Raw genomic sequence first — 57,671 nt, 5'->3', positions numbered from 1 at the left:
GGCCAAAATAGCACCACGCTCAATACCGGCAGGCGAATCACAGATAATATAATCAAATTCCTGCGAAAGCTCATCCATTACACGAGCAACACCCTCATCGGTTAAGGCATCTTTATCACGTGTTTGTGATGCAGGTAAAATATATAAATTTTCAATATCTTTATCGCGAATCAGTGCTTGTTGTAATCGTGCTTCGTTATTTAAAACATTCACAAAATCATAAACTACACGGCGTTCACAGCCCATAATCAAATCAAGGTTACGTAAACCTACATCAAAATCAATAACAACAGTTTTGTGACCGCGTAGGGCTAAACCTGTTGCAAAAGATGCACTTGTTGTAGTTTTACCTACACCACCTTTGCCTGACGTTACGACAACAATTTTCGCCACCGAATCCACTCCTGTTATGGTTCAAATCCCCTGTTTAAAATGGGGTTTTTGGTGTTTATTTATACATTAAAATTGTAGAGCTTCAAATACAAGCTCTAGTTGATCATTCAAGTAAATATGCACAGACTTTTTAACTACATGCGGTGGAATGTCATCCGCCACACAATAGGTTCCTGCAATTGAAATCAGTTCAGCTTCGAGGCTATGACAGAAAATGCGTGCTGCAGTATTACCACCCGCGCCCGCAATGACACGGCCACGTGCGCTGCCATAGACATGAATATTGCCCGAAGCAATCACTTCTGAACCACTGTTGATGCCGGCATTAATAATAATGTCGCCATTATGCTGCACGATACATTGACCGGTACGCAGGATTTCATCATGATATGAGGTGATATGCGCGACGATCGGGGCAGCAGGGGCTTGATCATCACTCACCACAGTAGGTTCTGGTTTAACTTCCACGACCTGTTCTTTGGTGGCTTTAACTTCTTCTAACTGGCGATCAGGTGGCAGTACCGGGAACTGAATAGCGCGCGCCTGATCTCCAAGTAAGCCTTCAGTAACAGCCATGGGCTGTACATCCAGACTGATTAATAGTTGAATCAGCGCAATGAGTTCCTGTTCAACTGAACTTTCAATGACTGCCAAAGTGCCGGGTGGAAATGCTGCTTGTAATTTTGGGCTAAGTTGCTGGCGGATTGCATCATGATCATTGGTATCTAAGCTAATGCGTATCGCATTGACCATTCTGCCTTTTATCCGTATATCAGCCATAATTCTTCCTTAAATACTTCTGACGTGCTGGTTTTGTGTCGAAGCAATGTTGTAAATAGTGCAAATCCTAGAACAAATTGCAGTAATTCTCTAGCGATCTCAGTTATTTTTTTATGCGAACAGAACCGGACGGATTGATCTGATTCTGTACTTTAAACTTTACTTATCTATTGAGCTCTGATTTTGCTCATGTTCTTCTAAAATCTGTTGCCACTGTTTGACTTTTACCTGTTTTCGGATTGCTTCAAGTGTTTCAAAAACAGCCGATTCGACCAATTTATCAATATGTGGATTATGTTCAATCTGAATCTGGCTGATTTTATCTGAAATTAGGGTAAAAGTCGGATTTTCTTTTTGACCTGTCTGGGTAAATGGTTCAATCAGTCCTTGCGTAATATTTTCTCCCAAGCGTTGACCAATACTTTGAATTTGCTGTTCAATCCGGCTGCCCACAATTGGAATCAAACGTAATAATTGGGTCAGTTCAGGAGTATCTTCAATCGCCTGATTCACTACTTGCCCTACATTTTTAGCGATCATGGAACGTTGTGACTGTAATTCCTTCCCCAAAGATTCCTGCAAGATATCTGCCAAAGCAATGGCCAGTAATTTACGATGATGTTCCACTAAATCATCAATTAACTGTTTATGTGATGTGCTTGTGGTCAGTTCACGCTTGATACCGTCCAGTACGGTCAGTACCACCCGGCTGGAAAGCTCTTCCATCAGCATGTTGTAATAAAAGTTGCCTTGGCGATACCAGCGATTGGGAATTACTTTATAACCATGGCTATGCAGGTTGTAGCCAATCGCGACCGCACGCAGCAGGCGCAGGAAACGTAGCTGAGGGATAATGGATAAAATTTCATACCAGTGCACAAAAGGGAAGAACCACCAGCGTCGATGATGACGCAGGACAATCGCGATGACCCAGCGTGCCAGTAATTCACACACCAAGAAGGTGGTAAACCAGCCCTCGGTAATGATCACCCAAGGGCGTAAATCACTTTTATAAAACTGCAAGATTTCCGGTAAACGAATGAAGTCAAACAACCACTGCCCAAAATCGCTCATTAAAATGGCGTTAGCACTGAGACAGAACAGATTGATGATGATCAGAACCATCATGAAAATATCGTAAATCAGTGCAATTTTCCAGCCCCAGGTTCCTTTACGAACAAATTTAAATGAGCTGGACGTAATGTCCGGGTTGTCGTTCTTCATAATTACTCGGTTACAGATCCGACCGGGGCTTGGGCAAAGTTCTGCTGCATTTGTGCGATGAGCTGATCTTTTTCAGTCCAGATTTGATCAATCCATTTTTGAAAACGTGCACGATATTCAGCATCATCTTCATAATTGCCGCCCAGTACCCAGTCTGGAATATCAATTTTTCTTAAATTTACCGCAATACGTGGCACTTCACCTAACCAAAATTCACCATAGCCCGGAATACCGTCAGGATAAACAATGGTCATGTCGACCAGCGCATCAATTTTATCGCCGAGAATACTGAGCGCCAATGCCAGACCACCGGCTTTAGGTTTCAGTAAATGTGTGTAGGAAGACTGCTGCTGATCATGCTTTTCCTGGGTAAAGCGGGTGCCTTCCAGATAATTTAACAGGGTAAAAGGCTGACTGATCAGCTGTTCACAAGATTTGCGTGCTTCTTCCATATCCCGATATTTCAGCGCAGGATTTTTGGCAATCTGTTCCTTGCTATGCCGTTTCATCATCGGGAAGCCCAAAATTTTAAAGGCCTGACCAACAAAAGGAATAAAAATAAGTTCCCATTTGGTAAAGAAACGCGTCAGTGGCATACGGGTAAGACCGAAGTACTGGTTGACGGTGGTATCGACCCAGCTCTGATGATTACAGGTCATCAAATAACGGCCCTGCATATTCAAATCCAGTGATTCATCTACGCTGATTTGCCATTGGGTATTTTTTAAAACATGCTCAATCAGCCAGTTATTGACCCCTAACCAGCTGTTGGTAATCTTGATATTGGTTTCATCCACTTTTGCGGATTTTTTAAAAAGTTTGGTTAAACCCAAGGCCAGCACCGGGGGACCATGAAAAAAAGTACTGCCCGTCATGACGGATGTGACCGTCAGGCCACGCGCCAGTTTTTTTAAAGTCGGTTGCTTGTTGCTATTCGATGACATATCCAAACAGTCCCCAGAGATTAATCACTTAAATTTTTTCATATTTTGAGTAATATAGAGACAGTTAGGCAAATAAAAAAGCCTAAACAGGAAACTATGAAGATATTGTGACGAACTACTTGGTTTTAGTTACATATAAACATTACAAAATATTACTAAACGATTTATTATTAACAAAAATTCAATGGTTAGCCCATTCAATTTAAATCATTATCTCGCTTAACAACAAAGCATACAACAAGGAGTCATGCGATGCGTGCACTAGTCATTTCAGCAGCTGTAGCAGGGGCCGTAGCACTTACAGGTTGTCAATCAACTGGTAATAACATCGGTGGTGTGGAATATGATAAAGCTGCTCTAGGTACTTTAATTGGTGCTGCAGCAGGTTACGGTGTTTCTAAAGGCAATGCGAATACCAGCCGTCAAAATAACCGTGCAGCAGCGATTGGTGCTGTTGTTGGTGGTGCAGCGGGTGTGTATCTTGATAACAAAGAGAAAAAATTACGTCAAGCAACAGCGGGTACGGGCGTAGACGTTAACCGTAATGCAGATGGTTCGATTAACCTTGTGATGCCAGGCAGCATTACATTTGACACGAACAAGTCAAATATCAAACCAAACTTTTATGGCACTTTGAACAAAGTAGCGCAAGTATTAACTGAAGATAACAAGAGCGGTATTCTTGTAACTGGTTATACCGACAGCACGGGTAATGACTCAATTAACTTGCCATTGTCTCAAGCACGCGCAAACTCTGTAGCGACTTACTTGGCAGGCCAAGGTGTTTCACGTACACGTATTAATGCTCAAGGTTTAGGTTCAGCGAACCCAATTGCAGACAATACAACTGCTGCAGGTAAAGAGCAAAACCGTCGTGTAGAAATCGCGGTATATGCAGTTCAATAATTCTTGAACGCTTAAGAAAAAACCACCTTCGGGTGGTTTTTTTATATCTGAATATTGACCTGATTAATCGTATTTTAAATTAGGCAACTGACGCAGAGATGACTATAATCGGAGCCGAATCTAGAAGAGGAAGCCATATGTCACTCGCCAGTCAGTTAAATGACAAGCAACTTGAAGCCATGAAATACACTCAAGGACCCTTGTTAGTACTTGCAGGAGCGGGTTCAGGCAAGACTTCAGTGATCACGCGAAAAATCGCGTATTTAGTCAAGCATTGCGGGATTCCCGCACATCGTATTACTGCGATGACTTTTACCAACAAGGCAGCACGTGAGATGAAAGAGCGTGTCAGCAAATTGTTGACGCGTGAAGAAAGTAAAGGCGTTTCAGTTTCGACCTTCCATACTTTTGGCCTGAATATGCTGCGCCTGGAGTTGAAACATACCCCACTGAAAAATAATTTCTCGATTCTGGATGCTGACGACTGTAAACGCATTCTGATGGATCTGATGCAGCGTGACAATTTATCCGGTGCAGAAAGCAAAGAACTGATTGCCAAAGCCATGAAAATGATCTCGGACTGGAAAAATGATCTGATTCCACCCGAGCAGGCACATACTACCTGTGAAACTGCCGAAGATGTGCAGTTTGCGCATTTATATCAATTATATGAACGTAATTTGCGTGCCTATAACGCCGTGGATTTTGATGACCTGATTGTGATGCCAACGCGCTTGCTGCAGGAAAATGCCGAAGTTCGTGACAAATGGCAAAATCGCGTGCGTTATTTGCTGGTCGATGAATATCAGGATACCAATACGGCGCAGTATATTCTGGTGAAATTACTGGTTGGCGTGATGGGACAGTTCACCGCCGTAGGCGATGATGACCAGTCGATTTATGCCTGGCGTGGTGCTAAACCGGAAAATATGGCCTTGCTGCAGCAGGATTTTCCTAATTTAAAAGTGATTAAACTGGAACAGAACTATCGTTCGACCAGTCGTATTCTCAAAGCAGCCAACACCGTGATTGGTAATAATCCGCATATTTTTGATAAAAAGCTTTGGTCGGACAAAGGCCATGGTGAAGTGATCCGTGTGATTACCTGCCGCAATGATGATGATGAAGCAGAACGCGTGGTTAAAGACCTGATCACGCATAAATTGATGAACGGTAAAAGCTGGAAAGATTATGCGGTGTTGTACCGCGGCAATTTCCAAGCGCGTATTTTAGAAACCCATCTGCGCCAGATGCAGATTCCGTATAAATTATCTGGCGGACAGTCCTTCTTCGCACGTGCCGAAATCAAGGACATGATGAGCTATTTACGCTTGATCATTAACCCTGAAGATGACAGTGCATTTTTACGAATTATCAATACACCAAAACGGGCAATTGGTCCGGTAACGCTGGAAAAGCTCGGTCTATTTGCTCAGGAAAATAATCTGTCGCTTCTGGCTGCGGCTGCGGATCAGCGTCTGACCATGGCGATTCCGAAAAAGGCCACGACTCAATTGGCTGAGTTTGCCGATTTTATTGAGGGTTTTACCCGCAATTTACTGGATGATGATGAACCAGTGCCAATTATCCGCCAGATGATGATTGAAGCCGGTTATATCGATTACATCAAGGAAACTGCAGCCACACCAGCGCAGGAAAAGACCAAGCTCGACAATATCGAAGTGCTCTATAGCAGCATTCAAAGCCTGATTAACCGCACTGAAGATGTTGATGAAAAAAATATTGAAAGTGTGATTCGTAAAATGGTGCTGCTGGACATGCTCGAGCAGCAGCAGGAAGAAGAGGACACCGATAAAGTCAATTTATTGACTTTGCATGCGTCTAAAGGTCTGGAATTTCCTTATGTCTATCTGATCGGGCTGGAAGAAGAAATTCTGCCACATAAAAACTCGATCGCTGCAGAAACGGTCGAAGAGGAACGCCGTCTGATGTATGTGGGGATTACCCGTGCACGTCAGGGACTGACCATTACTCTGGCAGAACAGCGCAAGGCCGGTGGGCAGATGAAGCAGATGACCCCAAGCCGTTTTCTGGATGAATTACCAGAAGATGAGCTGGAATGGTTAGGTCGTAAGAAAAAGCTGGCAGGCAACATCGATCCGAAATTACAAGCCCAACATTATCTGGATAATTTGCGTAATCTTATCAAACGATAAGGCGCAAGGCTTGCTCTTATTTTAAATGAAACAACAGGAATGAATACATGAAAGTTCAGGTGAAAGTCCTTGACTCGCGTCTTGGTCAGGAATGGCCATTACCGACTTATGCTACGACAGGTTCAGCGGGGCTGGATTTGCGTGCGTGTGTTACAGAAACTACGATCATTGAACCAGGCCAGACTGTTTTGGTAAAAACTGGTTTAGCAATCTATATTGAAGATCCTGCATTTGCTGGTCTGATTTTGCCACGTTCGGGTTTGGGGCATAAACACGGCATCGTGTTGGGTAACCTAGTAGGTTTAATCGATTCTGATTATCAGGGTGAATTGATGGTATCCGTTTGGAACCGTAGCCAGACGGCTTTTAGCTTAGAGCCAGGTGAACGTTTGGCGCAGTATGTTTTGGTTCCTGTGGTGCAGGCTGAATTTGATCTGGTCAATGAATTCGCAGCGACTGAACGCGGTGCTGGCGGTTTTGGTCATACGGGTAAAAACTAAGTTTTAATCATGGTTTACATTCATTAACTGGATGTAAGCCATTTTTTTATTTAAGTGAATCAGATATTAAAAATGAGCTGATTGAAATATATTTAAAAATAAAACCATATTTTCTAGGGCGTGTCCTCATTTGAAAAATTGGTTTTAAATACTTAAAATCCTCCTTTAAGCTCTTTTGATTTCTATATTTTTTCAATGGCACGTACTCTTCTCACCGATGATATCTGGCAGCAAATTCAAGATACTATGCGATTACACGGTTGTTACTGTTCAAAGAATAGTAGAAATATCATGGAAGCGATCTTATGGAAACTGCGTACAGGCGCCACATGGCGTGATATTCCCCAAGAATTTTGTCCTTGGCAAACTGCTTACAATCGCTTTAATCGTTGGGCAAGCAAGGGATTGTGGGATAAATTTTTTTTAGATTACGAGGCGTCTTGGATCAAGAATGGGTATTCATTGACGGAAGTTACATACGCGTGCATCAACATGCAAGTGGAGCTCGGCATGGTTTCGAAAGAGCAATTGGACAATCACGTGGTGGACGAACAACAAAAATACATCTTGCAACCGACGCGAATGGATTACCGATTGATTTTAAAATCACTGGGGGTGACGTCCACGACAGTCAAGTTGCAAAACAACTGATTGATACGGTAGACGAGGCAACTTATCTCATTGCTGATAAGGGGTATGATGCTGAGCACATTAGAATATATGCCAAGAACAAGAATATGATTCCCATTATTCCATTGAGATCAAACAGTAAGAGATCGAATAAGGAATTTGATAAATATCTATATAAATTAAGACATTTAGTTGAAAATGCTTTTGCGAGATTAAAACATTTCCGTGCTATTGCAACTCGATTTGATAAACTGGCACGCAATTATAAATCTATGATTCGTAAGTTGACAAAAATAACTAATGATGCGAAAAGGTTTTTTTAGTTAACAGATGTTCACACATGCCTAGAATTGTTTCTGTACCACTTAGTTTAGAACAGCGAGAACGACTCATTTTTCTGGTCAAGCATGCAAAACATTGGCGTGAAAGGCAACGTGCCCAAACTATTCTCTGGCTTTCCGAAGGTAAAAGCGTTGCGGAAGTTGCCACTCTACAAGAACGTATCCCAGAAACCATAAGGCTACAACGCCGACGTTGGGAATTGTATGAGTTTGAATCGATTAAAGAAGGTCATCGCTCAGGTCGACCCAATACATTGATCTCAGACTATCAGGCGAAAATCCTAGATTGGGTCAATACAAGTCCACTCAATGCAGAACAAATCCGAGTCAAACTACATGAAGAATACGAAGTGTCCGTGTCTGTTGAAACCATTCGTAAGTTTTTACGGGATTCAGGTATGGTCTTCAAGCGTACCCGTCATAGCTTGAAAAAAAAGAGATCCGATTGCATTTGAACAAGCAACACAGCAGATTGAAGAATTACGAGAGCAAGCGGCACGTGGTGAAATTATATTAGGTTATGTTGATGAAACAGGATTTTCATCTACACCTGATAACCGCTATGCGTGGACAAAGATAGGTGATGTTCATGCGGTTGATGCAATAAGATTAAAACGAGTTAATGTCATGGGGTGTTTGCTTTCAACGGGGAAACTGGTGACTAGTTGTTTACAAGAGTCAGTGACAAGCACTTGGTTTTATGCCTATTTAACTGGAATAGCTCAACAAGTAAAACAGACGTATAACCTTCCATTGGTTCTTATTGTTGATAATGCCTCGATTCATAGAAGTAAAAAGATGGCTGATTACAGAGAGCTACTTAAAACTAACTTTTCGACGAATCTGTATTTTATTCCAGCTTATAGCCCTGAGTTAAATCGAATCGAGATGGTATGGAAGCAGATGAAATATTATTGGCGAGATTTTCAAGTCATGACAGCTGACAAAATAGAGCAATGGGTGGAGAAAGTATCAAACCAATTCGGAAAAGAATACATGTTTACTTTTTAATGACAACTTATAGCCTGTATATTTATTTGGTGCAAGGCCAAATGAGGACACACCCTAGTTCAGTAGAGCTATTTAAATCTAAAATTGATGTAGTGATCAAATATCTAATCAGATGAAATTCAAAATAAATATAATTAAATAATCATTGTTTAATTACAAGAACCCTATAATTCTAAAGTTGTAGATTATATTTTTATAATTGATTGTTACATTGAAATCGTTTAAAAATAGCGGGTCTTAAAACAAAAACAAATGTTTAAAGTCATTATGCTGAAATCATCATTTTAAATCTCCTTATTTTAACGAATAGTGAAAAGACAGTTTTATGGGATCTATGAATCATCCATTCCCCATGCATATCTTTCGTGCCTATGACATACGCGGTAAAGTCAGTCTATTAGGTGCCGGGATCATTGATGCAATTGCCCACGGTTTAGCCCAGCAGTATCAGGCTGCGGGACAGACACGTGTCGCCATTGGTTATGATGCACGCATCAGTAGCCCGGCTTTTGCCGACACCATTGCCCGTATTTTTAAAGACTATTCGCTGGAAGCCACTATTATAGGCTGCTGTTCCAGCCCAATGCTATATTTCACCGCACGTCAGTTTGATGGTAATGGCATTATGGTCACTGCCAGTCATAATCCTAAAGAAGATAATGGGATTAAATGGATTATTGATGGTGAACCACCTTGTCCTGAGATGATTCAACAGGTGGCCCAACTGGCAAAGTCACATTGCGATAGCCAGCTAATTACTTTAGCTGAACTGCCGCATCAGATTATTCCAGAGTTTTGCCTGCAGTATCAGCAGGGAATATTAGAAGATATTCAATTAAAGCGCTCATTTAAAGTGATTCTGGATGGTCTGCATGGCTCAGCCGGACGTTGTGCTGACTTGGTACTCAGAAAAATGGGCTGTGAAGTGATTGCTTTACGTTGTGAGGCGAATGGACATTTTCCGGATCATGCGCCGGATCCTTCGCAAGACAAACATCTTGAGACTTTACGTCAAACCGTCATGCAACAGCAGGCTGATCTCGGTATTGCCTTGGACGGTGATGGCGATCGCTTAGTTCTGGTTGATGAACAGGGTCAGATTATCACAGCCGATCAGTTATTATGTCTGTTTGCCGAAATTTGCCTAAGCGATTCAGCACCACGCCAATTTGTTTATGATGTGAAATGTTCAACTCTGGTTCGCGATACAGTGCAACGTCTGGGCGGGGAACCGGTGATGATTCGTACCGGCAGTTCATTTCTCAGAACTTATCTGAACCACTCTCAGCATCAGGCGATTTTTGGTGGGGAATATGCCGGACATTATGTCTTTAATGATGGTCGCGGCTGGGGCTATGATGATGGCCTCTATGCAGCGCTCAGAGTCATGGAATATCTCGACCAAACGGGGCAAACTCTCGCGCAGGCCTTGGCGGCTTATCCAAAACGACATGGTACTGAAGATCTTTATATTTCAACGCGTCAAGTACGTCCTGTTGAGCTTTTAAACTTCGTTGAACAACAATCCGCAAGAATTAATGCGCAAATCAGTAAAATTGATGGGATACGTCTTGATTTTGAGGATGGTTTTGGCATCATTCGAGCATCCAATACAGGTGAGTATTTCACAGTGCGCTTTGATGCCAATAATGCCCAAGGTCTAAATGAAATTCGTCATCTGTTTGTAGCCATGTTGCGTGACCGTTATCCAGAGATCGCTCAAGACATTTTAGATGCTCAATAAGGAGAGGCGAATGCCAAATCAACAAACAGGCATCGACAAAGCACAGATTTTGACAGAAGCTTTGCCGTATATTCAACGCTTTGCGGGTAAAACCCTGGTGGTAAAATACGGCGGTAATGCGATGACCGATCCTGAGCTGGAAAGTTCATTTGCACGTGATATCGTATTATTAAAAACCGTCGGTATTAATCCGATCGTGGTGCATGGCGGTGGCCCGCAAGTCGATTCCATGCTGAAACAGCTGGGCCGCGAATCAGACCGTATTGACGGCATGCGCGTGACTGATCCTGCGACCATGGAAGTGGTCGAGATGGTACTTGGTGGTAGCGTCAATAAATCTATCGTGAACCTGATCAACCAGCATGGTGGTCGTGCCATTGGTCTTACCGGTAAAGACGGCAACCTGATTCGTGCACAAAAACTGCTGATGGAAAAAGTGGCTGAAGATGGTTCAGTTGAGCAAATTGATCTGGGTCTGGTCGGTGAAGTCGTTGGCGTAAAAACCGATGTTCTGGAAATGTTCACCAATAGTGACTTTATTCCAGTCATTGCCCCGTTAGGTGTCGATGAAGAAGGCAATACCTATAATATCAATGCGGATCTGGTCGCTGGTAAAGTCGCTGAAGCCCTAGGTGCAGAAAAACTGATTCTGCTGACCAATATCACGGGTGTGCTGGATGAAAATAAAAACCTGCTGACTGGTCTGACTACTCAGGAAGTCGATCGTCTGATCGAAACTGGCGTAATCTATGGCGGCATGATTCCAAAAGTAGGTTGTGCGCTGGATGCGGTAAAAGGCGGTGTCGTGAGTGCACATATCGTGGATGGTCGTGTACCACATGCCAGCTTACTGGAAATTTTCACCGATCATGGTGTTGGTACTCTCATTACCAACCGTGCCAATCCGCATCGCTCATAATCCATTTTTTGCCAAAAAGAGTCTCAATAGAGGCTCTTTTTTATTTGAGGTTATCATAGTCAGATATTTGAAATGACAGGGACAGTCATGCACAATAAGCTTCTAAGTAAATAGAGAGCTGAAACCAGACCATGTGCCAACTGCTCGGAATGAATTGTGCCACCCCGACGGATATTACTTTTTCCTTCCGCGGATTTTCCCAGCGGGCGGGCATTACCTCTGATCATGCGGATGGTTTCGGAATTGCTTTTTTTGAAGATAAAGCCTGCCGTCTGTTTGTTGATAACCAGTCTGCGGTTGAGTCGCCGATTGCCGAGCTGGTGCGTAATTATCCGATCAAATCACGTAATGTGATTGCCCATATCCGTAAAGCCACTCAAGGCAAAATTAATCTGGAAAACTCGCATCCTTTTAGCCGTGAACTTTGGGGGCGGCAGTGGATTTTTGCCCATAATGGCGATTTACATGATTATTTTCCTGAACTGTCAGGGCGCTTTACCCCAGTCGGCAATACCGACAGTGAGCGTGCCTTCTGCTATCTGCTCGATCAACTGGTGAAACGCTTTGGCTATCATGAGCCGAAACTGGATCAGGTTTTCGATCTTCTAGCTGAAATTTCACCTGCAATTGCCGAGCATGGCACCTTTAATTTCTGCCTTTCGAATGGTCAGGCGCTGTTTAGCTATGCGATTACCAAACTCCACTGGCTAGTACGTGAATACCCGTTTAGACCGGCTCAGCTGATTGATATTGACGTCGAAGTGGACTTTAGTCAGGTTACGACCCCTGAAGATCGCGTGGCAGTGATTACTACCGAACCATTGACCCAGAATGAAGAATGGACTGCTTTCCAGCCGGGTGAAATGATCCTGTTTCAGCATGGGGAAAAAGTGCGTTCTCAGTTGACGCATGTGGATCGTCTGGAACGTGAGCGTCTTGATCCTTCCTTAAAACGCATCACGCGCGCTGATCAATATTAAAACGCAATAAAAGACGGAGTTTAAACTCCGTTTTTTTATATTTTCAAATAGGAAAAAATCTAAGAATAAATAAAGGTTTATTACAGTTTTTGGTTAATTAATATCTTAGCCTTTTACTCAGGATAAATTATTTTTAATTATATATAACAGAAACTTAAAGTGAAAAAGCTGGATTTAGGCGGAAAGCCGACTAATTTGCTTCATTTTTATTTCAATCAATACGCTATATGCTCATTTTCACGTTATAAGTCCTTAATATTTATAGGTGGTCGTAATGAAAATGAAATGGGTCCCAGACTATAATACTGGTATCGATGTGATTGACGATCAGCACAAACGAATTCTCGATTATATCAACGAAATTGATGGAATCGATGCCAATACCGAACGTGCCCGTATTAAACAGATTCTTGACAATATTATTGATTATACCCAGTCGCATTTTACCTTTGAGGAATCTCTTCAGGAAGAAGCCGGCTATAAATATCGGGTACCGCATAAACGTGTGCATGACCTGTTTATTAAGAAAATTGAATCATATCGTGACCGTTTTGAACTGGGGCAGTCGATTGAACATGAACTGCACGAAGTATTATCGAAATGGCTGATTAACCATATCCAGCACGATGACGCCGATTATGTCGGTGCCGTGAAAGAAAATATGATGGGTATCATCAAGGAAAAAGAAAAGAAAACCGGTAAAAACTGGTTCGCTCGGTTTTTCTCATAATAAAATATCTAAAGAGATAACAAGAATTACAATTTAATTATAATTTTGGCGCAGCAAATCACCGTTAAGGTGGTTTGCTTTTTGTTTTTGATTTTCACCGCTTCACAAGGCAAAATAGCGCTAGATTTTTATAGGAATGCATCATGCAGGACAATGCTATGTCAAAATGGTTATCGCCGCTGATGGCTTTCTGTTTATCGTTTATTATCATCGCGACGCTCGCACCGATAACCGGTATCCAGATTGATCGTCAGCTGGATTTCTGGATGCTCTGGTTAGCCACCATGCTGATTCTGGCACTTCCAGTCTGCTACTTGGAAATTGCTTTGGCCAAGCGCTCTAGAACAACGCCATTACAGGCGCTGTCAACGCTGACCCGTGAAGCGGATGCGTCACAGAAATGGCGTATTGTCGGCTGGTTAAGTGTGATTTTTATTCCGTTTCTGGCAGGTGCAATGCTGAACAATGCCAGTAATGTTCTGGCGGTTGCTGCACTTGATCTTGCACCGAACCTTTTGTTGATCGGATTGACAATAGTAGCGTTGGCCCTGTCACTGCTACCGCGTCAAATTTTATTGGCTGTTACAACGATTGGGGTGCTCGCATCTCTGGTTCTGGCCAATGTAATGGGAACTGCACTACCTGCATGGCAAGTCACGCCAGTCGAATTCTCGGAATGGGGCAATGCCACCGTATTAGCGCTGGTGGCAAGTGGTCTGGGCATGGGCTTGTACTGGCAGTCTAGCCTGAGCGCTGTACAACAACAGGATGTCGCCAGCAAGACGGTATTGCCGATCTGGATTGCGCAGCTCGTTGCTGTCATTGCATTTGCTTTCTTTGCTGTGCAAGCGCAAATCCCTGCATTCACCTTGGTCGCAGCGATGGTGGCAGCTGCCGCATTAATTTTGCAAATGGCACGTGAACAGTTACAGCAACGTCAGCTTCATCCTGCGATTCAATGGGCGATTGTGGCGGCGGTTACGCTGATCTGGGCTATTCCAAATCTAAGCCCAATTTTCAATGTGGTCTTGCTCGTCTGGGGCTTATTGATTTGTTTGATCTATGCATTATTTGCCGGCTGGATCATGAAGATCAGTCATTTGCGTAAATCAATGAATTTCAGCTCTGAAGCGTTTTATAACATTTGGCGTATTGCAGTACGTGTAGTGTTACCGGTCGGGATTATTCTGGCAATCATTGCTGTCTTAGGACAATTCATCTGATGAGTGAGGCGATGATCTGGGTGGCGTATGCGACGCCAGAAAAACAATTTCATCTAGCCGTGCCATTTCAGTCCGGCATGACAGCATTGGATGCGATTGAGCAAAGTGGAATCCGTGAGCAGGTCGAATTGCCTGAACCGTTATCTCTGGGCATTTTTGGCGTGCGCTTGCAAGATCATCAGCAGCAACTGGCAGCAGGTGATCGGGTGGAAATTTATCGGCCACTGACCATCAATCCTAAAGACATCCGACGTAAACGCGCCGAGAAAAATCCTGTGGGTCGTTATGCCAGAGGCAATCTTTTAAGAAAGCTGAAACCATCTTCCGAATAGAAAGCGGCTTGAATGAGCAGTAGCCTCAATGATCTGCTCAATCAATCAGCTTAATCAAAAAAGCCCCTGATGATTCAGGGGCTTTTTCATGAGAAACCGACTATAGTGGAGGAGCATTTAAAATTGCTTCTTTTGATCCTGGTAAGCCAGGTTGAGATTCTGGAATTGTCTCCAGACCTTCAACGCGTTCCACGATACCAGACTGGTTAAAGTAGATTTTCAAATGCTGGCCTTGGGCTGCCGGGATCTTGGCTTTTTTAGCGTAGGTTCCTGGGGTATAGTTATAGATGTAGTCCCAACGTAAAGGATTCAGTGGATCGCTTACTGTTGGACTGCCCAGTAAGAAACGCACCTGTTGATGGCTCATTCCCACCTGAATTTTAGCGGCTTGTGCTTGGGTTAAAGGGGTTCCTTGTGGAATATCTACTTTATAAACACCTAATGTCGAACAGCCGACGAGCAATGAAGTGACGAATAACGTCAACATGATTTTTTGCATTTTGCTAAACTATCCCAAATTAATTATGATGCATTTGATCCAAGGATAGATCATACTGCATCTAAACTTTGTTGCATATTCCAACTTTGATTTTGTTGAGAGACCTTTTTACATGACTATTTCAAACCAAGATTTACGAAAAGCTGGACTGAAAGTTACCCTTCCACGAATTAAAATATTAGAATTACTAGAAAATTCAAAACAACATCATTTAAGTGCGGAAGATATTTACAAGACTTTACTCGATCAGGGCGAAGATGTAGGTTTAGCAACTGTGTATCGTGTGTTAACGCAATTTGAAGCAGCGGGCATCATCGAACGTCATAATTTTGAAAATAATCATTCCGTTTTCGAGATCATGCAGGAAGATCACCACGATCACCTGGTCTGTTTGAATTGCAGCAAAGTCGTTGAATTCATCAATGATACGATTGAAAAAGAGCAGCATGATGTTGCTGAAAAATTTGGTTTTGAATTAACCGGTCACTCTCTGAATCTGTATGGCTACTGCGATGCGCCGGCCTGTCAGGAAGTGTTTCGTAAAAAATAATTTGCACTCCGGTTGAAACAAAAAAACAGGCTTCTTGAAGCCTGTTTTTTTTATGCCTTCAAGATGATCAGGACTGACCATCAAAGGTAATGTTGGAATGCGCACGTAATAAGTGACTACCACCTTCTTCTGACAGCTTGATTTGCAGACGCAGGTCGTTTGGTGAATCTGCATGTTTCAGTGCATCTTTATAGCTGATCTGTTTGGCTTTATACAGATCATACAGCGCCTGATCGAAGGTCTGCATGCCCAGTTCACGGGAACGCTTCATCAGATCCTTGATCTCATGCACATCACCTTTACGAATCAAGTCGGCAATCAGTGGTGAGTTAATCAGAATCTCAATCGCTGCACGGCGACCATTACCATCGATGGTTGGAATCAGTTGCTGTGCCACAATGGCTTTCATGTTCAGGGACAAGTCCATGAACAGCTGATTATGTCGGTCTGCTTCGAAGAAATGGATAATCCGGTCAATCGCTTGGTTGGCGTTGTTGGCGTGCAGGGTAGCAAAGACCAGATGACCGGTTTCGGCAAAGGCAATCGCATAATCCATGGTTTCACGTGAACGGATCTCACCGATCAGAATCACGTCTGGTGCCTGACGCAGGGTATTTTTCAGGGCAATTTCAAATGAATCCGTATCGATGCCGACTTCACGCTGGGTGATAATACAGCCCTTATGCTGGTGAATAAATTCGATCGGATCTTCAATGGTAATGATATGACCTTTGGAATTTTCATTACGATAACCGACCAAAGACGCCAGCGAGGTTGATTTACCGGTACCCGTTGCCCCGACAAAAATAATGATGCCACGTTTGGTCATCGCCAGTTCTTTTAGAATCGGCGGTAACTTGAGTTCATCCATCGTGGGAATAACAGTTTCAATCCGACGCAGCACCATCCCCGGTTGATCTCGTTGCTGAAAGGCACTGACACGGAAGCGGGCACTTTTATCCGGCGTGCTGATGGCAAAGTTACATTCACGACTGTCAGCAAATTCTTTACGCTGCTTTTCGGTCATGATGGAATGGAGCAGTTGTCCTACTGCCGCACCGGGTAATTTTACCGAACCAATCGGTAAAATCTGCCCATTAATCTTGATGGACGGTTCGACATCGGCAGTAATGAACAGATCCGATGCTTTTTTCTCCACCATATAATCGAGTAAGCCGTTAAAATCCATGTATATAAACCCCAATACAATTCAATTTTTTTATAAAAATGCTTCTGGCTGTTTGGCTGCAGTACGTGCAACTTGCGGGCTGATCAAACCTTTGGACACCAGTGTTTTCAGGGTCTGGTCCAGTGTGGTCATGCCATAGTTGGCGCCTGTCTGAATTGCTGAGTACATTTGTGCGACTTTGTTTTCACGGATCAGGTTACGGATCGCAGGAATACCGATCATGATTTCATGCGCCGCCACACGCCCACCGCCATTTTTCTTCAGTAGAGCCTGTGAAACTACGGCTTGTAGGGATTCAGACAACATGGCGCGTACCATGTCTTTTTCTTCAGCAGGGAATACGTCGATCACACGGTCAATGGTTTTGGCCGCTGAGGTGGTATGCAGGGTGCCAAATACTAAGTGACCGGTTTCTGCTGCAGTTAACGCCAGACGAATGGTTTCAAGGTCACGCATCTCACCGACCAGAATAATGTCCGGATCTTCACGCAGTGCTGAACGTAGCGCTTCATTAAAGCCATGCGTATCACGATGCACTTCACGCTGGTTGATCAGGCATTTTTTCGACTGATGCACAAATTCGATTGGGTCTTCGACTGTTAAAATATGGTCATAGCGGTTGTCATTAATATAGTCCAGCATCGCCGCCAAGGTGGTTGATTTACCCGAACCGGTAGGACCTGTCACCAGTACCAGACCACGTGGATATTCACAGATGTCTTTAAAAATCTGTCCCATGCCCAGATCTTCAAGGGTCAGGACTTTAGATGGAATGGTACGGAATACCGCACCGGCACCGCGGTTCTGGTTAAATGCGTTGACACGGAAACGCGCCACGCCAGGCACTTCAAAAGAAAAGTCAGTTTCCAGATTTTCTTCAAAATCACGGCGCTGTTTATCGTTCATGATGTCATAAACGAGTTTATGCACTTCTTTATGTTCTAATGCTGGAAGGTTGATGCGACGAACCTCCCCATCGACACGAATCATTGGCGGTAAGCCCGCAGACAAGTGTAAATCCGACGCACCATTTTTAGCAGAAAATGCCAACAATTCTGTGATATCCATAAGGTCCCCGAGTTCATTAAAATGTTAATTATTTTGATAGAATAATAAGGCTTTCCCACAGCTTAACCAACACTTAGTTCATGGGCAAGGGAAAAAAAGATGAATGAAATGAGAACCCCATCAATGAATATGTTGCAACAGTCACGAAATCAGGTTTTAGTGCAAATTGAAACTGCCTGTGTTGAGGCCGGCCGCGAAGCAGATGCGGTGCAACTGCTTGCCGTTTCCAAGACCCAGCCGAGTAGCGTGCTGGCAGAGATGTATCAGGCAGGGCAACGTGCTTTTGGTGAAAACTATTTGCAGGAAGCACTGGAAAAAATCACGGCACTGAAAGAGCTGGAGATTGAATGGCATTTTATTGGTCATGTGCAGCGCAACAAAACCAAGGCTCTGGCGGAAAATTTTGCCTGGGTACATGGAGTCGATCGCCTGATTATTGCCGAGCGTTTATCAAATCAGCGTGGAGATAATCAGTCCGCACTGAATATCTGTATTCAGGTGAATATTGATGGCCAGGATACCAAAGATGGCTGCCAGCCGGAAGAAGTCGCAGAACTAGTGGCACAAATCAGCCAACTGCCGAATGTACGTTTACGTGGCCTGATGGTGATTCCTGCACCGAATAATCCTCAAGCCTTTGCTGATGCCAAAGTTTTATTTGATGCAGTCAAAGTTCAGCATGCACACCCTGAAGATTGGGATACTTTAAGTATGGGCATGTCTGGGGATATGACCGAAGCGATTGCTGCGGGTTCTACCATGGTTCGTGTTGGCACAGCCCTATTTGGTGCACGGCCTAAAAAAGATGTATAAACTACTAATGTCAGTTTTTTGCAGCAAAGCGTTATCGCAGGGTATTGGATAACGCTTTTTTTCTGGCTGGTTCGAGCCATTTGGCCATTAACCAGGCAAAAACTATTAAGCTGCACATGCTGGCAAGCAAAGCTAAAATTGCTCCGCCCAGACCATAGGCCAAAGTTGCCGGAATACAGCCCAAAATAAATAAAAGTAATGGGAAATGGGTGACATACAAGGTATAGGAAAAGTCTGCGGATTGAACCCAGACCGGATGATAATGACTGCGTCGATGCTGGAGCTGTACCAGCCAGCAGCTAAAGGCCAGACCCACACAGAAATTAAAAGGGGCAAAATTCGCAGCGCGGTATTGCTGGGCCTCATCAATCACCTGAAACTGGTAAGCATCAAAACAGGCGATTAGAAATGCCAAGCCGAATAGGGCTAATTTGACTGATTGTAAGCGGTTTAAAAAACGTAGCTGGATATATCGAAATGAACAAGCAAAGGCAGTGAGCCAGACCAGAAAATAAATAAAAAACTGGATGTTCAGTACTGATAGTATAGCCAGAACCATAAAAAACCCGATTTTGGCGATTTCCGAATTTTTTAAAAAAGGTAAGAATCCGGCCAGCACATAAAACCACACTTCATAGCTCAGACTCCAGAGCGCAGCATTGGCTGAAACCGTTGGCGTCACAAAGCCATTCAAAAATAGCAGCGAGCCAACAAACTCCATCATGTCTATACTATAGTCAGTCCGGATCATCATGCCAAAACTGTGTTGAAAAGCATGCGTGTGGTTGGTAAATAATAGTGGAGCAAGCAGATATAAAACCAGGGTCAACCCCATGGCAAACAGAAAGGGCGGTAAAATTCTGCGGCCACGCTGTCGGGCATAATGGTGCAGATTGAACTGACCATGCTGATGAATGTTGTACTGGATTGAATAGCCGATCAGATAACCACTTAAGGCAAAGAAAATCATGACTGCAGCCTGCCCAAGCAGGCGTATCCATGAATAAATGCTGGTATCGAAAGGCCCAATAAATGCCTGAAAGCAGTGACTGAATAACACCACAATGGCACTGATACCCCGTAGGCTCTCAAGCTGTAGGCTGAAATAGTGCGAGAGCGTATTCGGGGCAGTGTTCATGATCCTTAGCCTATAATCTGAATGGTACTTGCACCTGCACCAACCGGTTTGACCTGAATCTGTACCGGAATACGTTCATGCATTTCCTGCACATGCGAGATTAATACAACTTTACGACCCTGACTTTGTAAATGATCCAGTGCATTCATCACCATATGTAACGAAGCAGGATCTAGCGTACCAAAACCTTCATCAATAAACAGTGATTCCAGTTTCATGGAGCCGGAGGCCATATTGGCAATCGCCAAAGCCAAAGCCAATGAAACCAGGAAGGTTTCACCCCCCGATAGGGACAGCACAGGGCGGACTTCACTATTCATGTCCAGATCAATAATCGCCAGACTCAGGCTATCCGGAATACGGTGTAACTGATAGCGGGGTGCCAACGGTTGCAACTGCTGATTTGCATATTCCACCAGAATATCCAGATGATGTTCCTGGGCAATTTTCTGGAATTTGGTACCTTCCTTATGTCCGATCAGATCGTAAATACGACCCCAACGGTATTCTTCAGCTTTGATCTGCTCAATTTGCTGCTGATATTTGGCATAGGTGTTTTGATTATTGGCATTCATACGCAGTTTGGCATCAGTTTCATTGAGTACTTCCTGCTGCATTATTTTTTCCTGATGCAGCATGCCAAGCTTTTGTTCAATTTCCTCAAATTCATGTTCTGGCTGTAGTTTTAAATGGGCCTGATATTGTTCTTGCAGTAATTGCCAGGCTGTTCTGGCATTTTCGAGTGCCTGTTTCTGGTTGGCCAGATCCTGACGAATCCGTTGATGGCTGCTCAGATCAATACTGAGCCATTGTTCAATTTGAGCTACCGTCACTTGCGGATGTGCTGCTTGCCATGCCTGAATATCTTGCTGATATTGAGCCAATTGCCGATCGATCTGCTGAAGTTGACTGATAAATTCTTGCAGTTTTAAGTGGGTTTGATGCCACTGTTTTTCAGCCTGAGCCGTGCATTGACGCTGTTGTTCTAAAGTCTGCTCTAAGGTTTTGGCTTGCTGATCCAGCGCATCACGCCATTCTGCAGCGACACGGTAGACTTGTCCTGTATGCTCTTTGGTCAGTTCAGCCAGCTGTTGACGCAGGTCTTTGCCTTGCTGAATCAACTGCTCTACAGACTGGCTCAATTGAGCAAAATTTTGCTGTTCCAATTGTAGTTGATACTGGCTCTTTTCCAATATCTGTTGCTGTTGATGCAGGTCAGATTCCAGCTGCTTTTGTACTGCCAAGTGCTGCATGCGCTGCTCTAACTGTTGCTGCAACTGAGGTAAGCAGAGCATAGGTGGCTGCGACTGGTACTGCTCGGGCAGTACGCTTAAAACTGGGTGTATTAGTTGGTCAAGTTGCTGACGTTGCTGTAGAGCCAGTTGTAATTGGTGCAATTGCTGTTGTTGTTGACGCCATTGTTGTAATTGTTGCTGGAGCTGTTGTTCCTGCTGTTGTGACAGTTCTAGCTGCTGGACCAGGCTTTGAGTGTGATTCGCCAGCAACTGGGTAAATATAGGAAGATCATTGTGCTGCTCGGTAACCACTTCCAGTTTAAGTAGTTGAGATTTACAGTCAGCAGAGGATTGTTGAATCTGGTTTTGTAGGACCTGGCAACGCTGTTGCTGTTGCTCAATTACTGTTTGTGCTTTGGATATTTCAATGCGTTGCTGCTGCTGAGATTGCAGTTGCTGATCAAGCTGCTGTTTTGCCTGCCGTAACTGTTGCTCCTGTAACTGGCTCAGGCTCTGTTCCAGACGTTCATGGGCGGTATCGACAAAAGGATGGGCCATACTCCCACAGACCATGCATGGCTCATCCGGTTTTAACTGGGCACGAAGATCCTGCACACTTTGCGCATGCAATAAACGTTGCTGGGCAAGTATTTGTTCCAGGTGTTCATATGCCTGTTGTTCAGCCTGAATCTGCTGATGCAGTGCCTGTTCGGCCTCTTGCTGCATTTTTAGTTGCTGCTGTTGGCTATTTACAGCAGATTGCAGTTGTTCAAATTCTTGTGATTGTTGAACGATCTGTTGCACCTGCTGTTGCAGCAGGTCGAGCTGACGCTGTTTCGCTTGGCGTTGCTGACGCATTTCCTGAATGGTTTTGAGCTGCTCTTCCAGCTGTTCCAGACTATGATGCTGTTGTATCCACTGGTTCAGATTTTCTGAAAGTGCTGTAACGGTTTTTTTCAGTTCAGGCAAAGGCTGCTTCAGGCTGTCCGGATTCTGTTGCTGCAGTTGCTGATACTGACGCATAAAGTCTTGTATGCGTTGCAAGGTACTTTGCGGTTCCAGATCGAATACATTTAAAAAGCCAGATTCAGCCAATTGTTGTGCAACCTTTTCTTGCCGAGCTTGTAGCTGATTCAAAGTCTGTTGTTGCTGTCGCAGTTGTTCTTCTAAAGGCTGTAGACGAAGGGTTTGAAACTGGCTTTGCTCTGCATGCAGTTTTTTGTACCGCTCTGATACCGTATCAATTGCATGATCCAGCCTTAAACCTGCCTCCAGATGCGGTTTCAGGTTTGCCAAGTGTTGCTGAAACTGGTGCTGCTGTTGTTGTAAGGCTGTAAGTTTGGCTTCTTCTGCTACAAAGCTCTGTTTGAGCGTTTCAAATTCCAGCGTAAATTGGGTGTGCTGGTGCTGAATCTGCTCTTTTTGAGGGGCTAGACGGGTACGACTCACAAACTGATCCCGAATCGACTGGAATTCATCCAGCTGCTCCAGTAGCTGTTGCTGTCCTGCAGATTTATTTACTGCATCTTGCTGTACTTCGTAGACTTCTTTTTTGGCATGGACTTCTGCATAGAGTTTATGTCGGTCCAGATGCCATTGTTTCTCATTTTCTAGCAGTTTTTCTGATTGCTGCAAATTCTGAAGTTGCAAAGACAAAGAGTTCTGCTGCTGTTGTAAAGCGCTGATGTCTTCTTCAGACAGAATTTCAATATGCCCGATCAGCTTTTCCAGATCGTTGCGCTTGTTTTTGACTTCGCTGAATTTCTCTGCAGCTTTCTGACTAACTAGACTGAAAATCTGCGAATTGGTGAGATATTCCAGTAAATCTGCACGCTCATTATCTTTGGCTTTTAAAAATGCGCCGACTTCCGACTGTGCGAGCAACACTGCGCGGGTAAACTGCTCAAAACTTAAGCCCACCAGTTTTTCAATGAGCGGGGTGACTTCCGATATTTTTTGCGTCAGTGTCGTGTCGTCATCCAGACATTTGACGTAGCGGTCTACTTTTAGATTGCCATCGACTTTCTGGCGTGCCCGTTTAATTTCCCAGCGTGCCATATAGCGTTTGCTGTCGAGTGCAATAAATTCCAGTTCGGCAAAACCATGCACGCAGCCACGGCGCAGAATATTCTTGGAATCCTTGATGGAAACATCCTGACCGCCAGCATCTTTCAAGCTGCCTGTCGCACCTTTTAAACGTGGAATTTCATTGTAAAGCGCCAGGCACATGGCATCGAGCAGGGTAGATTTTCCGGCACCAGTTTTGCCGGTGATGGCAATCAGGCCGGCATGAGCCAAAGGACTCGATTCAAAATCAATATGATGGGTGCCGGTGAGGGAGGCCAGATTATGAAGACTTAGACGTAAAATTTTCATGGCCGATCCTAGGCTTGTTGTTTTTGTGCAAGTTCGTGTTGGGCTTCATTCAGTAACTCCTGAAAATCCCGTTGTACCGAGTGATCCTGCTCATAGCCCATTTTTTTCCAGATATTGAAAAATAGCGATTCCGGAGTAGGGGGTGCCAGATCAATTTTAGACTGGCTTGAACTAAGGTCGACCTGTTGCTGGTAAATCCGGCTGATGCGCAGCAGTCGGTAACGGTTAGCAGGTAGGGCCTGTTCTATTTGCTGACGCAGATCTACCGGAGGCGGCGCATCGGTCGTGTATTCCACCTCCAGAAAATGCCGTGCAGAAAGCTGCTCGATTTCTCCGGCAGGCAAGGCCTGAATTGTAGTGATTAAATTTTCCAGCTTTTCACGAATGCGGAACAGCTCGACAGTACGCGGAATGCTTAAGGCATCGTACTGAAAGCGGTTTTCCGGGTTTTGTTCGGGATCAATCCTGACTTCCACTATTTGATGCTTATAATTAATCTCACTAAATGACAGCGGAATCGGAGAGCCACTATAGCGAATATGTGGCTGACCGACTTTTTGTGGTTTATGCAAATGCCCGAGCGCGACATAATCAATCACATCATCAAACAGCGCCGTCGACAGGGCCTCTTCATTGCCGACAATAATCGGACGTTCAGAGTCGGAGGTCTCACCACCTTGCATGTGCGCATGTGACATTAAAATTAGTGCCTGATGTGGCTGTTTGCGGGCTCTGGCTTCGGCAATCAGTTGTTGATGCAGATAACTGATCGCGTTCTGGTTATTGCTGGTATGTTCATTCAGTCCGGTAATTTCGGCACTGCGTAAATAGGGTAGGGTCAGACACCAGGCGATGATATTTTTATCCCGATCATAAATAGGAATAAGTAGACGATCCAGGTTCAGGGTATTTTCTGCAGTGCGGCCTACGATTCCCACAGCTTTGGCATTGAATTTGGCCAGCAAGGGTTCAACCTGTTCAATCCGATAACCGGAATCATGATTGCCTGCAATCATCAGGGTCTGCATATGTGGCGCCAGGTCGTGGGCGTCGGCCAGAAACTGGTATAGTTGTCTTTGCGCACTGGAAGCTGGATTGATCACATCAAAAATATCGCCGGCAATCAGCAGAGCATGCGGCTGCTTTGTTTTAATTTGCTCAAGTAGCCAAGTCAAAAACTGTGCATGTTCAAATTCACGGTGATGGTTATGGAAAAATTGTCCCAGATGCCAATCGGAAGTGTGAAGAAAATGAACTGCCATGTAATGAACCCTGAAATGTCTGCCTTGCTACTATAGGAAAAAGCACAGGTAAAAATCTACTTGAAATCGATATTTCAGTGAATTGTTTGTGATTTGGAGGCTGAATTTATTTTGATCAGTATGGATATTAATGGACGGTTGTATCCAGATCATCAGATATTAAAGGTTCTGCAAGCCCTCAGATTTTAGAAATAGGGATTTTAAAAAATAAAAACCGACGATTCGAGTGATGATGAAATCGTCGGTCAAATTTGTGTTACATGAAGATTTTGGCTGCTATTCAAAATTTCCCTGTACACTGGACTTATTGCTTTAGCTCTAAAGGTCAGCAAAAATTCGTGGATGCCAGTCCAAATTTTTGTACCTTGTACCCTATATAACGTCACCCTGTAGTGGATGGTTGACAATAAAATGAAAAAAAACCTGATTTTTTTTATACTAGCTTGTTGAAGATCACTGAGTCATGCATATGTTGCCGCTAAGTCGTTATTTTATCTGGTTTTTCGTTATATGTTTTATTTTTACCTGTATTTGCGGTGTACTCGCAGCCTTGCTGCCGATGGGCATGGGTGCAGTCTTGACGATTGTTCCCTATCTGGTAGCCATGATTTGGGTGCTTTTTAAATTTTTAAAACAGCAAAAACGTGCCCCGACCCAAGCAGAGCGTAAAAAATTCACCCTCGGGTTTAGCCTGATTTACTGGGGCTATAATTTATTATTTCTCTTGCTCGGTATTGTTATCGCCACCCGTTCCAATCCGAATGCCTGGCAGGACTTTCTGTTGTATCTACAGCAGCCACAATTTATGAGTATTGTGCTGATCATGTTCCTGATGATCGCAATTCCGCTGTATCTGCTGACCTACTGGTTTTATGGCAAGCAGGCCCAGCGTATGGCAGAGAAAATGTTTGGCCATCCACCTCAGTGAGTATAGATGAATCATTGTGTGACGACTGATCTTCATAAATTGATTGAATGATGAAAGATACAAATTCTCCACTACAAAGATCTTCTCGGTTTAAAAAGCTAAAGATGAGTGGTGTATAATTTAAATCAAGAAAATAATAAGGCGAAGAATGACGAATGTATAAACCTGTAGTGCTGTTGACGGGAGCGAGTGGTTTTATTGGCAGTCATCTCGTGCGTTTTTTACTGGAACGGGATTATCGGGTGATTGGGCTGACCCGTCAGAAAAATAAACATGAACCACATCCGGACTTCCATTGGATCAATCAGCTGGATGAATTAAAACAGCATCAGCTTGATTATGTGGTCAATCTGGCTGGCGAAAGCATTGGTCAAGGCCGCTGGACGGCAGCGCGTAAAAAGAAATTGCTGGATAGCCGTTTAGACACCACCAAAAAGGTTTTTGATTATTTAGAAAAAAATCAGATTAGACCGAAACGGATTATTTCAACATCAGCGGTTGGTTATTATGGTATTGATCCGACAGAGCGTTGGGAACAGGTCTGCACGGAGCAAAGTCCGCCACAAGATATTTTTATGTCTGAACTCTGTGCGAAGTGGGAACAGCTGGCCTTGTCCTATACTAACCAGAACACCAAGATTGTTCGCTTTGCGGTGGTATTTGGTAAAGGTGGCGGGATTCTTCCGCAGATGTTGTTACCGATTAAGCTGAATCTGTTCGGGCGGATTGGTCATGGACGTCAGCCAGTGACCTGGGTGCATCTAGAGGATGTGCTGCGTGCGATTGAATTCTTGATACTTGAGGATACAGCCGAGCAGATCTTTAATGTGGTCGCGCCAGAAAAAAGTAGTCAGGCCCAGTTTGCACGAACTGCGGCCCAGATTCTGAAGCGCAAACCCTTACTTCCACTACCCGCATGCAGTCTGAAAATGATGCTGGGAGAACAGTCACAACTGGTCTTAAACGGTCAGTATGTACAGTCCAAAGCCTTGCAGGAGGCTGGATTCCAGTTTCATTATCCAACTCTGAAAGAAGCACTGGATAATATCCTAAAGCACTAAACGACTGGGCTCTAATAAACGGACAGGATCATAAGGAGCTGGATCAACGATTGGCATTTGTTTAAGGATGAGTTGAGCGAGTAGTTTGCCTGATGCCGGCCCCATGCATAAACCATTCCGGAAATGTCCAAAATTGGCCCAGGCATTGTCTAGCTTGGGAATTTTGCCAATATAGGGAATACCATCGGGTGAGCTGGGTCTTAATCCGGCCCATTGCTTGACCAGCGGAAAATCTGCCAGTTCCGGTACCATCTCGATACACGCCTGTAAAATATCCTGCCGGATTTCGCTAGAAGGCGAGGTGTCAAAACCGACCTGACGCATACTGGAACCACATAAAACATGTCCATCCTGACGTGGAATCAGGTACATCACCTTATGCATGCACATGGTCGGCAGCCAGTTTTCTGGCGTTTTAAACAGCAGCATCTGGCCCTGAACCGGCTGTACCGGAATTTCCAAACCAAGTTGCTGTGACCAGTGTTGCGACCATGCTCCGGTTGTGAACACATATTGATCTGCCTGAAAAACCTGGCTATGTTCATCTGAGATACTTTTTACACAGCCTTGCTGAATATTGAGCCGAGTGATTTTACAGTCTTCTTGCCAGGTGACACGAGGATGCTGCTTCAAATAGTGAATGATCGACTGTAATAACCGTGGATTACGGATATTCGCCAGTTCAGGGAAATAAATCGCCTGCTTGAATTTGCTCTGATTAATTCTTGGATTGATCTGTTGCAGTTTAGCCTGATCAAGCAATTCTGCCTGTTGCTGCGGATCCTGATGTGTTTTGGCATAACTTAAACCGATTTCAAAATCGGATTCATCAAAAATCAGCATACCTGTTTCATGAATCTGGAAATCGATGCCAGTGAAAGGTTGCAGTTTTTGATTCCAGTCCTGATACATAGGTTTGGCATGTCGAGCCAGAGCATTTACAGCAGCGGGATAACGCCACGGATACATCGGGGAAAGGATTCCTCCTCCAGCCCAGGATGCAGCCTGTCCGGCGGCCTGTTGATCAAAAAGGGTAACAGAAAATCCCTGTTCAAGCAGTTCCAGCGCCGACATCAAACCGGTGATGCCAGCGCCGACAATGGCAATATGCATTGCGCCGAAATCCTTTTACTTCATGTCTTTCAGTTTAAGCGCAGCTTCTTCAGCAAAATAGGTCCAGATACCATCTGCACCGGCACGACGACAGCTCATCAATGATTCTAAAATGACGCTATCAGATAACCAGCCATTTTGAATTGCCGCAGCCAGCATCGCGTATTCGCCACTGACCTGATAGACAAAGGTTGGTACGCCAAAAGTGTCTTTGACTTCGCGGACGATATCCAGATAAGGCATGCCCGGTTTAACAATCACCATGTCTGCACCTTCCTGAATATCCAGCGCAATTTCATGCAGGGCTTCAGCACGGTTACCGACATCCATCTGGTAATTGTATTTATTGCCGCCTTTTAAATTGCTGGCAGAACCGACTGCATCACGGAACGGACCATAGAAACTTGATGCATATTTGGCTGAATAGGCCATGATGGAGGTATAGATATGACCATTTTTTTCAAAGGCCTGACGAATCGCACCGATCCGGCCATCCATCATGTCACTTGGAGCAAACACATCTGCACCGGCTTCGGCATGGCTCAAGCCCTGTTTAATCAGGCACTCGACCGTTTCATCATTTAAGACATAACCGTTCTCATCAATAATGCCATCCTGACCATGTGTGGTATACGGGTCTAATGCGCCGTCAGTAATCAGCACCATTTCTGGCAGTTCTTTTTTCAATAAACGCAAGGTGTTTTGTACCAGACCATCTTCACGCCACGCAGCTTCTGCAGTCAGGCTTTTATCTTCTTGTGGGGTGACCGGAAATAGCGCCAGTTTATTGACACCGAGTTCCAGTAGACGTTCTGATTTTTTTAACAACAAGTCCGCTGACAGACGCTGGATATTCGGCATACTTGGAATATCTTGGGTCTGGTTTTGTCCTGGCAGGACAAATACTGGATAAATGAGATGATCTGCCGCGAGATGGGTTTCACGAACCATCGAACGTAAATGTTCATTTTTACGAATACGACGCATGCGAGTTGCAGGAAACGCGGGACGATTGAACGTATAAGTCATAAAAATCTCAGTAATCAGTATTAAACTAGGCCTCTATTGTAGCCCTAACTCAAATTTTTGGGCATAAATTAGCGGTTTTTTATTGTGGTGGATTCGGGCAGAGTGATGAGTAAGACAGAGAGAAACTGGACAGGTAATATACATCTGGGCTCGAAAGTGGATATTGATGTAGTCCTGAACCAGCTGGTACATGCTTTTAATAGCTCTCCTTTTTTTAAGCATAATGGCATGACCATGCGGGTGGTCGAGGGCCAGATTGAAGCCTATGTGGAAATGCAGGATTTTATGGTTGGGAATGTCGCGTTTCAAATTTTGCATGGCGGTCTTGCGGCCACGGTACTCGATAGTGTCGGTGGAATTGTAGCGATGGGGGAGCTATATAAAAAAGCCGAACCTGAAACCATTGCCGATACCATTAAAAAAGTCTCGCGTTTGGCGACAGTGGATATGCGGGTGGATTATCTGGCACCTGGGCGCGGTAAATATTTTATCGCGCGGGCAGAAACCTTACGTTTGGGGCGTAAGGGCTGCACCATGCGTATGACCATGGTCAATGATGAAGATAAGCCAATTGCTACAGCGATCGCATCTTATGCTTATTGAGGGTAAGAGATAGAAAATAAAAAGCACTGTTGAACAGTGCTTTTTTAGCTTTCGACCTTCAGATCGATACAGGTTATAGATCTGATTTGGCCCGATTTAAGGCCTTCTGCCATTTGGCTAAATGAGCTTCACGTTCATCATTTTGCATTTTCGGTTCAAAGGCATGTTCAAGTTGCCAAGACTGCGAAATTTCCTCCAGACTGGAAAATATTCCGGATTTTAATCCGGCCATGGCTGCTGCTCCCCAAGCGGTAGACTCCAGCATTTTCGGACGTAGCACCGGCACATTGAGAATATCTGCCTGAAACTGCATCAGCATGTCATTGCTACTGGCACCGCCATCGACCCGTAATTCTTTTAAAGGGTGGGCAATATCGGATTGCATTGCACTGAGGACATCCGATACCTGAAAAGCGATTGATTCTAAGGCTGCTCGGGCGATATGCGCTTGAGTCGTACCACGAGACATGCCACAGAGCAGGGCACGCGCTTCACTGTCCCAATGCGGCGCGCCAAGTCCGGTAAAGGCCGGAACCAAAACCACGCCGTCGGTATCCTTAACTTTACAGGCCAGTTTTTCGATATCATCGCTTTTTTGAATAATCCCGAGACCATCACGTAGCCATTGCACTACCGCACCTGCCATAAAGACGCTGCCTTCCAGTGCATAGGTGGTTTGACCCTGCGCTTGCCAGGCAAGGGTAGAAAGCAGTTTATTCTGACTGAGCTGGATGTCTTGACCGGTATTGAACAGCATAAAACAGCCGGTGCCATAGGTGTTTTTTGCGCTCCCCACTTCAAAACAGGATTGACCAAACAGTGCAGATTGCTGATCACCTAGAATCCCGGTAATGGGGATATTGGCACCGAGTAAACCTGAAGCGGTGTCAGCGATATAATTATCCGAGGAAATAATTTTTGGTAAGACTGAAGCAGGAATATGAAACAGCTCCAGCAGTTCTTCGTCCCAAGTTTGTTGATGTAGATTCATCAGCATGGTACGGGAAGCATTGCTGGCTTCAATCACATGTTCTGCGCCTTGAGTCAGGTTCCAGATCAGCCAGCTATCGATAGTACCAAAAGCGACATGACCCTGTTCAGCCAGTTCACGTACGCCTTCTACATGCTCCAGAAACCAGACCAATTTTCCTGCACTAAAATAAGGATCAATCCGTAGACCGGTTTTTTGCTGAATTTTGGACATCAAGCCTTGATCAATCAGCCGGTTACACCAGTCAGAGGTACGACGGTCCTGCCAGACGATTGCCGGGGCGAGCGGTTTACCATTTCTTCGATCCCAAACCACCGTGGTTTCGCGCTGATTGGTCAGACCAATGGCTTTAATATCTTTGGCGAGAATTCTTGCGGTAGCGAGCGCTTGCTGTACCACCGCAATCTGCGTGCTCCAGATTTCCTGAGCATCCTGTTCGACCCAACCTGAATGTGGCGTCTGAATATGGGTTTCACGTTGAGCCGTTGCCTGAATTTGTCCATGTTCATTAAAAATAATAGCCCGACTCGATGTGGTTCCTTGATCTAGGGTCAGTAAATAGCTCATAATTTTTCTGTTATTCGGCTTGAAAAGTAAAATATTAGCGCAATAATGTAATTAAGCGCATCAAGTTGTGTAAATGTTTAGAAAATACATCGTAATTTTTGACATTTATGCTATGATTGCCTTGTACTTTGGGGGTGTTTCTGGCTTCGACGCTGGTGATGAAACTCATAGATGCATGCCGAGAGCGCATTTTCTCTCGTAAATCAAATTTGCATTTTTTAGTCGCAAACGACGAATCATACGCTCTAGCTGCCTAAGGGCAGCTTGTCCGCCTCTCCGAATACTTGTGGTTAGAGAGTCCGACTGAAGCGCACGCACACAAGTCCGTATAAAGCCAAGCCTCGGGGCTTTGTACTAAATCAAGAGGATCGCGATTTGTACCCTGTTCGTCGGGTCACAAAGAGTTAAAACAATAGACGATATCTAAGCATGTAGTATTCTCGAGCGTAGTGCTGGCGGACGCGGGTTCAACTCCCGCCACCTCCACCAAAATTCTTTCCGAAGTAATCCATCGGAATCTAAAAAAGCCTTTAAACTCAATGTTTAAAGGCTTTTTTATTGGCTGTATTGTCCGACCTTGTCCTAAGCCGTTTGACCCTATTTTTGCTTTATGAGGGTCAAAATTGGGACAATTTGACCCACTAAATAAGTTTAATTATGTGGGACAAAGATATGTCGCTTACTGATGTGCTGTGTAAAAAAGCATTACCGCAGGAAAAACAGTACCGCCTTTCTGATATTAATGGTCTGTCTTTACGAATCGATCCGAATGGCAAAAAATATTGGTCTATCAGATACACGGAAAATGGACAAAGGAAGTCCAAAGCATTAGGTATCTATCCTGAGCTAAGTTTAAAGCGTGCAAGGGAGATCGCGCTTGATCTGAGATATAAACTCAAAAATACAATTGAGGTCGAGCAGGAGCAGCCTTATTTTAAGGAAGTCGCAGAGGATTGGTTTAATAATCAAAAAGAAACCTGGTCATCCAAACATATTAGTAATGTTCGAGCTTCCTTGGATGAGCTTTATATTGCTCTTGCTAATAAGCGTATTAATCAAATTCAGGCACCTGAGATTCTGCAGATCGTTAAGAAGATTGAAGCTAGAGGCTCGCTTGAAATTGCAAAACGTACCTTATCTCGCTGTGGCATGGTCATGAAATATGCCATTGCACATGGATACCGCTATGATAATCCGGCAGGTGATCTGGTTTGTGCGCTCAAGAACAAAAGAGTCAAAAACCTGGCTTCGCTTACAGCCTCTGAAATGCCTGAATTTTTAAGAAAGGTAAGAGCATACCCAAGTGATGCTCAAACACATCATGCCATTATTCTGATCATGCTGACAGGTGTTCGGGTTAGTGAGTTGCTACAAGCACGCTGGGAAGAATTTGATCTGGAAGGGCGTAAGTGGGATATCCCTGAAGAGCGTATGAAGAACCGTCTTCCTCATCGTGTACCGTTGACGGACATGATGATTGCTGAGCTAAAGGCTTTAAGGCTTACTCATAATCAGGAACTGTTATTTCCACATCGTTTGAATAACAAAGAATCAATGCGTAGTGAGTCTATTTTGGCTGTGATTAAACGTTCAGGTTATGCAGGTAGGATGACCACACATGGTTTTAGATCGCTATTCAGTACAGTCGTAAACGAATCAAATTTGTTTAATCCCGATGCCATTGAACGGCAGCTTGCTCATGTGCCACAAAATAGAATTCGCTCGGCCTATAACAGAGCACAGTACTGGGATGAGCGTGTGAAGATTATGGAGTGGTATGAGAAAAAGGTAAAAGAATGGATTAGCTAATTAACTGATACTCAATTGAGAACCATGCTCTTAGGCATGGTTTTTTTATATCTATAAAAAATGCGAAATTTTCAATTACGTAATCAATTACAAAGATACTTTTACTTGAGCACATTTTGAGTAAGAACTAGAAAGAGGCGAATTATTTAACTGGGAATCGATAGTTTAAAACATGGGAATTTAATTAAAAATATATGGGAATTAATGGTTTACATACTGGGAATTGTAATGGTAGTTTGAGCGACATAGATATAGTAGCAATGATGATATAGTGTTATGAATGATATCGAAAAAGATCAATCAGTTGACCAGAGTGAACAAGATAATAATGATATTCTAGGGGGAATATCATTTGATGAAAAGGATCAAATGATAGACAGTGTGGCTGAGGCTATTCTCAATCGAATACTGGATGATGAAAGGATTAAAGCCTTAAAGCCATCAAAGGATTCTATTGCAGATAGCAGAAGATATGATGGTCGACGTAAAATTGAAAAAAATACGAACCAGAGTATTTTATTAGATGATCTGGTACCAAGAGATAATAAGGCGTTAGCAGCAAGCATCAAGAAACATAAGTGGGCAAAAGAATATTTAGATGTTATAGAAATTCTTTATGAAGAGTTAAATGTAGAAAATAGAGATTTTCCTTTTGGGCGTACAGACCTTCCCAAGTATGGGGATCTACTCTATAGAGTGGTCGATAAATTCTACAGCATAAGAGTACTAAGACGAATAGAAGTCTTTATGTTAGCGCTGTTACATCAGCCAACACCTGCTTTCATATTTTTCGGAACCTCTGGCGAAAAGGTAAAAGAAGAAACGCCATTGCAATTACAAAACAGGATGACACGTTTGGGGTTGGAATTTTTGTTTTTGTGGAGAAAGAAAGATTTTATAAAGCTGCTGGATTGTGAATATTTGTCAAGAAATATAAAAATACTGGTGGATTTTTTTAAAGAATTGGACCCCCCAGTTGGGGAAAAAACGACTTTTACGCTCCAGCATGATCTCAACTTTACTTCGCTATCTGATTTAGATCACCTTTTAATGAGATTAAAGTCATTTGCTGAGAGTGGTAGGCATAAGAAAAATTTGCCTTCAAGAATGCAGTATAGGGTACGAGAGGGCGATGTAGAACCTGCTGCTATGATAGTAAAGCCGAGCCGTATTGATATGACGAAAGCATGGGACAGGCGCTCTAAACAATTATCAGAGGCGATCTCATACTTTAAGAAATATGAACGTCAAAGTATTCTTTTGTATCGTTCTCAAATCCGATTGAATTCTGATTCAGAGCGGGTAACAGCTGAGCAATTTCAAAGTTTATTTGGTACTTTTAATAAAAAAGCTAAGAAACCTAATGGATTAAATGGTTATTCAGATTTCCTATATTTCTGGAAAGAGGATTCTGAAACCCAGGATCTTATACTTGATTTAGTGTGTGTATTTAAGGCAGAAGCTTTGATACAACAAACTGAAAATGAGGGTGAGCAGCTGTATAAATACAGAAATATTCGCAAGGAATTGGAAAATTATCTTCAAATGGTTCTAGATCAACAGCATGAAAATTTTGAAGGAAAAAAAGTTTCTTTACAATTTGAGCCGATTCCAATTTTGCAAAATTTATTGTATGAGCTATCACCAGAGTTTTTTATTGAATTAGGTGATAAAACTAAGTGGAAAACTTTTGAACAAAAGGTTTTACCTTATTTCATATTCTTAGAGTTTTTTGAAATGGACTATGTCGATGAAATTTCAAATCGCTTTAGGAGAGGGCAGTCTAATAAATAATTTTTTAGTACTTAACTTACGCTTCACTTTTCCCTATAAATACAGGGTAATTCGTAAGATTTTCCCTGTTTGCTATAGAAGTAGAGATTTTCATTTTAGTCTTGCGCTTGCTGGCTTATTCAGTTTGAGAATAGCTAGGATATATATTTAATATTATTAAATACTTAAACAACTTAATAACCTTCATCATCCCCAAATGATGAAGGTGTTTTATTGAGAGAAAAATAACTCACCCGCTTCAAAGTTAAAAAATACAGATCAGTCACTCCTATGGAATTAACCACCATAGGACGACAACGATGAATGAAGCACAAACTTTACTGGCAATTGAAAACCTGATGAAGAAAGTGATTAAAAAAACATATCACTGGCAAGATCTCGAATCTGAGTTGGATGGATTAAGCAAAGATGTCGAATTAATTTCTGACTCAAACAGAATGTACAGACCTTTGATTCAAGCTTACTTTGATTTATTACCTAAACGAATCAAACGTAGCGATGAAGAAATATTCTATCGTCGTGCTGCATTTCAAAGGTTCCAGTCTGAACTTAGAGAGCATCATGAAGAGTTCATTAATGAATTTTGTGAAAATAATAAGGAAAATAAAAAAAGTTTGTTTAAGTACTTTGATGGGCTGGTTGACGACCATTGCAAATTATTGCTTGTACGGGTGGATTTATTTTATCGCACTGGGCGTGACCCAAGTATTGAACGCTTTGCTCAAGATATCAAAAGAATGATTAAGCGGGTTCAAGACAAGGATACGATTTTTAAAGATCAGGTCGGTTATGCCTATCGACTGGAACAAGGAGGAAAGAGTAAGGGGTATCACTGTCATCTCTTGGTGATCTATAACGGCTCATTGCGATATGGTGATAGTTATCTAGGAATGCGTATAGGTGAGATCTGGAAGGAAAAAATTACGGGAGATGATGGTCTGTTTTTCAATTGTAACCAGTCTGATTACAGGCAGTATCATCAGCAGAAAGACCAGTGGGGTCTTGGTTTGCTGGAAAGGTCCGATCTAGCTAAAAGAAGTAAGGCCCAAAAGATGCTCGCTTACTTAGCTGATCCTGAAAAGGATGATCAATATATCCGAGGACCCTTATTGGGTATGCGACAGTTTAGAAAGGGGCAATTAAAGAAAGATCAGCGTAAGCGTAAGAATCGTCGATCCCAAAAAATCATAGATATACATCATCTACATGAACAGTGAATGTTTATTTACACATTCAAAGGCTTATCAGACGGTAAGCCTTTTTTCATTTTAGAGGTATATCTTATGAATATTACATGTCCTTATTGCCATTCCGAAAACGTTAGCCGTGTGATTGACCAACAGCCAGCCAATCAGGGTAGCCTGTCTTCCATGACCTGTGCTGGTATTGGTGCCAGCATTTCTAAAAGTTTGCCGATGCCGATCTCTCCGTGGATGGGGGGTATTGCAGGTGCAGTCGTCGGTGGATTGATTGATAGTTTCATCCAGCCCTCCCGACCAGTAGCGACACCCGTTCGTTACTTCCACTGTCACCATTGCCAACGCAATTTTGATTAACCCACTTTAGGAGAAAGGATATGGCGCATCAAGTCGAACAAATGGCTTATGTTGGTGACACTCCCTGGCATGGCTTGGGTAATCACTTGACACAGAATCAGCCCATCGAAGTCTGGGCACAGCAAGCAGGTATGGATTGGCGGATTGAATCCTCCGATGTCAGCTACATGGCACAGAATGAACGTGGGCAGAGCATTATCATGCCCTATGAAGAACAGCGAGTATTGTATCGTTCAGATACTCATGCACCTCTATCGGTAGTGAGTCAGCGTTATCAGGAAGTCCAGCCGATGGAGATTCTGGAGTTCTACCGAGATCTGACTGAGCAATCCGGTTTTGAACTGGAAACTGCAGGTGTTCTCAAAGGTGGTAAGAAGTTCTGGGCTTTAGCACGTACCGGACAAAGCACAGCACTCAAGGGTAAGGATGTCAGTAATGGCTATATTCTGCTGGCGACTGCCTGCGATGGCACACTGGCCACCACTGCACAATTTACCAATATCCGGGTGGTGTGTAACAACACCTTAGCGATTGCCTTACGTGGACAGAGCAGCAGTACGGGTGTGGTTAAAGTGCCACACAGCACCAAGTTTGATGCCGATAAGGTCAAGCAACAGCTGGGGATTTCAGTCCGTGCATGGGATGAGCATATGTATGAAATGAAACAGCTGACTCAACGTAAAGTTACTCAAGGTGAAGCGGCTGCGTATTTTGATGCGGTGTTTAACAATACTAGCCTAAGCATTGCAGATCAGGAGGAGAACATCATTCAGTTCTATCGCAATATTGCCAATCCAAATCCAGCGAAAGAAAAGTCTGAACCGAATGGACGTGCCATGAGCAAAGCCATGAATATGTTTAATGGACAAGGACGTGGTGCAGAACTTAGCTCAGCCAAAGATACTGCTTATGGCTTACTCTGTTCAATTACCGAGTTTGCCGATCATGAACGTCGTGCCATGAGTACCGATCATCGTCTCGATTCTGCTTGGTTTGGTGCAGGTGCTGCGTTAAAGCAGCGTGGACTAGAACAGGCACTCCGCTTAGTGGTTTAAGTTTTATTTAACCCAGTAGTATTACAGTAACGGTCAAGGGTCATGTAGATGATCCTTCTCCAGTGAAGACCCCCTTTTGCCACATCTCCAGATGTGGCTTTTTTTATGCCGAAAATTTTACAGCCCCAGCTATTTATAAGGATCAGACCATGAATCAGATTGCACCGATGAATACCCATCAACTCCCTCATTTCCCAATTCTGAATGAGATGAATGAATCAAATACCGTAGCGAAACGAACAGCGACAGCCAAACGTTTAGCCAATACTAAAAATATGGATTACCAAGAATGGCTAGAAGTGCGTAAGCAAGGGATTGGCAGCAGTGATGCTGCAACTGCCTGTGGCCTAAATCCCTATATGTCTATGCTGGAGCTGTGGATGATCAAGACTGGTCGAACTCAGCAGAACGTTGATGATGACAGCTCAGGCGTTGCACCGCTGTATTGGGGCAAACAGCTAGAGCCATTGGTGGCTGAGTACTACAGTCTGCACACCAATAATAAAGTGAGACGAGTGAATGCCGTGCTTCAGCATCCCGACCCAGACAAAGCTTTTATGTTGGCAAATCTGGATTATGCGGTGGTGGGGAGTGATGACGTCCAGATCCTGGAGTGTAAAACTGCCGGAGAGCATGGTGCCAGGCTATGGCGAGATGGTGTGCCGTTGTACGTGCTGTGTCAGGTGCAACACCAACTTGCTGTCACAGGTAAACAGGCAGCGCATGTCTGTGTTCTGATCTGTGGGCATGAAACCAAGATCTTTAAAGTCAGCCGTTCTGAATCAGTCATTCGACACATCATTCAGGCAGAGCGTTATTTCTGGGAATGTGTGGAAAACGATACACCGCCATCAGTCGATGCCAGTGAATCCGCAGCCAAAGCCATTCTGCAACTCTATCCAGCGCATGTACCGCTGAGCGTTGAAGATCTCTCGCAAAATGAAAATGCCAATTTAATGTTTGATCAGCTCATTAAAATGAAAGAAGAGATTCAGCATAAGCAGGAACGCTTTGACCAGCTGAAGCATCACATCCAAATGCTGATGAAAGATGCTGAAAGAGCTGTGTTTAGTCGTGGCTCGGTGGTGTGGAAGAAAGCCAAGGACTCCATCAGTCTGAATACCAAGGCATTGCTTCAGCACCAGCCTGAACTTATTGAGCTTTATCCCCTTCAGAAGCAAGGCGGTCGTCGATTCAATATCTATACCGACTAGCCTGTTTCAGCCCATTCAATTAGCGAGGCGCAAAAACCGCTCCCCGCCCTCCATTCGCTAGGAATAGAGGGCAAACGGTCGCGGCTTTTGTTGCTAGCAACGTTATTCATTCATTTTTAGTTGATTCAATTATTTCGAAACATGCTTCTTACATATCTACGGCTGGTCTGCTAGCAATAATCTATTTCTGTTGATTGGATTTATTGAGTGTCTTTGAAACACGTCTCTTACATAGCAGCGGCAAATCTGTAAGAAAATAAATTTAAGGATATTTTCCATGATTAAAGGTTTAGCGATTACACCACCAGCTCTAGGGCGTATCAGTATTGGTCGGGTAGTAGAAAAGAATGGCAAACGCCTACCGGAAAAAGATGATCAATTCACCATTACGTCCCAAATCCAAAGCAAAGAAGGATGGGTGAAACATCCACTGGATGAACAGCTTCGAGCCAATACGCCGAATCAAAAACTACGCTCAATCCCTGTCAGAATGATCTTCAATGATCCTGACTTAAACCTACGTGCAGAGTACAGCCTGTTTGACCGTCAGACCGGTCGCCCTGTCTGTGTCGGTAATGGGGAAACCTGCCAGCGATTAACCAATCAAGGCGTAGAGCAACATCCCTGTCCATCGCCAGATTTATGTCCTCTTGCTCAAGGTGGCAACTGCAAACCTTATGGACGTTTACATGTGAACCTGGATGACTCGGATGAGTTTGGTACCTTCATCTTTAGAACTACAGGCTTTAACAGTATTCGGACTTTGGCTGCACGGCTGAGTTATTACCATGCCGCTTCAGGAGGCTTATTGTCTTGCTTGCCTTTGCAACTGACTTTAAGAGGAAAAAGCACCACACAAAGCTATCGTCAGCCGGTGTATTACGTGGATCTAACTTTAAGGGAAGGGATTAACTTGAATGATGCGATTGCTCAAGCCAGGCAAATTGATGAGCAGAGTAAACAAGCTGGGTTTTATCAGGAGGCTTTGGACTTTACGGCAAGGAAGGGTTTTGCCAATGCGCGATTTGAAACAGATATAGAGGAAGGGTTGGATGTGCTGGATGAATACTATCCTGAACAAGAACAGAACCGGGCAGTGGAGCAACAAACTTCGCCTGAAGGGTTTGTACAAGATATTCAACAGGGGTTGCAGCAAAGTGTAAGAGCGGTGAATTAGGCCAAGGTGCTGAAGTATTCAAATTAGTTTTTTACAGAACGTCCTGATTGTTTGAGCGGTAGACAGCTCGCTTAAACAATCTAAGGAGAATCAGTCATGAATACATTTATTGGTCAAACATTTCAAATGAATCAGCTTATCAATATCAAACAAGTTGTGCTGTTTACAGGAGTAGGACGTTCAACTATCTATGAAATGATGGATGAGAATTCACCTTATTACGATCCTACATTCCCAAGGAAAGTTAAAATTACTCAAAATCGTATCGGCTGGTCAGCTTATGAGATCCATCAATGGATTGAAAGTAAGTTGGCGAGTCGAGAATAGAAAGGGAGCTGCATGCCCACTGCTGTCCCATAGTTTGCTTTAAATAAAAAACCTGAGTCCAAATCGTTAAAATATGAGTGCAAACAAACACTTTAACGACCAGGATTCAGGTTTTGTCACATCAGAATACCGTATTTCATCAGCTTATTAAACCCGTCGTGCGACAGGATTTTGAGCAACTTGCTAAAGTACACCATGTTGGACAGAAATTTAGAGCGGCTTCAAGATGGGATCAGTTTATTGCCATCTTGATGTCTCAACTTTCCTGCAGGCAAAGTCTGAGAGATATTCAATCCAATCTGGAGTGCCAACAGGACAAACTGAGTCATTTCGGAGCAAAGTCTATTCCCCGAAGTACACTGGCACGAATCAATGAGCAGCAGCCTGCTGCCTTGTATCAACAGCTCTTTTACAAGTTGCTTAAATACTATGAACACTCAAAAGTAGCCCATAAATTTCGCTTTAAGAATCCATTATATTCCCTGGATGCCAGTCATATTGACCTGTCGCTTTCCTTATGTGAATGGGCCAAAGTTCACGACTCAAAAGCCAGCATGAAACTCAGCATAGGATTGAATCACAGCAATGATATTCCTGAGTTTATTGCAGTTGAAAATGGTAAAGAAAATGACATGTTACAAGGCCGAAAATTCCAGTTTCCCGCTGGCAGCATTGTGGTCTTTGATAAAGGCTATGTCGATTATCAATGGTATGCGAATCTAAGCGCTCAAAACGTTAGCTTTGTGACACGTTTTAGACCTAAATCGGTGTATCAGGTGATCCAGCAACATCCAGTGCTTGAATCCAAAGGCATTCTAAAAGATGAAACCATTCAGCTAAATAGCGCACATGCCCTAAAAAGAAAAGCCCCCGTATTAAGAAGAATTGAATATAGAGATCAGCAAAGTGGCAAGCACTTTAGCTTTCTCAGCAATAACTTTCATCTAGCTGCCTCTACCATTGCAGCGATTTACAAAGACCGCTGGAAAGTTGAATTGTTCTTTAAAGCGATTAAACAGAACCTGAAATTAAAAGCCTTTTTAGGCCGAAGCAAGAACGCCATTCAGACGCAAATCTGGATTGCGATGATCGCCTATTTACTGGTAAGTTTCGCTCAACATTTAGGGAAAAAAGGCTGGACAGTTCAGCGCTTACTCAGAATAATTCAAGTGAATTTATTTGAAATAAAAACCTTAAAAGCGTTATTTTCACCCGATAAAGTCCCCATCAAACAAGAGGAAGCTTAAATGAGCTTCCTCTTGTAAAAATTGTGGGACAGCAGTGGCCTTTGCTCCCTTATTTTTTTGTTTCAAGCTATTCAACCTAAGTTTAAAAGCATGCAGTATTTGCTTTTATATTTTAGAAATAATGGTTATCTTTAAATATATGATAAAAATTAAGTTATTCGCTTTGAGGATATATGTCTAAAAAAGATTTGTCAGAACGTGAGATCTGCACTCGTTTTATCTATCCCGCTTTAATAAATGCAGGGTGGACAGCGCAACAGATCCGTGAAGAAGTGACTTTTACCAAAGGTCAAATCATGGTTCGTGGCAAATTACATACCCGCGGTGAGACCAAACGTGCAGACTATATTCTTTACTATAAAAAGAACATTCCAATTGCGGTGATTGAAGCCAAAGACAATAAACATACTTTAGGTGCTGGTATGCAGCAGGCGCTTGGTTATGCTGACTGTTTACAAACTCCATTTGTATTTTCAACGAATGGAGATGGCTTTCTTTTACATGACCAGACAGAATTGTTTAATTCCAATAAGGTGGAAACAGAACTAGGTTTAGATCAATTCCCACCGCCAGATTTCTTATGGAATCTATATCAACAGCATCATGGTTTAATAACACCTGAAGCAAAAGCAATTGTCGAATTTCCTTACTACGATGATGGTACAGATCGTGCACCTCGTTATTATCAAACCAATGCAATTAATAAGACTCTGGAAGTAATTGCCCGTGGGCAAGATCGTGTCTTATTGGTTATGGCAACAGGCACAGGTAAGACCTATACAGCTTTTCAGATCATTTGGCGTCTATGGAAATCTGGTGCTAAAAAACGCATTCTCTTTTTGGCTGACCGTAATATTTTAGTTGATCAAACCAAGAATAATGACTTTAAACCGTTTGGCGATAAGATGACGAAAATCACCAATCGCACGGTTGATAAAAGCTATGAAATCTATCTGTCTTTATACCAGGCTGTAACAGGTTCAGAAGAAGAGAAGAACATCTATAAGCAGTTTAGTCCTGAATTCTTTGACCTGATCGTAATTGATGAATGTCATCGTGGCAGTGCTAAAGAAGATTCCGCATGGCGTGACATTCTTGAATATTTTAATTCAGCGACCCACATTGGTTTAACTGCGACACCTAAAGAGACCAAAGACACATCCAACATCACTTATTTTGGTGAACCTGTATATACCTATACCTTGAAACAGGGAATTCAAGACGGTTTCCTCGCGCCTTATAAAGTGATCCGTATTGATATTGATAAAGACCTCAAAGGTTGGCGACCAACCAAGGGTCAAAAAGATAAGCATGGCAACGAAATCGAAGACCGTATCTACAATTTAAAAGATATGGATAAAACATTGGTTTTGGAAAAACGTACAGAGCTTGTTGCACAGAAAATTACTGACTATTTGAACAGCACTGATCCGTATGCCAAAACCATTGTGTTCTGTGACAATATCGATCATGCAGAGCGTATGCGTCAGGCTCTTATGAACCTGAACCCTGATAAAATTAAAGAAAATCGCAAGTATGTCATGCGTATTACAGGGGATGATCAAGAAGGTAAAGCTGAACTAGATAACTTCATTAACCCTGAAGAACGTTATCCTGTCATTGCAACTACTTCCAAGCTCATGACGACAGGGGTTGATGCGCAAACTTGTAAATTGATTGTTCTCGATCAGCATATTCAGTCCATGACAGAGTTCAAGCAGATCATTGGTCGTGGTACACGGGTAAATGAAGAGTTTGGAAAGTCTTGGTTCACGATTATGGACTTTAAAAAAGCCACTGAGCTGTTTAGCGATCCTACATTTGATGGTGAACCTGTGGTGATCTATGAGCCGAAAGGTGATGATCCTATTGTGCCACCAGAAGAAGGTGAGGATTCCATAGGTGGTGATGACGTAGAGCCTAAACCTTTTGATCCACCTACTGGTGGTGAAGGAGAAGATCCCGAAGGTGAAACACCTAAGAAATTTGTGGTCAACAATGTGCATGTTAGCGTGATTGGTGAGCGTGTTCAATTCTATGATAACGATGGCAAGCTCGTCACAGAATCCCTGAAGGATTATACCCGTGAGCACATTTTGAAGGACTATGAATCCTTAGATACCTTCCTGAGAAAATGGAAAGGGGCAGAAAAGAAATCACTGATTATTGAAGAGTTTCAAAAACAAGGGGTGATTTTTGAAGCACTAGAAGATGAAGTTGGCAAGGACTTCGATGCTTTTGATCTGATTTGTCACATTGCTTTTGATCAGCCAGCACTGACTAAAAAAGAACGGGCAAATAACGTCCGTAAACGCAATTACTTTACCAAGTACAACGAGCAGGCGCGTCAGGTATTAGATGCATTGCTAGACAAATTTGCCGACCAAGGAATTCAGCCGATTGAAGATGTGCAGATTTTAAAAGTTCCGCCTTTTAATCAGATAGGATCACTCATGGAAATTATTCAGTCCTTTGGTTCGGTTGAAGAATATACAAAAGCACTGAAAGAACTGGGCGATCAACTTTACGATGATGTGTCATAAGGTTGCTGTCTGTTAAACTCTTGCACAAATTTAATATTAATGATTTGAAGTCGAATTATGAGCATTTCGGGAACAATTAAGTCTATTCAAGATACCATGCGTGAAGATGTGGGTGTGGATGGTGATGTACAACGTCTAGGTCAGTTGGTTTGGATGCTTTTCCTGAAAGTGGTTGATGACCGTGAAAAAGAAGCAGAAACTCTTGCATTTTTTGAAGGCAAGACCTTTAAATCACCAATCCCTGAAGAATTCCGTTGGCGTAACTGGGCAGCTAATGATGAAGGTATTACAGGAGATGCCCTTAAAGACTTTATTGATAATCAGCTTTTCCCAAGATTACAAAATCTTGCTCAGGAAAATGAAGACCCTCGTGCCCGTGTAGTACAGTCTGTTTTTGCAGATGCCTATAACTACATGAAATCAGGTGGTCTGATTCGTAAAGTGATTAACCAGATTCAAAAAGGCTTTGACTTTAATAAATCAAGTGAGCGTCACGCTTTTGGTGACATTTACGAGCAATTGCTGCGTGATCTGCAAAATGCGAAAAACTCAGGCGAGTTTTATACCCCTCGTGCTGTAACCACGTTTATGGCACAAATTGTTGATCCAAAACTGCATGAATCTGTGCTTGATCCTGCATGTGGTACGGGTGGCTTTTTAACTTCTGCAATTGAGCATAAGCGTGAGCAATATGTGAAAAATGCCGATGATGAAAAAGTCTTGCATGACAGCATTTACGGTATTGAGAAAAAACCTTTACCGCATTTGCTTTGCACCACCAATATGATTTTGCACGGCATTGATGTGCCTGTAAAAATCCGTCGTGATAATACTTTGTCTTATCCATTGATTTCATGGACAGCAGATAAGCGTGTGGACGTGATTCTGACCAACCCACCATTTGGGGGGACAGAAGAACAAGGCATTGAGAAGAATTTCCCGTCTAAGTTCCAAACCCGTGAAACTGCCGATTTGTTTATGGTGCTGTTGATTCAGCTTTTAAAAGCCAATGGTCGTGCAGCCGTGGTGTTACCTGATGGCTTTATGTTTGGTGAGGGGATTAAAACCGCCATTAAAGAAGAGCTGATGGAGAAATGTAATCTGCATACCATTGTACGTTTACCGAAATCTGTTTTTGCACCGTACACTTCAATCAGTACCAATATTTTATTCTTCACCAAAGGCAAAAAGACCGAAGATATTTGGTTCTATGAGCATCAATTACCACAAGGTGTAAAAGCGTATAACAAGACCAAGCCGATTCAAGTAAAAGAATTTGACCCGATTAAAGCATGGTGGGGCAATGAAGCTGACGATTTTGTGAGTCGTGTGCAAAATGAACAGGCGTGGAAAGTTTCTAAGCAAGAGATTTTAGATCGTAATTACAATTTAGATATTAAGAATCCGCATCAAGCGGAAGAGGAAATCAAAGACCCTGAAGAATTGTTGGCGCAGTATACGGATTTACAAGCTGAGATCAGCAAAATCCGTAACCAGCTAAAAACGATTTTAGATGAAGCGTTAAGCCAATAATTTAGGGTGAATGAGATGACCGATGTAAAACAGCTCATTACTGAGCACTTGGATATTTGGCTGACTGCGGAAACGGAGAAGAAGTCAGGGCGTGGACGTAGTTCGGGTTCGAATGATATGATTTATGGTGTGCAGAAGCTTCGTGAATTAATTTTAGATTTGGCGATTTCAGGGAGTTTAGTAAAAACTCATTCAACAGTTCAATTTGAACAAGAGTTTTTCAGCCTAAACAAAAGTAATTCAAAAAAAATTGATACTAGTGTGATTAAAGAAAAACTTAACGACACTATATTTAAAATACCATCTTCTTGGGCTTGGGAAACTTTAGGAAATTTATTTTATTTTGAGAATGGCGATAGAGGAAAAAACTATCCCAATAAAGATTGCCTTGTTGAAATAGGTATTCCATTTGTTAATGCTGGTCATTTGAAAAATGATAGTATTGATATTCATGAGATGACATTTATTACTCAGGATAAATTTGACACATTAAACAGTGGTAAATTTAAAGAAGGTGACATTTTATATTGCTTAAGAGGTTCACTTGGTAAATATGCTGTTGTTCAAAAAGATTTGAAGGGGGCAATTGCTTCATCTTTAGTAATATTAAGAGCTTATGAAAATAGCTTCATCGATTATATAAGTCTTTTTTTGCAGTCTAATTTTGCTAAAAAGCAGATCAAAATTTACGATAATGGTACTGCTCAGCCAAACTTATCATCAGCCGATCTAAGAAAATTCCTAGTGCCTATGCCATCTAAGGAAGAAAGATCACAAATCGTTGAAAAAGTTGATGAACTCATGCAACTGTGCGATCAGCTTGAACAACAACAAACTTTAAGCAGTGATGCACATGCCACATTGGTCGATACTTTACTAAAAGCCTTAACTGAATCGAGCGATGCCGATGATTTTCAAGGCAACTGGCAACGCATTGTCGCAAACTTTGATGTGCTATTTACTACGGAACACAGCATTGAACAGTTAAAACAAACGGTTTTACAGCTTGCTGTGATGGGTAAGTTGGTCAAACAAGACCCAAGCGATGAGCCTGCAAGTGAGTTACTTAAAAAAATTGCGGATGAAAAAGCCAAGCTGATTCAAGACGGTAAGATTAAGAAGTCGAAGCCTTTGCCTGAAATTGCTGAGGATGAGAAGCCATTTGAGTTGCCGAGTGGGTGGGCGTGGGTGCGCTTAGAAAATATCTCTGAATTGATTACTAAAGGCTCTTCGCCAAAATGGCAGGGAGTTAATTATGTTGAAGAAGGATTACTATTTATAACTAGTGAAAATGTAGGTTCTTATTCATTAATTTTGGAAAATATGAAATATGTTGAAGAGAAGTTCAATGAAATTGAACCTAGATCTATTCTTGAAGAGAATGACTTTTTAATGAATATTGTTGGTGGGTCAATCGGTAGAACTGCTATTTATGATCTAGAGAAAGTCGCTAATATTAATCAAGCAGTCTGTTTAATTAGATTATTTTTAGAATATTTAGATAAATTGTTCCTCTTACATTTCTTTAATTCTGAAATATGTAAAAACTATATGTTTGATAAACAAGTGGATAATGCTAGACCAAACCTCAGTATGGGTAATATTTCAAAGTTTTTAATTCCTATTCCACCAATCAAAGAGCAAAAATTAATTATTGAAAAAGTAAATGAAATTTTCTCTATGATTGAACAGCTTCAAGTTTTACAAAGTAAATTACAGAAAACCAAGCTTCATTTAGCAGATGCTTTGGTAGCGAATGCTGTGGAAGGGGTGTGATGGGATCAATTGATACTAAATATAGAAATAATCTACCTGTTTCTGATGCAACAGAAGAACTAGAGAAATTTATTGAGTCTAAAGGTGGAAAAAATGTGCATGACAGCCGCCATCAGAGACAAATTAGTAAAAATGGCTATGCTTTAGCGGGCGGTCTGGTTTATGAGTTCCCTTATAGAAAGGGTTTAATGATTCAATTAAATGCTGATCTTCCAAGCATTTATGTGAAAAGCATTTTGCCAAATGGACAACATATTTTTGATGTAGTCCCTGAAGTTAGAAGTTTTCACAAACATGGTAAAGTCTATAGTGAAAATAAAAAAGGTGACTCTAAGAAAGGATATCATGCAGCATTAGATCACGAGGACTGGCTTGCACCAAGTCATGACAATCCTGTTGTTCTCTTGAGCCTTATAGAGATTGATATCGCTAAACAAATTGTAGATTTAATATGTAGCAATGGTGCGATATGCAAAAGAGTTGAACTTTCGCCAGTAACTTTAAAAAAATCAGATAAAGAATTATCTCCTGAAGACCTCTTAAAAAAGCTCGAACGCCAATCTGAAATTGGTGCTAGAGGTGAAGAGCTTCTCTTTGAAAAATTAAAAGTAGATTTTGGAGTTGAAAGCGATCCTAAAAAATCTTTAATTCATACCAGTAAAAAAAATTCTTCCGCAGGCTATGACATTGAATATCACTTTGAAGATGAACATCGTTATATTGAAGTCAAAACCACAACCCAAAATGCAGAAGCAGATTTTTTCTTTAGCATTAATGAGTACAACGTGCTTGAGGCGAAAGGCGATGAAGGTTATCTTTATAGAGTCGTGCTAGATCCCGATCTCAGCACAATAGTTACTTTAGAAGAAAGAAAAAATCCTTTTGGCGATAAAGATACAAGCGATTTTAAAGCGATTGCGTTTAAAGCAAGTTTAAAAGATTTTGAGAAAAAATAAATGGAACGTGGCGAACTAATAAAATCTGCGGCTTTTTGGCTGAATATGTTTAAAAATGATATTAATACTTTGGGTGGTCTTATAGGTATTACTTACAATTCTGGTCATTTTGATCAGTGGTTTAGTCTATATAATAAGAAGATAGAAATTACAAGTAATAGCATTGCTAATATTTTAAGTTCTTTGGATTGGCAAACTTGTCTAAAGTTCTGCTTAGATATGTCTAAAAAAATGCCAGAACCTGTTTTATATAATATGGTTATGTTTTTTTATGACGATAACATACCCGCTATTTGTTTAGACTCACGTAAAGAGATCATTGCGAATTTACCTGAATATTTTTGTGGTTCAGATTCAAGAGTTAAATTTTTAAGGAAATATTTTTATATTTCACAATATCAAAACTATACTAGTAAAAATAGCAATCCATCAAAATTCAATCAATTAATTGAGCTTGTCGATAATCAAAATGCATGGTCATTGGATGAGTTATTTGAATATGTTGGTGCTTATAACTGTGCAACTTGGACTTTTAGAGGGATTATTCTAGGTATTCTAGATCCTAACTTTAGAACAGAAGAAGATAATTCCAAATTAGTCGCTACTTTCAATAATATATTAACTAAAGATAGCTGTAGCTTAGTACCAAACAAAGAAAAATCAAAATATCGTACTAGGTACAAGTTTGTCGAAGTCAGAAAAACTACAAGTAAAGTTCCTCAAAGGCTGATTTTTGGAGCAAAAGGCGTAAAACCAAACTTTGGCATCACCGATGTAATTGATGGTGACATCAATCTAGTTGCTAATGATGGTGAGGCACTCATTTATGATCAAAAAATAGAAGATAGTTTAAATTGGTCTGAACTATTGGAATGGTGGGAAGATTACAACTTAGATTCCAAAATTTCTCTTAAAAAACGTCTTATTGAGTCATTAGATTCAGAGCCTGAAATTTTGTTCTTTAACGCATATTTCCAAAATTTTTATTCTCAACTGGATAAAAATCTACCCGCACTAATTCCACAGGTTTACGTAGCATATGATCCAATTTCAGCTAAAAACCTTCCAAATGGAAAAGCTCGAATCAGGCAACGTATAGACTTCCTTATGATCTTGCCAAATCTAGAACGAGTGATTATCGAAATTGATGGAAAACAGCATTACGCAAAAGAAGATGGTCGAGCCGATACCAAACGATATGCTGACATGGTTAGGGTAGATCGCGAGTTACGTTTAAGAGGGTATGAGGTTTACCGCTTCGGTGGTGCGGAGTTCTATAATGATCAAAATACACCCGGAGATAATGCGGTATCAGTTGTAAAAGATTTCTTTACAGCATTGTTTAAGCAACATGAAATTCTTTAATTTTTAAAACACAAAAATTCTAGTTATATCTATATGATTTTTAAATATTATTTTATCACCTAGGCGTTGGTAGGCTAATTTCAATGAATAAGTATTTAACGCTTGTAGGCTGATAAGTAATTGATTAATCTTATTTTTAGCAAGTAGTCTTTAGTGATGTTTTGCTTTTGCTAATATCTGGTATATGTCGGTTGAACTTGCTTATGTTTCGAGAGCGGAGGAAACAGCCTAATTTTTTAGGCAAGTAAAATATACAAGTCAAAAATCCTTTTCAGTTGCGTTTCTCTTGTACGCAGGCGATACAAAATATGAAGCCCATAACTTACGTTATGGGCTTCATAAATTTATGATAATTGGGTAAATTATGGGTAAAAGTTGAATAATGAAAAACAATTACTATCTATAGGAATTCATAATAGATCGTCAGTTAAGCTGCCACCATCGCTACAGATATTTCTACTTTAAGTTTTAAATTAACTTGAAGTAGAAATATCCATTAATAAATTGTTGTTTTTATGTAGAAATGTGATTAAATTACAAAAAATTAAATATTAGTAGAGGGTAGCTTGCAGTTCGTAATTAATAATCCTTACCGTATTTTGGGGCTTACTGCAAATGCTTCATCAAGAGAAGTAGCAAAAAGAGTAGCTGATTTAGAAACATTTGCTGAGTTTGGTAAGCCAAAAAAATATTCCCTTGATCTAACTGAAATAGCACCTCTTACAAGAACAGTAGATACGATTCAGCAAGCTGCGAAAGATATAGAAAATGATACTGATAAATTAGTCTATGCATTTTTTTGGTTTGCTAAAGTCGATAGTGTGGATGATTTAGCGATAGAGTGTATTGAAAATAATGCAGTTCAAAAAGCATTTGAAATATGGGATCAGCAAATTTCTAAAGATGAAAATGAGGCGAAGTTCTCATGGCGATTAAACCGTGCTGTCATCTCTTTATTTCGATCTCAGGCACCACAATTTGATTCCACCAACTTTGAATTGGCTTTGGCAGATTTAGGGTATTTAACCGATGAGCATTTTGAAGAGGTTAAAGACTTTGTATTTGGTAATAACAGTGTAAATGTTAATCAGCCTCAAGTTGTGAAAAAGATTATCGATGAGCTTATTGGCTTTGTGAGTAATTTGGAAGAACAGCCTTATGGTGAACATTATCTTGATCTTTTGAATGAGTTTTGGACATTTAATTCAGACTTGCAGGATTATATTCAGACGAAATTATTTGCACCTTGTATTAATCAGATCGAGATTGCGATCCAAAAAAGTAAACAGTTGAGAGATGCTGAAAATTCAAGTTCTATAAACCAATATAATGGTTTGAAAGAAGTTGAAGATCTAATTTATGAGATAGACGAGTTTTCAGAAAATTATAAGATTCAGAATATTATCAATGAATACGCCAATGAGGTGAGACGATGCTCACTATATGCATACAATCAGATGGATAATCGTGATTTGGCATATGAATTAATTTCATGGGCCGAAGCGTTACCATCCTATGGACAGGTTGCTCAGGATATTGAGAAAAATAAAGAAGAATTAATTGATTTAATAGAAAATGATAAATTTGAAGAGATCTATGCAACTATTACTGATTATATAAAACGAGATTTACACTCCATAGATGATGCTAGAAAAGTTTTGAATGTATTTAAAATTGAGCTGGCAAAAGTAGATGTACATAACGAAATGTACTATACAGTATCCTCCTACTGCGTTACCAAAATTTTGAATTACTTAATTGATGAATTTAATGAAGCGAGTGATCGATTAGAACGTGATAAAAATTTAGAAGGTTTTTATAGAGTAGCTGTGTCAGTCCGTGATGTTATGGCGCAACTTAGGAATTTTGAAAAATCATCAGAAGTTAAAGAGCGATTAGAAAATAATTATCGAAGTATAAGTTCACAAGCCAATGAAGTGCATAGTATTTTAGAAACTGTCAAAAGAAATGGTACATCGAATTATTCGAATAATAATTCATCATATCCTTCAGCATATAAAGAGCCCGGCTTCTATAAATCTGATACAGATATCATAGTTAGTGGAACCCTCGGTGGGTTGGCGGAACTTTGGGGATGGAGTGCGGGAGTCCTTCGACTTGCTTTCGTTTTAATTAGTGTATTTACGTCTATTTGGCCAGGGGTCATTGTATACATCATATTGAGCATGATTATGCCAAAAAGAAATTAATGATTGAGTAAGTTGACAAAAATAACTAAACATGCGAAAAGACATTTTTGGTTAAACGATGTTTGCACATGCCACGGATTGTTACCGTCCCACTCAGCTTAGAACAGCGTGCACAACTAATTCTCCTGACCAAGCATGCAGCACATTGGCGTGAAAGACAACGTGCCCAAACTATTCTCTGGCTTTCCGAAGGTAAAACTGTTGCCGAAGTTGCTGCGTTACAAGAGCGTATCCCAGAAACCATAAGGCTACAACGCCGACATTGGGAGCTACATCAGTTTGAATCGATTCAAGAAGGTCATCGCTCAGGCCGTCCCAATACACTGACATCAAACTATCAGGCTCAAATCTTAGAGTGGGTCAACACAAGCCCACTCAATGCAGAACAAATCCGAGTCAAACTGCATGAAAAACACGGTGTGTCCGTGTCTGTTGAAACTATTCGCAAGTTTTTGCGAGATTCAGGCATGGTCTTCAAACGCACCCGCCACAGCTTGAAAAAAAAGAGACCCGACCGCATTTGGACAAGCGCAACAGCAAATTGAAGCATTACGTGAGCAAGCGGCACGTGGTGAAATTGTATTGGGCTATGTCGACGAAACAGGATTTTCGGCTACGCCAGATAACCGTTATGCATGGACAAAGATAGGCGATGTTCATGCGGTTGATGCTGTAAGACTAAAGCGAGTTAATGTGATGGGTTGTCTCCTGTCAACGGGTCATCTGATCACCAGTTGCCTACAGGAGTCCGTTAACAGTCGCTGGTTTTATGCCTATTTGATGGGTGTAGCAGCACAGGTGAAACGCAGCTATCAAGTTCCTTTGGTGTTGATTGTTGACAATGCCTCGATTCATCGCAGCAAACAGATGGTAGATTGGCGCAAGCTTCTTGTACAAGAGTATTCAACGACTTTGTATTTTCTACCTGCGTATAGTCCTGAGCTGAATAGAATTGAGATGGTTTGGAAGCAGATGAAGTATAACTGGCGGGATTTTAAGGTAATGAAGGCAGATCAAATAGAGCGTTGGGTTGGGCAGATTTCAAAGGGTTTTGGTAATGAATACATGTTTACTTTTTAGTTGATACTTATTTAAGAATGAAGAATTCAATGAAAAGAATAGCTGTGCTTATAGTATTGGGTGGATTATTTGGACATGTATCAGCAGCATCGAATGATCAAATCCCACAGGATATCCGCGTTAAATTTGTTGAGGTTGAACAATTAAACCAACAGACATTAGAACAGCTTAAGCAAATTAAGACAGAAAGCCTTAAACAGCAACAAGCTTTAAGTGCAAAGATTGTTGAGCAAGATGAACAACATCAATTGCAAATAAAGACTTTAAATGACGAGATAAAAGTTTTAGAAGCGCAATTACAGGAAAGTATAAAAGCACATGCACAGACAGTTGAAAAATTAAATCAGCTCAATAAAACAACTGCTGATACTACTGCAACGATTAACGACAGTATTGCTACTCGAACAATCGCAGCACTGATCGGGTTGTTTTTAGCATTAGCTTTAATTGCTGCAAGCTACTTCTTACTCAGAAAAAGACAGAATCAATCAAGCGAGGATCTGTCTTCTCAAGTGAAACTAGCTTTAGATAATGTACGGCAAACTGAAGAAAATATTGTGAAGTCTGACATTCAACTTGCTGACCGCTTACATGAAGTTTTAATTCAGCTTAAAGAACAAGCCAAAGTTACACCTATGGTTCAACAGAATAGCGAACCGGATCATAGTCTACCTCTAAAATTGGCGGATGAAATTCATCGTATGCGTAAACGTCTTGCAGCATTGCCTGAAGATACTAAAGGATTGAAGCCTCTCAGTAAGTCATTAGAACGGCTAGAAGATGAGTTATCTGAGCAAGGCTATGAAATTATTGATCATACTGGTGCTGAATATATAGAAAATATGTCGATCAAAGCTCAGGTCATACCAAGTGATGAACTAGAAAATGGTCAAAGTATTATAACGAAGGTTATTGTTCCACAAGTGAATTTTAATGGGGTGATGATTCGTATGGCAGATGTAGAAGTTAGTGTAGGTTAAGGAACTATAAAAATGCGTCAAAAGATTGATTACGGTATTGATTTAGGAACAACAAACTCAGCGATTGCTCGTATGGAGGATGGTGAAGCATTTATTATAAAAAGTGATGATAATCAGATGGATACAACGCCATCTATAGTTTCTTTTAATAAAAAACAAGCTGTTTTTGTAGGATTGAGCGCAAAAAATGCATTAGAGAGAGAATCCGTTAGTTTTCATAGAAATCGAAAAAAAGCTGAGCCAAATGGTTATCAAGAATTTAAAAGAACCATGGGGACGGACCACCAATATACTTCTTCAAATATGCAACGATCTTATACTTCGGAAGAATTATCTGCTGAGGTATTGAAAAAACTGAAAGGTTATATTCGTGATGAGGAAGTCACATCTGCTGTAATTACAGTACCTGCAATGTTTAGGCAAAGCCAATTAGATGCAACACAACGTGCGGCTGAATTGGCTGGTTTTAGTTATTGTGAATTACTTCAGGAACCCATTGCTGCTTCAATCGCTTATGGAGTTAAAGCCAACGCTACTACAGGCTATTGGTTAGTATTTGACTTTGGTGGAGGAACTTTTGATGCTGCATTAATGCATGTTGAAGAAGGCATTATGAAAGTGGTGGATACTGAAGGTGATAATCATCTCGGTGGTAAAAATCTTGATAATGCGATTGTTGATCAGCTCTTAATTCCAGAATTACAAAAGCAATGTGAGTTATCGGATACTCTTGAAAATGAAAGTACTAAAAAACTCCTTCAAGATGCATTAAAAAAATATGCTGAAGAAGCAAAAATCGCTTTATCCTCTAAAGAGAAATGGAGTTATTTCTTAGAGGATTTGGGTGAAGATGATGATGGGGAAGAAATTCAAGCTGATCTTGATATTAGTTTGGAGCAGTATGAAAAAGTCGTCAGTCCAATTTTCCAACGTGCAATTGACATCGTTCAAGATGTATTAAAACGTAATAATTTAAGTGGCCGTGATTTAGAGTCTCTTATCCTCGTTGGTGGACCAACTTTCCAACAAACGTTGCGCCGCATGTTAAAAGAGCAAATTACAGAAAAGGTTGATACAAATATTGACCCGATGACAGCAGTGGCAAAAGGTGCTGCGTTATTTGCTTCTACAAAAGATATTCCAGGGGATCTACAAAAACGTGATAGTTCAAAAGCACAATTAAGCCTGAAATATCCGGAAACGACTGTAGAAACGCATGAAAATTTAGGCATTCGGATTGACCGTGATCAGTCTACAGCCAACTTGCCTGATACGTTTACTTTAGAAATTATTCGTGGTGATAGTGGTTGGTCTTCAGGGAAAGTGATTGTTGAAGGCGATGTAGAAATTATAGAACTCATGTTAAATGAAGGTAAAACCAACCAATTTAACATTAAATTATCTGGACCTGATGGTTCAAATATACCGTGTGAACCAAGTTCCATTACGATTATTCAGGGTATGAAGATTGCTAATGCAACTCTACCTTATAGTGTAGGCATTGAGGTGTATGATACGGTAGATAACAAACAGGGTGTTTACCCACTAGCAGGTTTAGAAAAAAATAAAACTTTACCAGCTAAAGGTAAAGGTTCTTTCAAGACTATGAAAGATATTCGACCAGGTGTTAAAGAAGATCAACTTTTAATACCAATTTATGAATTGAGTCGAGAGAATGCGGGATCTAGAGCCATCTTAAATACATTCTTCGGTAAATTTGCTATCACGGGTCAAGATATTTCTAGTTTTCTTCCTGCGGGAAGTGAGGTGGAAGTAACCTTAAATATTGATGCTTCACGCCGAGGAAAATTATCGGTTTATCTGCCATCTTTAGATGAAAGTTTTGATATTGTGATTGAGCCGACAATTGAAAAAGATGTAAAGAAAGAGGAATTACAGAAAGAGATTGTTCAGGCAAAAGCAACAGCACAACGCCTTGTAAATGAAGGAAATAGTGTTGCAGAAAAACAGCTTGAACAGCTGGATGAAGCAGAACAAGTGTTAAATGATCGTGGTCATGAACGCTCAAGTAAGGAAGAAGTACGTGCCAAGCTCCAAGAGTCTTTGATTGAGTTAGATAAGCAAGAAGAAGCTGGTGAGTGGCCAAAAGTGAAGCAAGAGCTTCAGGAAACACTCAATCACTTAATTATGCAAAATAAGCGTTACGGTAATACTCAGACGAATCGTCTTGTTGAAGAGTCTGAAGAGCATGTCCGTCAAGTGATGGCTGCCAAAGATATTCAATCTGCAAAGAAGTTAGAGGGTCAATTGTCTTCTATGGCATTTGAGCTACAAGGACAAGATATTAGTTTCTGGGTAGGTGCTATCTATTATCTCGATGAAAGTTTTGATGAAATTAAATGGACAAACCGTACAGAAGCATATCGTGGTGTACAAAACCTCAAACAATTGCTTAATATGAATCCTAATAAAGATCGTCTTGAGCAGGCTGTCTGGGAAGTTGTGCAATTGATGAGCCCTGAAAGTAAAGCAGCTATGCAAAATGTTAATAATGACCTATTGAGACGTTAAGAAGAAAATGAAACGAGTCGGTACATTTCCTAAAAAATCTGTAATCCAAGACCAATATCAAGTTCAGATTTACTTAGGTGAACATGATTGTTGTGAAGTGTATCGAGTCGTGGATTTAAACTCTCATGAGCTTAAGCTGATGAAAGTTATTCAAAATGATTTTCTAGCCAATATTGATATTGATTTATTAAAAGAAAATTTGTATCAAGCATCTTTGTTCGTACATCCAAATTTGATGATACAGTCTGAATTAAAAAACTTTATAAGTGATGGGGTTAAGTATTATTACTTTTTAAATGATTATCTTAAAGGCGAATCACTTGAAAATTTAGCAGAGCGAAAATTAAAACTCACAGTTACGGAAAGTTTAGATATTTTATTACCGATTTTAGAGGCATTGGAATATTTGGGCCATCACAAGAAGATTCACAAATTCATAGATCCGAGTTATATATACTTGGATTACAGCTCAGAAAAAAAACAAAGTTTTTTATGTTTGGTTAAAGTAAATCAATTTTTTGATGGTTCAAAGAAAAGTATAGCTTTAGCATATCAATCCAGTGCCAATAATATTAAAGAATGTGATGCAGAAGGTGATCTTTTTGCATGGATGGTCGTTTTATACAAGTGTATTACTGGTGTGCATCCTTGGAATTATGATATTGACTGGGAAGAGCAAACAGCTAATATTATAAAAAAACGGATAGTGATACATCGTATGAGTTATCCATCTACGCCTTTATCTTTTTATAAAAAAATATATGAAAAAGCGGATGATATATTTGGTTGTATTTTAGATGGCGACCAAATAAAAGCAAAACTAAGTATAAATGCTCTTAAATCCAATTTGCTGACAGTATTTGATTCATCTTGGAACGATTGGGACTCCAAAGCACATAAGAATCTTACATTAGAAAAGAATTCGAAAAAATCTAATGAAAATAATACATCTAGAAAAGGCTTAGAAAAAGTTGCAGGTATGAGTGACCTGAAAAAACAATTGGATGTGGATGTTATACAATCGCTAAGGCAAATTGAAAAATATCAAAAATATGGTATTGAGCCATTAAATGGGATACTGTTATATGGTCCACCTGGTTGTGGTAAGACATTTATTGAGAGGTGGATCAGGAAATTTGAACAACACCTATAAGTGATATTTTGCTCCCCAAATGATGTTATAAACATCAATATATGGAGTATTTTATGACACGTAGACCAAGAAGAAATCATTCAAATGACTTTAAAGCTAAGGTAGCAC

Annotated in this window: 50 protein-coding genes and 1 other RNA gene (1 of these 51 running past the window's edge); 38 read left to right on the top strand and 13 right to left on the bottom strand. The window is 41.5% G+C overall.

The genetic code is table 11. The annotated features are described in order from the left end of the window. The 4 genes from minD to F891_RS05480 all read right to left on the bottom strand — a co-directional run. Positions 1 to 393: the beginning of a septum site-determining protein MinD gene (minD, locus tag F891_RS05495; RefSeq protein ID WP_004646120.1), read on the bottom strand. Its footprint begins 420 nt before the window's first position; only the first 393 of its 813 coding nucleotides appear in the window; its start codon is at positions 391 to 393; its stop codon lies beyond the left edge, outside the window. A 66-nt stretch (positions 394 to 459) separates the two neighbouring features. Next, a complete protein-coding gene (gene minC, locus F891_RS05490; protein WP_004730591.1) occupies positions 460 to 1,173 on the bottom strand; it encodes a septum site-determining protein MinC in 714 nt (237 codons plus the stop codon). A gap of 159 nt (positions 1,174 to 1,332) precedes the next feature. Further along, positions 1,333 to 2,397 (bottom strand): hypothetical protein, encoded by a 1,065-nt coding sequence (locus F891_RS05485; RefSeq protein WP_004730589.1) that lies wholly within the window; start codon positions 2,395 to 2,397, stop codon positions 1,333 to 1,335. 2 nt (positions 2,398 to 2,399) lie between these two features. Further along, complete coding sequence (locus F891_RS05480) at positions 2,400 to 3,341, bottom strand: acyltransferase (RefSeq protein ID WP_004646123.1); 942 nt, start codon at positions 3,339 to 3,341, stop codon at positions 2,400 to 2,402. 252 nt (positions 3,342 to 3,593) lie between these two features. Between F891_RS05480 and F891_RS05475 the strand changes: the two genes are divergently transcribed. The 12 genes from F891_RS05475 (at position 3,594) to F891_RS05420 (ending at position 14,834) form a co-directional block, all read left to right on the top strand. Beyond that, a complete protein-coding gene (locus tag F891_RS05475) occupies positions 3,594 to 4,247 on the top strand; it encodes a YiaD family glycine zipper/OmpA-like lipoprotein (RefSeq protein ID WP_004646124.1) in 654 nt (217 codons plus the stop codon). A gap of 137 nt (positions 4,248 to 4,384) precedes the next feature. Next, positions 4,385 to 6,424, top strand: coding sequence for a UvrD-helicase domain-containing protein (locus tag F891_RS05470; RefSeq protein WP_005107705.1), 2,040 nt, complete (start codon positions 4,385 to 4,387; stop codon positions 6,422 to 6,424). 47 nt (positions 6,425 to 6,471) lie between these two features. Continuing rightward, a complete protein-coding gene (dut, locus tag F891_RS05465) occupies positions 6,472 to 6,924 on the top strand; it encodes a dUTP diphosphatase (protein WP_005251151.1) in 453 nt (150 codons plus the stop codon). 195 nt (positions 6,925 to 7,119) lie between these two features. Next, a protein-coding gene (locus F891_RS17315) for an IS5 family transposase (RefSeq protein WP_415867415.1) occupies positions 7,120 to 7,877 on the top strand; the annotation gives its coding sequence in 2 pieces (ribosomal slippage) (positions 7,120 to 7,348 and positions 7,348 to 7,877; 759 coding nt in all). A 17-nt stretch (positions 7,878 to 7,894) separates the two neighbouring features. Continuing rightward, positions 7,895 to 8,350, top strand: coding sequence for a helix-turn-helix domain-containing protein (locus F891_RS05455; RefSeq protein WP_004647755.1), 456 nt, complete (start codon positions 7,895 to 7,897; stop codon positions 8,348 to 8,350). Then, positions 8,340 to 8,906 (top strand): IS630 family transposase, encoded by a 567-nt coding sequence (locus F891_RS05450; RefSeq protein ID WP_108675453.1) that lies wholly within the window; start codon positions 8,340 to 8,342, stop codon positions 8,904 to 8,906. Before F891_RS05455 ends, F891_RS05450 begins: the two co-directional genes overlap by 11 nt. 325 nt (positions 8,907 to 9,231) lie before the next feature. Further along, complete coding sequence (locus F891_RS05445; RefSeq protein WP_005251157.1) at positions 9,232 to 10,650, top strand: phosphomannomutase/phosphoglucomutase; 1,419 nt, start codon at positions 9,232 to 9,234, stop codon at positions 10,648 to 10,650. Between the two features lie 10 nt (positions 10,651 to 10,660). Beyond that, entirely contained in the window at positions 10,661 to 11,569 is a 909-nt protein-coding gene (gene argB / locus F891_RS05440) for an acetylglutamate kinase (protein ID WP_004279270.1), read from the top strand. A gap of 131 nt (positions 11,570 to 11,700) precedes the next feature. Continuing rightward, positions 11,701 to 12,549, top strand: a complete 849-nt coding sequence (locus F891_RS05435; protein ID WP_005251159.1) for a class II glutamine amidotransferase — start codon at positions 11,701 to 11,703, stop codon at positions 12,547 to 12,549. 274 nt (positions 12,550 to 12,823) lie between these two features. Next, the gene (locus tag F891_RS05430) at positions 12,824 to 13,279 is read left to right on the top strand and encodes a bacteriohemerythrin (RefSeq protein WP_004646133.1); all 456 of its coding nucleotides are present in this window, start codon (positions 12,824 to 12,826) and stop codon (positions 13,277 to 13,279) included. A 143-nt stretch (positions 13,280 to 13,422) separates the two neighbouring features. Next, a complete protein-coding gene (locus F891_RS05425) occupies positions 13,423 to 14,502 on the top strand; it encodes a hypothetical protein (RefSeq protein WP_005251160.1) in 1,080 nt (359 codons plus the stop codon). Continuing rightward, a complete protein-coding gene (locus tag F891_RS05420; RefSeq protein WP_005251162.1) occupies positions 14,502 to 14,834 on the top strand; it encodes an RnfH family protein in 333 nt (110 codons plus the stop codon). The genes F891_RS05425 and F891_RS05420 overlap by 1 nt, the downstream gene beginning before the upstream one ends. A gap of 100 nt (positions 14,835 to 14,934) precedes the next feature. Here the strand turns inward: F891_RS05420 and F891_RS05415 are convergent, their stop codons facing one another. Further along, positions 14,935 to 15,333 (bottom strand): outer membrane protein assembly factor BamE, encoded by a 399-nt coding sequence (locus F891_RS05415; RefSeq protein WP_004279275.1) that lies wholly within the window; start codon positions 15,331 to 15,333, stop codon positions 14,935 to 14,937. 112 nt (positions 15,334 to 15,445) lie between these two features. Here F891_RS05415 and fur point away from each other — a divergent pair, with 112 nt between their 5' ends. Then, positions 15,446 to 15,883 (top strand): ferric iron uptake transcriptional regulator, encoded by a 438-nt coding sequence (gene fur, locus F891_RS05410; RefSeq protein ID WP_004279276.1) that lies wholly within the window; start codon positions 15,446 to 15,448, stop codon positions 15,881 to 15,883. A 67-nt stretch (positions 15,884 to 15,950) separates the two neighbouring features. Here fur and F891_RS05405 read toward each other — a convergent pair whose 3' ends face one another. Continuing rightward, positions 15,951 to 17,072 carry a PilT/PilU family type 4a pilus ATPase gene (locus F891_RS05405; protein ID WP_004279277.1) on the bottom strand — a complete coding sequence of 374 codons (1,122 nt, stop codon included), beginning with the start codon at positions 17,070 to 17,072 and terminating at the stop codon, positions 15,951 to 15,953. A gap of 30 nt (positions 17,073 to 17,102) precedes the next feature. After that, on the bottom strand, positions 17,103 to 18,140 hold the full coding sequence (locus tag F891_RS05400) for a type IV pilus twitching motility protein PilT (RefSeq protein WP_004279279.1): 1,038 nt from the start codon (positions 18,138 to 18,140) through the stop codon (positions 17,103 to 17,105). 123 nt (positions 18,141 to 18,263) lie between these two features. On the opposite strand from F891_RS05400, the gene F891_RS05395 reads away from it, so the two are divergent. Continuing rightward, complete coding sequence (locus F891_RS05395; RefSeq protein WP_005251163.1) at positions 18,264 to 18,953, top strand: YggS family pyridoxal phosphate-dependent enzyme; 690 nt, start codon at positions 18,264 to 18,266, stop codon at positions 18,951 to 18,953. A gap of 31 nt (positions 18,954 to 18,984) precedes the next feature. Here the strand turns inward: F891_RS05395 and F891_RS05390 are convergent, their stop codons facing one another. From F891_RS05390 to F891_RS05380, 3 genes are read right to left on the bottom strand one after another with little or no spacing between them, the layout of a single operon-like run. Then, a complete protein-coding gene (locus F891_RS05390) occupies positions 18,985 to 20,091 on the bottom strand; it encodes an acyltransferase family protein (protein WP_005251164.1) in 1,107 nt (368 codons plus the stop codon). Between the two features lie 5 nt (positions 20,092 to 20,096). Beyond that, positions 20,097 to 23,702 (bottom strand): AAA family ATPase, encoded by a 3,606-nt coding sequence (locus F891_RS05385; protein WP_005251165.1) that lies wholly within the window; start codon positions 23,700 to 23,702, stop codon positions 20,097 to 20,099. Positions 23,703 to 23,710: 8 nt separating this feature from the next. Next, complete coding sequence (locus F891_RS05380) at positions 23,711 to 24,964, bottom strand: exonuclease SbcCD subunit D (RefSeq protein ID WP_005251166.1); 1,254 nt, start codon at positions 24,962 to 24,964, stop codon at positions 23,711 to 23,713. 469 nt (positions 24,965 to 25,433) lie between these two features. Between F891_RS05380 and F891_RS05375 the strand changes: the two genes are divergently transcribed. Continuing rightward, the gene (locus F891_RS05375; protein ID WP_005107697.1) at positions 25,434 to 25,892 is read left to right on the top strand and encodes an ABZJ_00895 family protein; all 459 of its coding nucleotides are present in this window, start codon (positions 25,434 to 25,436) and stop codon (positions 25,890 to 25,892) included. A 155-nt stretch (positions 25,893 to 26,047) separates the two neighbouring features. Then, a complete protein-coding gene (locus F891_RS05370; protein ID WP_005251167.1) occupies positions 26,048 to 26,953 on the top strand; it encodes a TIGR01777 family oxidoreductase in 906 nt (301 codons plus the stop codon). On the opposite strand, the gene thiO is transcribed toward F891_RS05370, so the two are convergent. Together thiO and hemB are read right to left on the bottom strand one after the other, a co-directional pair. Continuing rightward, on the bottom strand, positions 26,942 to 28,066 hold the full coding sequence (thiO, locus tag F891_RS05365; protein WP_005251168.1) for a glycine oxidase ThiO: 1,125 nt from the start codon (positions 28,064 to 28,066) through the stop codon (positions 26,942 to 26,944). The two genes, F891_RS05370 and thiO, sit on opposite strands and share 12 nt — an antisense overlap. Before the next feature lie 15 nt (positions 28,067 to 28,081). Then, the gene (gene hemB / locus F891_RS05360; protein WP_004279288.1) at positions 28,082 to 29,095 is read right to left on the bottom strand and encodes a porphobilinogen synthase; all 1,014 of its coding nucleotides are present in this window, start codon (positions 29,093 to 29,095) and stop codon (positions 28,082 to 28,084) included. Positions 29,096 to 29,200: 105 nt separating this feature from the next. Here hemB and F891_RS05355 point away from each other — a divergent pair, with 105 nt between their 5' ends. Then, positions 29,201 to 29,698 carry a thioesterase family protein gene (locus F891_RS05355; protein ID WP_005251173.1) on the top strand — a complete coding sequence of 166 codons (498 nt, stop codon included), beginning with the start codon at positions 29,201 to 29,203 and terminating at the stop codon, positions 29,696 to 29,698. Positions 29,699 to 29,771: 73 nt separating this feature from the next. Here the strand turns inward: F891_RS05355 and glpK are convergent, their stop codons facing one another. Continuing rightward, positions 29,772 to 31,256: a glycerol kinase GlpK gene (gene glpK / locus F891_RS05350; RefSeq protein WP_005251174.1), complete on the bottom strand. Its 1,485-nt coding sequence runs from the start codon at positions 31,254 to 31,256 to the stop codon at positions 29,772 to 29,774. A 130-nt stretch (positions 31,257 to 31,386) separates the two neighbouring features. On the opposite strand from glpK, the gene ssrA reads away from it, so the two are divergent. From ssrA to F891_RS05250, 21 genes are all read left to right on the top strand, one after another. Further along, positions 31,387 to 31,745, top strand: a transfer-messenger RNA (tmRNA) gene (ssrA, locus tag F891_RS17310). Between the two features lie 183 nt (positions 31,746 to 31,928). Then, positions 31,929 to 33,065, top strand: coding sequence for a tyrosine-type recombinase/integrase (locus tag F891_RS05345; protein WP_005262494.1), 1,137 nt, complete (start codon positions 31,929 to 31,931; stop codon positions 33,063 to 33,065). A 276-nt stretch (positions 33,066 to 33,341) separates the two neighbouring features. Further along, on the top strand, positions 33,342 to 34,859 hold the full coding sequence (locus F891_RS05340; RefSeq protein WP_005262493.1) for a hypothetical protein: 1,518 nt from the start codon (positions 33,342 to 33,344) through the stop codon (positions 34,857 to 34,859). A gap of 299 nt (positions 34,860 to 35,158) precedes the next feature. After that, on the top strand, positions 35,159 to 36,076 hold the full coding sequence (locus F891_RS05335; RefSeq protein WP_005262490.1) for an inovirus-type Gp2 protein: 918 nt from the start codon (positions 35,159 to 35,161) through the stop codon (positions 36,074 to 36,076). A 66-nt stretch (positions 36,077 to 36,142) separates the two neighbouring features. After that, positions 36,143 to 36,415, top strand: a complete 273-nt coding sequence (locus F891_RS05330; protein WP_005262489.1) for a hypothetical protein — start codon at positions 36,143 to 36,145, stop codon at positions 36,413 to 36,415. Positions 36,416 to 36,435: 20 nt separating this feature from the next. Continuing rightward, positions 36,436 to 37,470, top strand: a complete 1,035-nt coding sequence (locus tag F891_RS05325) for a DUF932 domain-containing protein (RefSeq protein ID WP_005262485.1) — start codon at positions 36,436 to 36,438, stop codon at positions 37,468 to 37,470. A 149-nt stretch (positions 37,471 to 37,619) separates the two neighbouring features. Then, the gene (locus tag F891_RS05320) at positions 37,620 to 38,684 is read left to right on the top strand and encodes a YqaJ viral recombinase family nuclease (RefSeq protein WP_005262484.1); all 1,065 of its coding nucleotides are present in this window, start codon (positions 37,620 to 37,622) and stop codon (positions 38,682 to 38,684) included. 277 nt (positions 38,685 to 38,961) lie between these two features. Then, positions 38,962 to 39,861: a recombination directionality factor gene (locus F891_RS05315; protein ID WP_005262483.1), complete on the top strand. Its 900-nt coding sequence runs from the start codon at positions 38,962 to 38,964 to the stop codon at positions 39,859 to 39,861. A 96-nt stretch (positions 39,862 to 39,957) separates the two neighbouring features. Then, positions 39,958 to 40,188, top strand: a complete 231-nt coding sequence (locus F891_RS05310) for a helix-turn-helix transcriptional regulator (RefSeq protein WP_004811081.1) — start codon at positions 39,958 to 39,960, stop codon at positions 40,186 to 40,188. 113 nt (positions 40,189 to 40,301) lie between these two features. After that, positions 40,302 to 41,435, top strand: a complete 1,134-nt coding sequence (locus tag F891_RS05305) for an IS4 family transposase (protein ID WP_004647387.1) — start codon at positions 40,302 to 40,304, stop codon at positions 41,433 to 41,435. A 173-nt stretch (positions 41,436 to 41,608) separates the two neighbouring features. Next, entirely contained in the window at positions 41,609 to 43,978 is a 2,370-nt protein-coding gene (hsdR, locus tag F891_RS05300) for an EcoAI/FtnUII family type I restriction enzme subunit R (RefSeq protein ID WP_005262480.1), read from the top strand. 57 nt (positions 43,979 to 44,035) lie between these two features. Further along, positions 44,036 to 45,511 (top strand): N-6 DNA methylase, encoded by a 1,476-nt coding sequence (locus tag F891_RS05295; RefSeq protein ID WP_005262478.1) that lies wholly within the window; start codon positions 44,036 to 44,038, stop codon positions 45,509 to 45,511. A gap of 15 nt (positions 45,512 to 45,526) precedes the next feature. Beyond that, positions 45,527 to 47,287, top strand: a complete 1,761-nt coding sequence (locus tag F891_RS05290) for a restriction endonuclease subunit S (protein ID WP_005262476.1) — start codon at positions 45,527 to 45,529, stop codon at positions 47,285 to 47,287. Then, a complete protein-coding gene (locus F891_RS17090; protein ID WP_005262475.1) occupies positions 47,287 to 48,243 on the top strand; it encodes a protein NO VEIN domain-containing protein in 957 nt (318 codons plus the stop codon). Before F891_RS05290 ends, F891_RS17090 begins: the two co-directional genes overlap by 1 nt. Then, positions 48,244 to 49,608 carry an AbiJ-related protein gene (locus F891_RS05280; RefSeq protein ID WP_005262473.1) on the top strand — a complete coding sequence of 455 codons (1,365 nt, stop codon included), beginning with the start codon at positions 48,244 to 48,246 and terminating at the stop codon, positions 49,606 to 49,608. Between the two features lie 566 nt (positions 49,609 to 50,174). After that, positions 50,175 to 51,818, top strand: coding sequence for a PspC domain-containing protein (locus F891_RS05275; RefSeq protein ID WP_005262471.1), 1,644 nt, complete (start codon positions 50,175 to 50,177; stop codon positions 51,816 to 51,818). A 68-nt stretch (positions 51,819 to 51,886) separates the two neighbouring features. Next, positions 51,887 to 52,363: a helix-turn-helix domain-containing protein gene (locus F891_RS05270; protein WP_005262470.1), complete on the top strand. Its 477-nt coding sequence runs from the start codon at positions 51,887 to 51,889 to the stop codon at positions 52,361 to 52,363. Further along, positions 52,359 to 52,898, top strand: coding sequence for an IS630 family transposase (locus F891_RS05265; RefSeq protein ID WP_126038012.1), 540 nt, complete (start codon positions 52,359 to 52,361; stop codon positions 52,896 to 52,898). Before F891_RS05270 ends, F891_RS05265 begins: the two co-directional genes overlap by 5 nt. A gap of 29 nt (positions 52,899 to 52,927) precedes the next feature. Further along, positions 52,928 to 53,878 (top strand): hypothetical protein, encoded by a 951-nt coding sequence (locus tag F891_RS05260; RefSeq protein WP_005262466.1) that lies wholly within the window; start codon positions 52,928 to 52,930, stop codon positions 53,876 to 53,878. 12 nt (positions 53,879 to 53,890) lie between these two features. Then, positions 53,891 to 56,410 carry an Hsp70 family protein gene (locus F891_RS05255; RefSeq protein ID WP_005262465.1) on the top strand — a complete coding sequence of 840 codons (2,520 nt, stop codon included), beginning with the start codon at positions 53,891 to 53,893 and terminating at the stop codon, positions 56,408 to 56,410. Positions 56,411 to 56,417: 7 nt separating this feature from the next. After that, positions 56,418 to 57,563 carry a protein kinase domain-containing protein gene (locus F891_RS05250; RefSeq protein WP_005262464.1) on the top strand — a complete coding sequence of 382 codons (1,146 nt, stop codon included), beginning with the start codon at positions 56,418 to 56,420 and terminating at the stop codon, positions 57,561 to 57,563. Positions 57,564 to 57,671 lie beyond the last annotated feature (108 nt).

This window comes from Acinetobacter sp. CIP 101966 (genome assembly GCF_000369725.1).
GTDB lineage: Bacteria > Pseudomonadota > Gammaproteobacteria > Pseudomonadales > Moraxellaceae > Acinetobacter > Acinetobacter lwoffii_Q.
Note: the sequence above shows the minus strand (reverse complement) of the source record. Positions and strands in the feature narration are given on the sequence as shown.

Bases quoted from the DNA above. Each gene is read 5' to 3' on its own strand.
- F891_RS05330 (WP_005262489.1), top strand. From the start codon at position 36,143: ATGAATATTACATGTCCTTATTGCCATTCCGAAAACGTTAGCCGTGTG.
- F891_RS05255 (WP_005262465.1), top strand. From the start codon at position 53,891: ATGCGTCAAAAGATTGATTACGGTATTGATTTAGGAACAACAAACTCA.
- F891_RS05250 (WP_005262464.1), top strand. From the start codon at position 56,418: ATGAAACGAGTCGGTACATTTCCTAAAAAATCTGTAATCCAAGACCAA.
- F891_RS05455 (WP_004647755.1), top strand. From the start codon at position 7,895: ATGCCTAGAATTGTTTCTGTACCACTTAGTTTAGAACAGCGAGAACGA.
- F891_RS05445 (WP_005251157.1), top strand. From the start codon at position 9,232: ATGGGATCTATGAATCATCCATTCCCCATGCATATCTTTCGTGCCTAT.
- F891_RS05415 (WP_004279275.1), bottom strand. From the start codon at position 15,333: ATGCAAAAAATCATGTTGACGTTATTCGTCACTTCATTGCTCGTCGGC.
- argB (WP_004279270.1), top strand. From the start codon at position 10,661: ATGCCAAATCAACAAACAGGCATCGACAAAGCACAGATTTTGACAGAA.
- F891_RS05315 (WP_005262483.1), top strand. From the start codon at position 38,962: ATGATTAAAGGTTTAGCGATTACACCACCAGCTCTAGGGCGTATCAGT.
- F891_RS05270 (WP_005262470.1), top strand. From the start codon at position 51,887: ATGCCACGGATTGTTACCGTCCCACTCAGCTTAGAACAGCGTGCACAA.
- glpK (WP_005251174.1), bottom strand. From the start codon at position 31,256: ATGAGCTATTTACTGACCCTAGATCAAGGAACCACATCGAGTCGGGCT.
- hsdR (WP_005262480.1), top strand. From the start codon at position 41,609: ATGTCTAAAAAAGATTTGTCAGAACGTGAGATCTGCACTCGTTTTATC.
- F891_RS05320 (WP_005262484.1), top strand. From the start codon at position 37,620: ATGAATCAGATTGCACCGATGAATACCCATCAACTCCCTCATTTCCCA.
- F891_RS05380 (WP_005251166.1), bottom strand. From the start codon at position 24,964: ATGGCAGTTCATTTTCTTCACACTTCCGATTGGCATCTGGGACAATTT.
- F891_RS05395 (WP_005251163.1), top strand. From the start codon at position 18,264: ATGAATATGTTGCAACAGTCACGAAATCAGGTTTTAGTGCAAATTGAA.
- F891_RS05435 (WP_005251159.1), top strand. From the start codon at position 11,701: ATGTGCCAACTGCTCGGAATGAATTGTGCCACCCCGACGGATATTACT.
- hemB (WP_004279288.1), bottom strand. From the start codon at position 29,095: ATGACTTATACGTTCAATCGTCCCGCGTTTCCTGCAACTCGCATGCGT.
- F891_RS05335 (WP_005262490.1), top strand. From the start codon at position 35,159: ATGAATGAAGCACAAACTTTACTGGCAATTGAAAACCTGATGAAGAAA.
- F891_RS05475 (WP_004646124.1), top strand. From the start codon at position 3,594: ATGCGTGCACTAGTCATTTCAGCAGCTGTAGCAGGGGCCGTAGCACTT.
- F891_RS05260 (WP_005262466.1), top strand. From the start codon at position 52,928: ATGAAAAGAATAGCTGTGCTTATAGTATTGGGTGGATTATTTGGACAT.
- thiO (WP_005251168.1), bottom strand. From the start codon at position 28,066: ATGCATATTGCCATTGTCGGCGCTGGCATCACCGGTTTGATGTCGGCG.
- minC (WP_004730591.1), bottom strand. From the start codon at position 1,173: ATGGCTGATATACGGATAAAAGGCAGAATGGTCAATGCGATACGCATT.
- F891_RS05280 (WP_005262473.1), top strand. From the start codon at position 48,244: ATGGAACGTGGCGAACTAATAAAATCTGCGGCTTTTTGGCTGAATATG.
- F891_RS05355 (WP_005251173.1), top strand. From the start codon at position 29,201: ATGAGTAAGACAGAGAGAAACTGGACAGGTAATATACATCTGGGCTCG.
- dut (WP_005251151.1), top strand. From the start codon at position 6,472: ATGAAAGTTCAGGTGAAAGTCCTTGACTCGCGTCTTGGTCAGGAATGG.
- F891_RS05370 (WP_005251167.1), top strand. From the start codon at position 26,048: ATGTATAAACCTGTAGTGCTGTTGACGGGAGCGAGTGGTTTTATTGGC.
- F891_RS17090 (WP_005262475.1), top strand. From the start codon at position 47,287: ATGGGATCAATTGATACTAAATATAGAAATAATCTACCTGTTTCTGAT.
- F891_RS05290 (WP_005262476.1), top strand. From the start codon at position 45,527: ATGACCGATGTAAAACAGCTCATTACTGAGCACTTGGATATTTGGCTG.
- F891_RS05425 (WP_005251160.1), top strand. From the start codon at position 13,423: ATGCAGGACAATGCTATGTCAAAATGGTTATCGCCGCTGATGGCTTTC.
- F891_RS05420 (WP_005251162.1), top strand. From the start codon at position 14,502: ATGAGTGAGGCGATGATCTGGGTGGCGTATGCGACGCCAGAAAAACAA.
- F891_RS05470 (WP_005107705.1), top strand. From the start codon at position 4,385: ATGTCACTCGCCAGTCAGTTAAATGACAAGCAACTTGAAGCCATGAAA.
- fur (WP_004279276.1), top strand. From the start codon at position 15,446: ATGACTATTTCAAACCAAGATTTACGAAAAGCTGGACTGAAAGTTACC.
- F891_RS05375 (WP_005107697.1), top strand. From the start codon at position 25,434: ATGTTGCCGCTAAGTCGTTATTTTATCTGGTTTTTCGTTATATGTTTT.
- F891_RS05385 (WP_005251165.1), bottom strand. From the start codon at position 23,702: ATGAAAATTTTACGTCTAAGTCTTCATAATCTGGCCTCCCTCACCGGC.
- F891_RS05345 (WP_005262494.1), top strand. From the start codon at position 31,929: ATGTCGCTTACTGATGTGCTGTGTAAAAAAGCATTACCGCAGGAAAAA.
- F891_RS05405 (WP_004279277.1), bottom strand. From the start codon at position 17,072: ATGGATTTTAACGGCTTACTCGATTATATGGTGGAGAAAAAAGCATCG.
- F891_RS05390 (WP_005251164.1), bottom strand. From the start codon at position 20,091: ATGAACACTGCCCCGAATACGCTCTCGCACTATTTCAGCCTACAGCTT.
- F891_RS05295 (WP_005262478.1), top strand. From the start codon at position 44,036: ATGAGCATTTCGGGAACAATTAAGTCTATTCAAGATACCATGCGTGAA.
- F891_RS05400 (WP_004279279.1), bottom strand. From the start codon at position 18,140: ATGGATATCACAGAATTGTTGGCATTTTCTGCTAAAAATGGTGCGTCG.
- F891_RS05485 (WP_004730589.1), bottom strand. From the start codon at position 2,397: ATGAAGAACGACAACCCGGACATTACGTCCAGCTCATTTAAATTTGTT.
- F891_RS05480 (WP_004646123.1), bottom strand. From the start codon at position 3,341: ATGTCATCGAATAGCAACAAGCAACCGACTTTAAAAAAACTGGCGCGT.
- F891_RS05430 (WP_004646133.1), top strand. From the start codon at position 12,824: ATGAAAATGAAATGGGTCCCAGACTATAATACTGGTATCGATGTGATT.
- F891_RS05325 (WP_005262485.1), top strand. From the start codon at position 36,436: ATGGCGCATCAAGTCGAACAAATGGCTTATGTTGGTGACACTCCCTGG.
- F891_RS05340 (WP_005262493.1), top strand. From the start codon at position 33,342: ATGAATGATATCGAAAAAGATCAATCAGTTGACCAGAGTGAACAAGAT.
- F891_RS05310 (WP_004811081.1), top strand. From the start codon at position 39,958: ATGAATACATTTATTGGTCAAACATTTCAAATGAATCAGCTTATCAAT.